Below are 56,288 nucleotides of genomic sequence, written 5' to 3' on the forward strand. Positions count from 1 at the left end.
AGGTCCAGGTGGGTGCCCAGCGCCCACTGGTCGGTGTAGCGCGCGGTCTTGTCGTCGTCGTAGCCGCCGTGCAGGTTGCCCGCGGCCTCGCCGACGTAGTCCAGCTTGAAGTCGTAGCCCTTCTCCAGCAGCTCGCTGCGGGTGCCGCCCCAGTCCCCCAGGCCCCATTTCGAATCGGCGGAAAAGGCCTCGTCGGCGCAGGCCAGGCCATTCAGGCCGACGGCGCCCAGGGCGAGCAGGCAGCCCAGGGCGGGCCGGATCTTGTTGTTCTTATGCATTGCTGACGTCCTCGTTGGTGGAATGCCTTGCGGCGTTCAGTGCTTGTGCCGGGCCAGCGGGGTGACCTTGGCCTCCCCCGCCCCGCCCGGCGCCTTGCGCAGGCGCTCGCCGCTCTGCGCGTCGAACAGCAGTACCCGCGCCGGATCCAGGCGCAGCTTCAGCGTCGAGCCAAGGGCCGGCGCCGCGTCCGGGGCCAGGCGGCAGCAGACCTTGGCGCCGTTGAGGGTGACGAAGGCCAGGGTGTCCGGGCCGGTGGGCTCCAGCACCTCGACCTCGGCACGCACGTCCACCAGGCCGTTGCCCGTCTCGGCCACGCCGATCTGTTCCGGGCGCACGCCGAGGATCAGCTCGCGGCCCTCGACGCCTTCGGCGTCCAGCGCCAGGGGCAGTTCGCAGCGGTCCTGGCCGCTGTCCAGCAGGCCGACCAGTTGGCCGCCCTGGCGCTGCACGCGCAGGGGGATGAAGTTCATCGGCGGCGAGCCGATGAAGCTGGCGACGAACAGGTTGGCCGGGTCGTTGTAGATCTGCTGCGGGGTGCCGAACTGCTGGACGATGCCGTCCTTCATCACCGCCACCTTGTCGCCGAGGGTCATGGCCTCGATCTGGTCGTGGGTGACGTAGACCGTGGTGGTCTTCAGCCGCTGGTGCATCAGCTTGATCTCGGTGCGCATCTCCACGCGCAGCTTGGCGTCGAGGTTCGACAGCGGCTCGTCGAACAGGTAGATCTTCGGCCGCCGCGCCAGCGCCCGGCCCATGGCCACCCGCTGCTGCTGGCCGCCGGAAAGCTGCGAGGGCTTGCGCTGCAGCAGGTGCTCGATCTGCAGCAGCTTGGCGACCCGCGCCACCTCCTCGTCGATGGCGGCCTGGGGCATCTTGCGGATCTTCAGGCCGAAGGCGATGTTCTCGCGCACCGTCATGGTCGGGTACAGCGCGTAGGACTGGAACACCATGGCGATGTCGCGGTCCTTCGGGCTCATGCCGCTGATGTCCTGGCCGTCCACCAGGATGGCGCCGCCGCTGATGGCCTCCAAGCCGGCGATGCAGTTCATCAGCGTGGACTTGCCGCAGCCGGACGGGCCGACCAGGATCAGGAACTCGCCGGACTCGATCGCCAGGTCGATGGACTTCAGGGTGTCCGCCAGGCCGCTGCCGTAGGACTTGTGCAGGTTGCGCAGTTCGAGTGTTGCCATGTCCGATTACCCCTTGACCGCGCCGGCGGTCAGGCCGCGCACGAAATACTTTCCAGCCAGTACGTAGACGATCAGCGTCGGCAGCGCGGCGATCATCGCCGCGGCCATGTCGACGTTGTATTCCTTGACCCCGGTGCTGATGTTCACCAGGTTGTTCAGCGCCACAGTGATCGGCTGGGCATCGCCGCTGGCGAACACCACGCCGAAGAGGAAGTCGTTCCAGATCTGGGTGAACTGCCAGATCTGGCAGACCATCACGATGGGCGTGGACATTGGCATGAGGATGCGCGTGAAGATGGTGAAGAAGCCGGCGCCGTCGAGCCGCGCGGCCTTCACCAGGGCATCGGGGATGGCCACGAAGTAGTTGCGGAAGAACAGCGTGGTGAAGGCCAGGCCGTAGATGCAGTGGACGAGCACCAGGCCCGTGGTGGTGTTGGCCAGGCCGAGCTTGCCGAGGGTGAAGGACATCGGCAGGAGGATCACCTGGAACGGCAGGAAGCAGCCGAACAGCAGGGCGCCGAAGAACAGCTGCGAGCCGCGGAAGCGCCACATCGACAGCACGTAGCCGTTCAGCGCGCCGATGAAGGTGGAGATGAGCACGCCGGGGACCGTGATCTTCACCGAGTTCCAGAAGAAGTCGCCCACCGCGCCCCAGGCCTTCACCCAGCCGATCAGGGTGAACACCTCCGGCAGCGCCAGCAGGTTGCTGTTGCGGATGTCCTCGGGGCTCTTGAAGCTGGTCAGCAGCATCACCAGCAGCGGGATCAGGTACAGCGCCACGGCGCCCCAGAGGGTGGCGTGGACCGCCAGGCGGCCGAGGCTGAACCTCGGCCTGAAGGTCGCGTCACGCATGGCGCTTGCCTCGCAGTTCGGAATACAGGTAGGGCACGACTATGGCCAGCACGGCGCCGAGCATCAGCATCGCGCTGGCCGCGCCCAGGCCCATCTGGCCGCGGGTGAAGGTGTGGGCGTACATGAACATCGCCGGCAGGTCGGAGGAATAGCCGGGGCCGCCGGCGGTCATCGCGGCGACCAGGTCGAAGCTCTTGATGGCGATGTGCGCGAGGATCATCAGCGCGCTGAAGAACACCGGGCGCAGGCTCGGCAGGACGATGCGCAGGTAGATGGTCGGCAGGCTCGCGCCGTCCACCTGGGCGGCCCGCACGATGGCCGGGTCGACGCCGCGCAGGCCGGCGAGGAACAGCGCCATGACGAAGCCCGAGGCCTGCCACACGGCGGCGATCACCAGGCAGTAGACCACGCGGTCCGGGTCCACCAGCCAGTCGAAGCGGAAGCCCGTCCAGCCCCAGTCGCGCAGCAGCTTGTCCAGGCCCAGGCCGGGGTTGAGCAGCCACTTCCAGGCGGTGCCGGTGACGATCATCGACAGCGCCATGGGGTACAGGTAGACGGTGCGGATGAAGCCCTCGCGGCGGATGCGCTGGTCCAGCAGCACGGCGAGGAACACGCCGAGCACCAGGCAGATGGCGATGAACAGGCCGCCGAACAGCAGCAGGTTGCGGCTCGCCACCCACCAGCGGTCGTTGTCCCACAGGCGCAGGTACTGGCTGAGCCCCGCCCAGCCGTAGCTGGGCATGAAGCGCGAGTTGCTGAAGGACAGCAGCAGCGTCCAGCCGATGTAGCCGTACACGCAGACCAGCACCACGAGCATGCTCGGGGCCAGCACCAGTTTCGGCAGCCAGCGCTGCAGGCCGTCGAGCAGCGAGGCGCGCGGGGCTGCCGGATTCAGGGTCGGAGTTGAGGTCGCCATGGGGTTTCTCGAGTGCGAGTGGAGCCGCCCGGAGCGCCAGGCTGCTCCAGAGTGGGTCGGCTGGGAGTCAGGCGGCGCCCGGCGAAAGGCGCCGCTCGCGGCTTACTGCGCGGCCGCCTCGATCGCCGCGTAGAGCTGCTGGGCAGCCTTCTGCGGGTCCGCGGAGGCGTCGTTGAAGAAGTTGGTCACCACGTCGAAGATGGCGCCCTGCACGTAGCTGGAGGCGGCCATGCTGTGAGCCATGCTCGGCACCAGGGTGCCGGCCGCGGAAGCCGCCTTGAAGTCCTTCATCGACTGCTGGGCGCAGGCGTCGAAGGGCGCCATGTCGGCGTCCAGGCGCACCGGGATGGAGCCCTTGGCCAGGTTGAAGTCCTTCTGGAACGCCGGGTCGAGCACCGCGCGGGCCAGGTCCTCCTGGGCCTTGCGGTTCTCGGCGTTGCTCAGTTTGAACATCACCAGGGAGTCGATGTTGTAGTCGAAGTCCTTCTGCGTGCCGGGGAACGGCAGGCACTGGTAGTCCTTGCCGGCGACCTTGCTGGCGGCGGTGAACTCGCTCTTGGCCCAGTCGCCCATGATCTGCATGCCGGCCTTGCCGTTGATGACCATGCTGGTGGCGACGTTCCACTCGCGGCCGGCGGCGTCGGCGTCGATGTAGCCGCGCAGTTTCTTCAGCGCGGTGAACACCTCGACCATCTGCGGCCCGGTGAGGGTCGCCTTGTCCTGCTCGACGAAGGCCTTGCGGTAGCCTTCGGGGCCCATCTTGCTGAGCACCAGGTTCTCGAACAGGGTGCCGTCCTGCCAGGGCTGGCTGCCATGGGCCAGGGCCACGAAGCCGGCGGCCTTGAGCTTGTCGGCGGCGGCGAAGAATTCGTCGAGGGTGGTCGGTGGGGTGGCGCCGGCCTTCTTGAACACGTCCGGGTTGATGTACAGCCAGTTCACCCGGTGCACGTTGACCGGCACGGCGACGTAGTCGCCCTGGTACTTCATGACCTGCGCCACCTGCGGCGGCAGCAACTGGTCCCACTTGCCCTCGGCGGCGACCTGGTTGAGGTCGGCGAGCAGGCCGAGCTGGCCCCACTCCTGGATGTCCGGCCCCTTGATCTGCGCGGCGGCCGGCGGGTTGCCGGACACGGCGCGGGTCTTCAGCACGGTCATGGCGGCCTCGCCACCGCCACCGGCGACGGCGAAATCCTTCCAGGTGTGTCCCTTGGCCTGGACCAGCTTCTTCAGGGTTTCCGCGGCGCGCGCTTCGCCGGGGGAAGTCCACCAGTGCAGGACTTCGACCTCGCCGGCGTGGGCCAGGGGGGAGAGACAGAAGGAAGAGAGACAGACAGCGACGGAAAGGCGGCGGAGCGCATTCATGGAGGAAGACCTGTTCTTGTTATTCGGGGCAAGTCTGCGCTTGCGGTAGTCCGAGTCTATCCAAGGCATTTCCTGCTCCGGGTAACGAAGCGATCTTGGATTGTCACGAGGTGGTGACATTGGGGGTCCTTGTCGGGGTTGTGGTGTGAGGGTTGAAGAGCCAAGAGCCCCTCTCCCCAGCCCTCTCCCGCAAGCGGGAGAGGGAGCCGTTCGGTGTCAGGCGGCATCATGGAGTTAGCCGGCGGTATTTGGTTTGAGGATGACTCTTGACCTGTCGCCGCTCAGGACAAGCCCCCTCTCCCTTCAGGGAGAGGGCTGCGGACTCGAATCGAGCGCCAGGCGTATCGCCTCGAGCACCGAATCCATCCTCAACAGCACGTCATGGTTCCAGAACCGTAGCACCTGGAAACCCCTGGTGCAGAGCCAAGCGTCTCGCTCCAGGTCGGAAGCAGAGCCCAAGTGCTGGCTGCCGTCGAGTTCGATAACCAGCATGTGTTCAAGGCAGACGAAATCGACGATGTAGTGGCCTATGACTTTCTGGCGCCTGAATTTCAGGCCCATGAAGCGGTAGGCACGGAGTCGTTGCCACAGGGCGCGTTCAGCGTCGGTCTGGTCCTTGCGGAGTTGGCGGGAGAAGTCTAGGTATGAGGGGGACATCCTTGATCTCCTTTTCTTGTGAGATCAGGGAAGTTACTAAGCTCGGGTTGAAGAGCCCCTCTCCCCAGCCCTCTCCCTGAAGGGAGAGGGGGCTGTCCTCTGCAGGATGCGATTACGGAGTACGCCGGCAACATCGGAGTCGAATGGAAGAACACTCCTTACTCGACAACCAGCCTAGGTAAACGCAACGTCACCCGCAGCCCCCCTTCCCGCCTGTTCCGCAGACTCACCTCCCCGCCATGGGTATGCGCGATATTCCTCGCGATGCCCAAACCCAGCCCATACCCCTGCCCCCGCTGCGACAAGCGCACCCGCGGTTCGAACACCTGTTCCAGGCGCTGTTCCGGCACCCCGGGGCCCTCGTCGTCGACGTGCACGAGCAGCGCTTCGGTGCCGTCCTCGACGTGCAGTTGCGCGCGCTGGCCGTACTTCAGGGCGTTGTCCAGCAGGTTGCCGATGCAGCGGCGCAGGGCCAGGGGCTTGCCGGGATAGGGTTCGCCCGCCTCCCCTACCAGCTTCACGCGGCCGTCCGCCAGGTAGGGGCCGGCGACGTGCTGCAGCAACTGGTTGATGTCCACCGGCTCGATGTTCTCGTGGATGTCGGTGTCCTTCACGCACTGCAGGGCGCCCTTGACCAGCAGTTCAAGCTCGTCGAGGTCCTGGTTCAGCTTGGCGCGCTGCGGCTCGTCTTCCAGCAGTTCGACGCGCAGGCGCAGGCGGGTGATGGGGGTGCGCAGGTCGTGGGAGATGGCGCTGAACAGCTGGCCGCGCTCGCTGAGGTAGCGGTCGATGCTCTCGCGCATGGTGTTGAAGGCGCGGCTGACCTCCACCAGCTCGCGGGCGCCGCGCTCTTCCAGCGGCGCCGCCGGGCTGCCCAGGGCCACTTCGCGGGCGGCGCGGGCCAGGCGTTTCAGCGGGCGGCTCTGCTGGTGCACCAGCAGGCCGGCGAACAGCAGCAGCAACAGGCTGGTCAGGCCGATGGAAAGGATCTGCTGCGGCTGCAGCGCCTCGGGTTCCAGGCTGACGTAGGGGGCCGGCATCAGGCTGGCGATGTAGAGCCATTCGTTCTCGCCGATGCGGATCTGCGTCACCAGCACCGGCGGGTTCACCGGCTCCAGGGTCAGCGCGTAGTGGGCCCAGGAGCGCGGCAACTCCTCCAGCTTCAACTGGCTGTTGAACAGGCGCAGGTCGTCCGGGGCGACGAATTCCACCTCCAGCTCCACGTCCCTGCCCAGCCTCTGGTGCAGCACGTCGCTGACGATATCCAGCACCGCCTGTTTGTTCGGCGTGTCCGGCAGGCTCTGCATCTGCAGCGGGCGCTCGTTGAGCGAGACGAAGAAGCGCGTGCCGCCCATGCTGCGCAGCTGGTCCAGCACCAGCGGGCGGTAGCCGATGGGCAGCGAGCGGAAGTAGCTGACGCTGGCGGCCATGGAATAGGCCAGGCTGCGCGAGCTGGTGAGCAGGCCCTCGCGCTGGCTGGAGCGCAGGTGCGAGAGCCAGAACAGGCTGGACAGGCCCTGGGCGACGAGGATCGCCAGCAGCGTCAGCAGCAGCATGCGCCCCAGCAGCGAGCGCGGGACGAGCGACCAGCGCCGCCGTTCAGCCATTGCCCAGCCGATGCGGGCGGACCTGGGCCGCCAGCAGGTAGCCGCTGCCGCGCACGGTCTGGATCAGCCGCGGCGCCTTGCCGGTGTCGCGCAGGCGCTGGCGCAGGCGGCTCACCGCCATGTCGACGATGCGCTCCAGCGGCCCGACCTCGCGGCCGCGGGTGGCGTTGCCGATGGTGTCGCGGTCGAGGATCTGTTGCGGGTGGTCGAGGAACAGCTTGAGCAGGGCGAAGTCGGCGCCGCTGAGGAAGAACTCCTCGCCGTCCTCGTGGAACAGCCGGTGGCTGACCGTGTCCAGGCGCCAGTCGTCGAAGGCCAGCACCTCGCCGCCGCGCACCTGGGTGAACTGCGCGCGGCGCAGCAGGGCCTTGATCCGCGCCAGCAGCTCGCGCGGGCTGAAGGGCTTGCCCAGGTAGTCGTCGGCGCCCAGTTCCAGGCCGATCACCCGGTCGGCCTCGTCGGAGCTGGCGGTGAGCATGATCACCGGCATGCAGGCCAAGCGCTGGTGCGAGCGGATCCAGCGGCACAGGCTGAAACCGTCCTCGTCGGGCAGCATCACGTCGAGGATCGCCAGGGCGGCCTCCTCCTCCAGCAGCGCCTGGCGGAAGGCCGTGCCGTCGGCGGCGCTGCGCACCTGGAAGCCGGCGCGGCTCAGGTAGGCCTCCAGCAGCTCGCGGATTTCCTGGTCGTCATCCACCAGCAGGATGGATTTGGCGGGTGCGTTCACGGGGCATCCCTTGTCGTTGTTCTGGTTGTTGCCGTTGCTCGTTCAGGCTTTTGCCAGCAGCGCCTGCTCCAGGGCCACGCCGGCGCCGAACAGGCCCGGGTGGCTGGCGGTCATCACCCACACCGGCACGCGGCTCAGGTAGGGGCCGCTGGTCTTGCCGCGGGCGCAGAAGGCGTCGGCGAAGCCGCTGCGCTGAAAGCGTTCGAGGAAGCGCGGGACTATCCCGCCGGTGATGTACACGCCGCCCAGGGCGCCAACCGTCATCACCGCGTTGCCGGCGACCCGCGCCAGCCACACGAAGAAATGCTCCAGCACCGCGTCGCAGTAAGCGTCGCCGGCCAGGGCGCGCTCGCCGATCTGCGCCGCGGACAGCGCCAGCGGCTCGATGCCGTCGACCTTGCAGCTGGCCTGGTAGATGTTTTCCAGGCCGCTGCCGGAGAGAGCGCGCTCGGCCGAAACGTGGCCGTACTTCTCGCGCAGTTGCTGCCAGATGGCGAAGTCGCGCTCGCCGGTCACCGGCAGGTCGACGTGGCCACCCTCGCAGGGCAGCACGTCCCAGCCGCCACCGGGCGTCGGCACCAGGCTGCCGACGCCCAGGCCGGTGCCGGGGCCGATGATCAGCTTGGCGCGGCCCGGCAGGGCCTCGCCGGCGCGCACCTGCACCAGGTCCTCGTCACCCAGGCGCGAGGCGGCCCAGGCCATGGTGCTGAAGTCGTTGACCAGCAGCAGGTGGCTCAGGCCCAGCTCGGCGCGGAAGGCGTCGCGCCTGATGACCCAATGGTTGTTGGTGAAGCGGAAGTCCGCCTCGCCCACCGGGCCGGCGCAGGCCAGGCAGACGCTGTGGATGGCGCCGAGCGGCTGGCCGACGCGCTGCAGGTATTCGCGCACGGCGTCTTCCGGGCGCGGGTAGTCGGCGCAGGCCAGCACTTCGATGGCCTCCAGGCGCTGCTCGCGCCAGAGGGCGAAGCGGGCGTTGGTCCCGCCGATGTCGCCGACCAGCGCGATGCCGGCCGGTGCTTGGGGTTTATTGTTGGAATTCATCGCAAGCTCGGGCAGCTGAAAGGTTTGAGCGGACTCCAGGAGGCGAATGCTCCGCCAAGCATGGCCCCTACCGCAAGCGCTCCAGCTCGGCGGTGAAGGCGCAGGCGCCCTGCTCCGCGGAACTGAACGACTGGCGCATGAAGGCGAACAGCTCGCGGCCCATGCCGCTGCCGTCGTCCTCGGGCAGCGGCGCCAGCGGGCGGGCCTGCCACTCGGCGGCATCGACCAGCACGCGCAGCTCGCCGGTGGTGCCGTCCACCCGCACCAGGTCGCCGTCGCGCAGGCGCGCCAGCGGGCCGCCGGCACTGGCTTCCGGGGACAGGTGGATGGCCGCCGGCACCTTGCCGGAGGCGCCGGACATGCGCCCGTCGGTGACCAGCGCCACCTTGAAGCCACGGTCCTGCAGCACGCCCAGGAAGGGCGTGAGCTTGTGCAGCTCGGGCATGCCGTTGAAGCGCGGGCCCTGGAAGCGCACCACGGCGACCAGGTCGCGCTCCAGCTCGCCGGCCTTGAAGGCCGCGGCCAGGCTGGCCTGGTCGTGGAAGATGCGTACCGGCGCCTCGACCACCTGGTGCTCGGGGGCCACCGCGGAGACCTTCATCACGCCGCGGCCGAGGTTGCCCTCCATCAGGCGCAGGCCGCCCTCGGCGGAGAACGGGCGCGACAGCGGGCGCAGGATGTCCTCGTCCAGGCTGTCGGCCGGGCCTTCGCGCCAGACCAGCTTGCCACCGTCGAGGAAGGGCTCCTGCAGGTAGCGGCGCAGGCCCTTGCCGACCACGGTCTGCACGTCTTCGTGGAGCAGCCCGCCGTCGAGCAGCTGGCGGATCAGGAAGGACATGCCGCCGGCGGCCTGGAAGTGGTTGATGTCGGCCTGGCCATTGGGGTAGATGCGCGCCAGCAGCGGCACCACTTCCGACAGCTCGGCCATGTCCTGCCAGGTCAGCTGGATGCCGGCGGCCTGGGCGATGGCCAGCAGGTGCAGGGTGTGGTTGGTGGAACCGCCGGTGGCCAGCAGGGCCACCACCGAGTTGACGATGGCGCGCTCGTCGATGACCTCGGCCATGGGCACGTACTGGCCATTCTCCGGGGCCAGGCGGCTGGCCTGGCGCGCGGCCTCGCGGGTCAGCTCGTCGCGCAGCGGGGTGTTCGGGTTGATGAAGGAAGCGCCCGGCAGGTGCAGGCCCATCACTTCCACCAGCAGTTGGTTGGTGTTGGCGGTGCCGTAGAAGGTGCAGGTGCCCGGCGCGTGGTAGGAGGCCATCTCCGAGGCCAGCAGTTCGTCGCGGGTGGCCTTGCCTTCGGCGTAGAGCTGGCGCACCGCGGCCTTCTGCTTGTTGGAGATGCCGGTGGGCATGGGCCCGGCGGGGACGAACACCACCGGCAGGTGGCCGAAGCGCAGCGCGCCGATCAGCAGGCCGGGGACGATCTTGTCGCACACGCCCAGGCACAGCGCGGCGTCGAACATGTTGTGGGACAGGGCGATGGCGGTGCCCATGGCGATCACGTCGCGGCTGGCCAGGGACAGTTCCATGCCCGGCTCGCCCTGGGTCACGCCATCGCACATGGCCGGCACGCCGCCGGCGAACTGGCCCACCGAGCCGATCTCGCGCAGCGCGTCCTTGATCAGCGCCGGGAAGCGCTCCAGCGGCTGGTGCGCCGAGAGCATATCGTTATAGGCAGAGACGATGCCGACGTTGGCCTGGTTCATCAGGCGCAGGGCCTGCTTGTCGTGCTCGCCGCAAGCGGCCACGCCGTGGGCCAGGTTGCCGCAGGGCAGCGTGCCACGATGCGGGCCCTTGGTGGCGGCGGCCTTGACCATGGCGAGGTAGCGCTGGCGGGTGGCGGCGCTGCGTTCCTGGATGCGACGGGTGACTTCGAGCACGCGCGGGTGCATGGCAGCATTCTCCTGCAGACTAACGATTGTTGTTTTTACAACATAATCATCGGTTAAAGGATATTTACTTTTGTTTGACGAAAAAATTTAATGGTTTTTACCACAAAAACACAAAAGAGACGACCTCCATGACCATTCGCCTGGCGATCAACGGGTTCGGCCGCATCGGCCGCACCGTCCTCCGCGCCCTTTATACTGCCGACTACCGCCAACAGCTCGAAGTGGTGGCCATCAACGACCTCGGCGACGCCGCCATCAACGCCCACCTGCTGCAGTACGACAGCGTCCACGGGCGCTTCCCCGGGCAGGTCGAGCACGACGACGACAGCCTCACGGTGAACGGCGACCGCATCGCCGTCACCGCCCTGCGCGACCCGGCGCAGTTGCCCTGGAAAGGTTTGGACGTCGATATCGTCCTGGAGTGCAGCGGACATTTCACCCAGCGCGACAAGGCCGCCGCGCACCTGGCTGCCGGGGCGCGCAAGGTGATCATTTCGGCGCCAGGGGCCGGCGTCGACGCCACCATCGTCCATGGCGTCAACCACGAGCTGCTGCGCGCCTCGCACCAGGTCATCTCCAACGCCTCCTGCACCACCAACTGCCTGGCCCCGGTGGCCCAGGTGCTGCACCGCGAGCTGGGCATCGAGCAGGGCCTGATGACCACCATACACGCCTACACCAACGACCAGAGCCTGTCCGACGTGTACCACGGCGATGTCTACCGCGCCCGCTCGGCCACCCAGTCGATGATCCCCACCCGCACCGGCGCCGCCGAGGCGGTGGGCCTGGTACTGCCGGAGCTGGCCGGCAAGCTCACGGGCCTGGCGGTGCGGGTGCCGGTGATCAACGTCTCGCTGGTGGACCTGACCCTGCAGGTCGCCCGCGACACCACGGTCGAGGAGGTCAACCAGTTGTTCAGGATAGCCAGCCAGGGCTCGCGCATCCTCGGCTACAACAGCCAGCCGCTGGTGTCGGTGGACTTCAACCACGACCCGCGCTCGGCCATCTTCGACGCCAACCACACCAAGGTCAGCGGCCGGCTGCTGAAGGTGATGGCCTGGTACGACAACGAATGGGGCTTCTCCAACCGCATGCTGGACAACGCCCTGGCGCTGTGGCGCGCGCCGGCCTGAAGCAGGCCGGCGATATAGGCGGCAGGGCCTTGCACCCTGCCGCCACGGGGCTCAGGCGAAGAACTCCACCTCGCCGCCGCTCAGGTGGTAGAGCGCTCCGGCCAGCTTGATCCGCCCTTCCTGCTCCAGTTTGGCCAGCACCGGGCTGCCCTGGCGGATGCGTTCCAACCCCAGGCGCACGTGGGTGCGCGCCACGGCATCGACGAACCCGGCATCCTTCGCGCTGCGCTCGCCGCCGTACTCGGTGGCCGCCACCGCCGGTTCGAGCTTCTTCAGCAGGCCGCTCAGGTGCCCCAGCCGCGCCCCGTCGATGGCGCCCTTGATCGCCCCGCAGCCGGTATGGCCCATGACCAGCACCAGCTTGGCGCCGGCCACCGCGCAGGAGAACTCCAGGCTGCCGAGCAGGTCGTCGTTGACCACGTTGCCGGCCACCCGGGCGTTGAAGGTGTCGGCGATGCCGAGGTCGAAGAGGATTTCCGCCGGCGCGCGGGAGTCGATGCAGCTGAGGATCACCGCCGCCGGGTACTGGCCGTCGCGGCTGGCGCGCTTCTGCGCCAGGTAGTCATGCCGCAGCGTCTCGCCGCTGCGGAAGCGCTGGTTGCCCTGGCGCAGGCGCTCGATGACCTGGTCGGGCGTCAGGGCATCGCGCTCGGCCTTGCCCAGGGCGGCAGCGTAGGCCTGGCCCGGCGCGCCCAGCCAGCCGGCGGCGCCGGCCAGGCCGAGGGCCGCGAGCCCGGCACCGCCCTTGAGCAGCGACCTGCGCCGGGGGTTGTCGGGGCTGCAATGCACGCAATGGCAGGGGTCTTTCATGGAGATCACCTTGGACGTCGTTGGAAGTGGCACCACTTAACGACGACGCCAGGCCGCCCAGAAGACCCCGGAATCCGCGAAAGCCGTCGGAGGCTTCCCAACTGCATCCCATTCGTAGTGCGCATAACGCCTACGGCTCCAGGAAGCACGGATGTAGGAGCGGGCCCTGCCCGCGAATCGCGCGCAGGGCGCGCTCCTACAGATGGGGCAGCGGTGGTGGGGTAGGACTCCGTCCGCGATTGGACCCACCGCCCACGCCGGACGCCCCGGTGGCGCGGCCCACGGCGGATAACCGCGAACGGTTATGCGCCCTACGATGGGCGCGAATCGCAAACGAATGGTGCCGGGGAAGCACGGCCGTAGGAGCGGACTCCGTCCGCGATTGGCCTAACGGAACTTGCGCCGGCCCCGCGCCTCCAGCACCAGCAGGCGCATGTCGGCCTCGGCCAGCACGGCCTGGCGTTCGGGCTTGTCCAGCTTCTTCCAGGCCTTGACCTCGGCGCGGCTGCGCCCGCAGCCGCGGCAGATGCCGTCGTCGAACTCGCAGACCTTGATGCAGGGATCTTTCACATGGCCTCCCGATGCGCCTGGCACACCTCCACCATGGCGGTGCGCCGGGCCTACTTGAAGGCACAGGCGACGAAAGGTCCAACGCAGAAAAGGCATCGCCCCGATTGGCCGGGCCAATCGGGGCGATGCCGTGGGCGGAATGCCGGCTCAGAGCAGGGTGAACTGGCTTTCCTTCACGTCATCCGAGTCCAGGCCGATCATCACCTTGAACTCGCCCGGCTCCGAGGCGTAGCGCAGGTTGCTGTCGTAGAAGCGCAGGTCTTCCTCGCGGATCGGGAATTCCACCACCCTCGACTCGCCCGGCTGCAGCATGACCTTGCGGAAGCCCTTGAGCTCCTTGACCGGGCGGCTGATGGAGGCCACCTCGTCGCGCAGGTACAGCTGCACCACGGTCTCGCCGGCGCGCTTGCCGGTGTTCTTCACCGTCACCCGCGCCTTGAGGGTGTCGCCCTTGTGCAGCCTGGTGCTGGACAGTTGCACGTCGGAAACGCTGAAGCGGGTGTAGCTCAGGCCGTAGCCGAAGGGGTACAGCGGGCCGTTCTGCGAGTCGAAGTAGCGCGAGGTGTACTTGTTCGGGTGCTCGTGGTCGAACGGGCGGCCGGTGTTGAGGTGGTTGTAGTAGATCGGGATCTGCCCCACCGAGCGCGGGAAGGTCATCGGCAGCTTGCCCGAGGGGTTGTAGTCGCCGAACAGCACGTCGGCGATGGCGTTGCCGCCCTCGGTGCCGCTGAACCAGGTCTCCAGCACCGCGTCGGCATTCGCGGCTTCCCAGCGCAGGTCCAGCGGGCGGCCGTTCATCAGCACCAGCACCAGCGGCTTGCCGGTGGCCTTCAGCGCCTTGAGCAGGTCGTACTGGCTCTGGGCGATGTGCAGGTTGGTCTTGCTCGACGCCTCGTGGGCCATGCCCTGGGCCTCGCCGACCGCCGCCACTATCACGTCGGCCTGCTTCGCCTTGGCCACCGCCTCGTCGATCATCTCCTGCGGGCTGCGCGGGTCGATCTTCACGTCCTCGTTGTACTCGTTGAGGTACTTGATGATCTCTTCGTCGTTGGTGACGTTGGCGCCCTTGGCGTAGAGCAGCGCGGCCTTGCCGCGGGTGGCATGGCCCATGCCCTCGAGCAGGGTCACCGCCTGGAAGGCCTTGCCGGCGGCGGACCAGCTGCCCATCACGTCGCGCTTGCTGTCGGCCAGCGGGCCGATCAGGGCGATGGTGCCGCTGCGCTTGAGCGGCAGCACGTCGCCCTGGTTCTTCAGCAGCACCATGCCGCGGCGCGCCACCTCGCGGGCCTCGGCGCGGTGCAGGCGGCTCTCGGCGTCGGTGTCGACCGGGTCGGCGCCCTGCAGGTAGCGGTACGGGTCCTTGAACAGGCCCATGTCCCACTTGGCCGCCAGCACGTCGCGGCAGGCGCGGTCGATGTCGGCCTGGGTGATGGCGCCGGCCTTGAGCAGCACCGGCAGTTCCTTGCCGTAGAGGTCGTCGTTCATGTTCATCTCGACGCCCGCGGTCATCGCCAGGCGCGCGGCCTCGCGCGGCTCGCCGGCGACGCCGTGCTTGATCAGCTCCATGACCGCGCCATGGTCGCTGAGCAGCACGCCCTTGTAGCCCCACTGCTTGCGCAGCACGTCCTGCAGCAGCCACTTGTTGGCGGTGGCCGGCACGCCGTTGACGCTGTTCAGCGACACCATCACCGCGCCGGCGCCGGCGTCGATGGCCGCGCGGTACGGCGGCAGGTAGTCCTGGAACATGCGCGGCAGGCTCATGTCCACGGTGTTGTAGTCGCGGCCGCCCTCGCCCGCGCCGTACAGGGCGAAGTGCTTGACCCCGGCCATGATGGTGCCCGGCTGGTCCAGGCCCTTGCCCTGGTAGGCGCGGACCACGGTCTCGGCGATGCGGCTGACCAGGTAGGTGTCCTCGCCGAAGCCTTCGGACATGCGGCCCCAGCGCGGGTCGCGGGCGATGTCGACGGTGGGCGAGTAGGTCAGGTTGAGGCCGTCGGCGCTGGCCTCCAGGGCGGCGATGCGCGCGCTGCTGGCGATGGCGTCCAGGTCCCAACTGGAAGCCAGGCCCAGGCCGATGGGGAACACGGTGCGGTGGCCGTGGACCACGTCATAGGCGAAGAACAGCGGGATCTTCAGGCGGCTGCGCATGGCCGCGTCCTGCAGGTCGCGGATGCCGGGGCGGACCACGGTGTTGAAGATGGCGCCGGTGGTGCCGGCCTTGATCTCTTCCAGCAGCACCGGCTTGGGATGGTCGGGGCCGACGCTGACCAGGCGCAGCTGGCCGATCTTCTCTTCCTGCGTCATCTGCTGCATCAGTTGGCTGATGAAGGCGTCCTTGGACTGCCCCGGCAGCGGAACCGCCGGCCCCTCGGCGGCGAGCAGGGAAATGCTGTTCAGCCCCAGCAGCAGGCCGAGGCAGAGTTGGGTTTTTCTCATTGTGCGCACTCAGCCGCTCGGGCCGGGGCGCCGGTCGACTGTTGAATGTTGGAAGATTCGATGACTGCCATGCACGGGCCGATTCCGGCGGTTCCCCCAGGTGCTACCACCGGCGCCCGTGCGGCGCGGCACATAAGGTCGTCCCGCGCGCGGCGGAAGTCAACGGTTGAACGCTTTCAGGGGCGCTGCCCCGACTTTCGGACGCGCGGATCAGGGGTCGCGTTCCCTGGCCATGGCCTCGAGTTCCTCGCGCATGGCCTCGGCCAGGGCGCGCTCCTCGTCGTATTCCTCGGCCTCGGGCGCCGGCACGGCGGGCTCTGCGGCGGGTTCCGGGGCTGCCTCGACGGCATCGTCGGGCGCTGTCGGCAAGGCTTCTTCGGCCTCCTCCTGGTCGTTCGCAGCCTCGTCTTCGGCGACCGGCGGCGGTTCGATCAGGTCGTCGAAGTCGGTCTTCAGCCCCTGCTCCATCTCGTCCAGCTCGGCCAGCAGGCTGCGGAAGCTGGTTTCCTCGGGCTTCTCCTCCGGCGGCGCGGCTTCCGGCTCTTCGCCGGCTTCGCGCAGCGCCTGGTCGGCCAGGGCCTGGATCGACGCCGGCACGTAGTCCTCGTCGAGGATCGGGCTGGGCAGGTTGACCGGCACCAGTTGCACGTCCTCCGGCTCGGCCTCCATCTCGCGCAGCTCGGCCAGCGGCGGCAGCTCTTCCAGGCTCTTGAGGTTGAAGTAGTCGAGGAAGGCGCGGGTGGTGGCGAGCATCGCCGGGCGCCCCGGCACCTCGCGGTAGCCGACGATGCGGATCCACTCGCGCTCCATCAGCGTCTTGATGATCTGGGTGTTCACCGCCACGCCGCGGATTTCCTCGATCTCGCCGCGGGTGATGGGCTGGCGGTAGGCGATCAGCGCCAGGGTTTCCAGCAGCGCGCGGGAATAGCGCTGCGGGCGCTCCTCCCACAGCCGGCCGACCCAGGGCGAGAGCGGCTCGCGGATCTGCAGGCGGTAGCCGGTGGCCACTTCCTTGAGTTCGAAGGCACGCCCGGCGCAGGACAGCGTCAGGATCGCCAGGGCATCGCGCAGTTGCTGCGGCTCCGGGCGCTCGGCCTCCTCGAACAGCTCGCCCAGGCGCTCCAGCGACAGCGGCCGGCCCGAGGCCAGCAGGATGCCTTCGAGCAGGGTCGCCAGTTCGTGGGGGTCGGAGAGGTTCATCGGGTCGCTCGGTTCGGGTTGCGGGAATCGCCGGTCTGGCGGGAAAACTACTCAATGCGCGGCGCCAGGGCAACGCCGGCGGCTCAGAGCGGCTCTTCGTCGAAGTCCTCGGCGCCCGCCGTCTCGTCGAAACCGCCCTCCTCGAAGGTCGGCTCCGGCGCCGGCGCCTCGACCGGCTCGAAGACGCCCTCGTCGCCCTCTTCCAGCACCTCGACCGGCGCCGCGCCCTCCTCCGCCTCGATCCGGGCGCGCACGTGGATGGGCGCGAAGGCCTGGTTCTGCACCAGCTCCACCAGTTGCTCCTTGACCAGCTCCAGCACAGCCATGAAAGTCACCACCACGCCCAGGCGGCCCTCCTCGATGCGGAACAGCTCGATGAAGGGCACGAAACCGGCGTCCTTCAGGCGTTCGAGGATCTCGCTCATGCGCTCGCGGGTGGAGAGCATCTCGCGGGTCACCTGGTGGCTCTCGAACAGGTCGGCGCGGCGCAGCACCTCGGCCATGCACAGCATCAGCTCCTGCATGTCCACCTGGGGCAGCAGCTTGCGCGCCTTGGCCTCCGGCGCCGCCACCGTCGGCACCACGTAGTCGCGGCCCTGGCGCGGCAGGTTGTCGAGGTCCTCGGCGGCCTGCTTGAAGCGTTCGTATTCCTGCAGGCGGCGGATCAGCTCGGCGCGCGGGTCTTCCTCGTCCTCCTCGGCCTCGGCCGAGCGCGGCAGCAGCATGCGCGACTTGATCTCGGCGAGCATGGCGGCCATCACCAGGTATTCGGCGGCCAGTTCCAGGCGCACCGACTTCATCAACTCGACGTAGCTCATGTACTGGCGGGTGATTTCCGCCACCGGGATGTCGAGGACGTCGATGTTCTGCTTGCGGATCAGGTACAGCAGCAGGTCGAGCGGGCCCTCGAAGGCTTCGAGGAAGACCTCCAGGGCGTCCGGCGGGATGTACAGGTCCTGGGGCAGCTCGGTGACCGCCTCGCCATAGACGAGCGCCAGCTGCACCGGTTCGCGGTACTCGGCGGGGCTGGGAGGGGTTTGCGGCTCGTTCAGGTCGCTCATCGGCCTCTCGTCGGGCGGGGCGGGCTCAAGGCGGCATTATCCCTGCTTTTCACCGGCGATGGTGAGGGAATTGGACGGAAAGGCGCCCACCCGCGATATCCCTGTAGGAGCGCGCCCTGCGCGCGAATCGCGGACGGAGTCCGCTCCTACGGTCTGCCGGGCGGCACGGTATTCCTCCCCCGGAGCGGACCTTGTCCGCGATAGCCGGAACCACCCACGCCATTCCCCTGTAGGAGCGAGCTTGCTCGCGAACCGCATGGCACCGCGTTTGTTCGCGAGTAAGCTCGCTCCTACGAAAAGCCATGCTCGCCTGCAACGCAGGGTTTGTCCGCAATGCCGGGCAACCTAGCGGTACACCAGCCCCATGGCCTGGCGCACTTCCACCAGGGTCTCCCGCGCCGCCTCGCGGGCGTGTTCGGCGCCCTCGGCGAGGATGCTGCGCACCAGCTCGGGGTTGTCCTCGTAGTCCTGGGCGCGCTCGCGGATCGGCGCCAGTTCCTGGTTGATCGACTCGATCAGCGGGCGCTTGCAGTCCAGGCAGCCGATGCCGGCGCTGCGGCAGCCTTCCTGCACCCACTGGCGGCAGGCGTCGTCGGAGTAGATCAGGTGCCACTGCCACACCGGGCAGCGCTGCGGGTCGCCCGGGTCGTTGCGCCGCACCCGCGCCGGGTCGGTGGGCATGCGCGCGATCTTCTCCTCCACCTCCGCCGGGCTCTCGCGCAGGCCGATGGTGTTGTCGTGGGACCTGGACATCTTCTGCCCGTCCAGCCCGGGCATGCGCACGCTGCTGCCGACCAGCGTCTGCGGCTCGGGCAGCAGCACCCGGCTGTTGCCTTCCAGGTAGCCGAGCAGCCGCTCGCGGTCGCCGAGGGTCAGGTTCTGCTGCTCCTTGAGCAGCGCCCGCGCGGTTTCCAGGGCATCCTCGTCGCCCTGTTCCTGCCAGGCCTTGCGCAGGCTGTTGTAGAGCCTGGAGGCCTTCTTGCCCAGGCGCGTGACGGCGGCCTGGGCCTTGTCCTCGAAGTCCACCTCGCCGCCGTACAGGTGGTTGAAGCGCCGCGCCACCTCGCGGGCGAACTCGACGTGGGCCAGCTGGTCCGAGCCCACCGGCACCAGCCCGGCGCGGTAGACCAGGATGTCCGCCGCCTGCAGCAGCGGGTAGCCGAGGAAGCCGTAGGTCGACAGGTCCTTGTGGCCGAGCTTTTCCTGCAGCTCCTTGTAGGTCGGCACCCGCTCCAGCCAGGGCAGCGGGCAGATCATCGACAGCAGCAGGTGCAACTCGGCGTGCTCGGGCACCTGGGACTGGATGAACAGGGTCGCGGCGCTGGGGCTGACGCCCACCGCCAGCCAGTCCACGGCCATGTCGCGGACATGCTGGCGGATCTGCCCGACGTCGTCGTACTCGGTGGTCAGGGCGTGCCAGTCGACGATGGAGAAGAAGCATTCGTACTCGTGCTGCAGACGCGCCCAGTTCCGCAGCACGCCGTGCAGGTGGCCCAGGTGCAGGCGCCCGGTGGGACGCATGCCGGACAGCACACGGCGCTGGGATTCGACCTTGCTCAAGCGCGGGACCTCGGACGGACAGTCAAGGGCGGCAGTATGGAGGCGCGTTTCAGGCGTAGGCCTCGAAGGGGGCCGGGTCGCCGCAACCGACGCGCACCACCTCCGGCTCCTCGCCGGTGAGGTTGATCACGGTGGAAGCCTCGACGCCGCCGTGGCCGCCGTCCAGCACCAGGTCCACCTGGTGCTCCAGCGCACTGCGCATTTCATAGGGGTCGCTCAGCGGCTCGCTCTCGCCGGGCAGGATCAGGCTCACGCTCATCAGCGGCTCGCCCAGTTCCTGCAGCAGCGCCTGGGCGATCGGGCAGGCCGGCACGCGCAGGCCGATGGTGCGGCGCTTGGGGTGCAGCAGCATGCGCGGCACCTCGCGGGTGGCGTCGAGGATGAAGGTGTAGGGCCCGGGCGTGTGGGCCTTGAGCAGGCGGAACAGGCGGGTGTCGACCTTGGCGTACAGGCCCAGCTCGGACAGGTCGCGGCACACCAGGGTGAAGTTGTGCTTGTCGTCGAGCTTGCGCAGCCGGCGGATGCGCTCCACCGCGCCCTTCTCGCCCAGGCGGCAGCCCAGGGCGTAGGAGGAGTCGGTGGGATAGGCGATCACCCCGCCCTGGCGGACGATTTCCACCGCCTGCTTGATCAGCCGCGGCTGGGGGTTTTCCGGGTGGACCTGGAAGAACTGACTCATGAAATCTCCTCGAGGGCCCGTGCGGCGCCGGCGAAGCGCGTCCACAAGGGCGGAAGGTCGTCCGGCACGGGCCGGTACAGGCCCAGCTCCGACCAGTCGCTGGGGCCGTGGAAATCGCTGCCGGCGCTGACCAGCAGGCCGAATTCGCGGGCCAGGATGCTCAGCACGCCGACCTGCTCGGCCGGCTGCAGGCCGTTGACCACTTCGATGGCGTGGCCGCCGGCGTCGATGAAGTCGGCGATCAGCTTGCGCCGCTTGGTGCGGGTGAAATCGTACTGGTAGGGGTGCGCCAGGCTGACCCAGGCGCCGGCCGCGCGCAGGGTGCCGACCGCCTCGGCCAGGCTCGGCCAGTGCTGCTTGACGTCGCCCAGCTTGCCGGCGCCCAGCCACTTGCGGAAGGCCTCGGCGCGCTCGGCGACATGGCCGGCGCGCACCAGGAACTCGGCGAAGTGCGGCCGCGCCGGGGCGTTGCCGCTGTCGCCCAGCTCGCGCTGGATGGCCCGCGCGCCCTCGAAGGCGCCGGGCATGCCCTTGGCCTCCAGGCGCCGGCCGATCTCCTCGGCGCGCGCCCAGCGCCCGCGGTGCAGCGCGTCGAGGGCGCGAACCAGCGGCTCGGCGTCGCTGTCGAAGGCATAACCCAGGACGTGGATGGTCGCCCCGCCCCAGGTGCAGGACAGTTCCACGCCGTTGACCAGGGTCACCCCCAGCGCCTCGGCGGCGGCGCGCGCCTCGGGCAGACCCTCCAGGGTGTCGTGGTCGCTCAGGGCGAGCAGGCGCACGCCGCGCTGGTGCGCGCGGGCCACCACGGCGGCGGGCGGCAGTTGGCCGTCGGAGGCGGTGCTATGGCAATGCAGGTCGACACGCATGGGCATACCGGGACGGGTTTTACTTCTGTATAGACGCTGCGCGGCGGCGATTCACGGCAAGCCGGCGCAACGGCACGAGACGGGTGACTATTTCAGTTCTTCCGCAGGTTGGTATTATGCCGCCACAACTGGGCTCTGGCTGCCGTAATGAAGCAATTCATCGATTTCATCCCCCTCATCCTGTTCTTCATCGTCTACAAGCTGGACCCGCGCACGGTCGAACTCGCCGGACACTCCTTCAGCCTGGGCGGCATCTACAGCGCCACCGCGGTGCTGATCGCCTCCTCGGTGGTGGTCTACGGCGCCCTGCTGCTCAAGCAGCGCAAGCTGGACAAGGGCCAGTGGCTGACCCTGGCCGCCTGCCTGGTGTTCGGCGGCATGACCCTGGCGTTCCACAGCGAGACCTTCCTCAAGTGGAAGGCGCCGGTGGTGAACTGGCTGTTCGCCCTGGGCTTCCTCGGCAGCACCCTGGTGGGCGACCGCCGGCCGCTGATCCAGCGCATCATGGGCCACGCCGTGCAGCTGCCGGAGCCGATCTGGCAGCGCCTGAACCTGGCCTGGGTGCTGTTCTTCGTGTTCTGCGGCTGCATCCAGCTGTTCGTCGCCTTCACCTTCGAGCGTTTCTGGGTGGACTTCAAGGTCTTCGGCAGCCTGGGCATGACCCTGCTCTTCCTGATCGGCCAGGGCGTGTTCCTGGCCCGCCACATGCACGACGCCCCAACCGGCGAAAAGCCCAAGGACTGACATGCTCTACGCAATCATCGCCCGCGACATCACCGCCTCCCAAGAACGCCGCCTGGCCGCGCGCCCGGCGCACCTGGCCCGCCTCGAGCTGTTGAAGGACGAGGGCCGCCTGGTCCTGGCCGGGCCGCACCCGGCGATCGACAGCCCCGACCCGGGCGCTGCCGGCTTCACCGGCAGCCTGATCGTCGCCGAGTTCGAGTCGCTGGCCGCCGCCCAGGCCTGGGCCGATGCCGACCCGTACCGCGCCGCCGGCGTCTATGCCGAGGTCGTGGTCAAGCCGTTCAAGAAAGTCCTGCCGTAGACCGGCAAGCGGCGGCGCACGGACGGCGCCGCACGGCCAGGTGCTCAAGGCCCGGCCCCGCGACCGGACAGCGCCCGGACCGCGGTGCCCGGCGGCTCATCAGCGTACAAGGAGTTCCGATGTCCCGACGTCATCTGCTGCCCCTGCTGTTCTGCCTGAGCCTGCCGCTCGCCGCCCTCGGCGAGGAGCCCACCGCCACCCCCGGCGCCACCCCGGCCAGCGACGACCTCGCCCAGCTGCAACAGCGCCTGGACGAGAGCGAGAAGCTGCGCGCCGACCTCGCCGCCCAGCTGCAGGGGGCGGAAAGCGCCGTGGTGGGCCGCCTGCGCCAGGAAAACCAGCGCCTGAAGCTGCAACTGCGCGAGCTGCAGGCCCAACAACCGCCACGCCTGCTCAGCGACGAGCAGACCTGGTTCGCGACCGGGGGCGCCGTCGCCCTCGTCGCCTTCGTCCTCGGCGCCCTGAGCCGCGGCCGTCGCCGCCGGCGGCGTGAATGGATCAACTGAAAGAAGCCCGAGCAATGAGTGAGCTGCTGCTGATCGACGACGACCGTGAACTGTGCGAACTGCTGTGCACCTGGCTGACCCAGGAAGGCTTCAGCGTGCGTGCCAGCCACGATGGCGGCGCGGCCCGTAGCGCCCTGGCCAGCCGCACGCCGGACGCCGTGGTGCTGGACGTGATGCTGCCCGACGGCAGCGGCCTGGAGCTGCTCAAGCAATTGCGCAGCGAGCACCCCGACCTGCCGGTGCTGATGCTATCCGCCCGCGGCGAGCCGCTGGACCGCATCCTCGGCCTGGAGCTGGGCGCCGACGACTACCTGGCCAAGCCGTGCGATCCGCGCGAGCTGACCGCGCGCCTGCGCGCCGTGCTGCGGCGCAGCCACCCGGCCCAGCCCAGCGCCCAGGTCGACCTCGGCGACCTGAGCCTGAACCTGGCCCGCGGCGTGGCCAGCATCGGCGGCCAGGACGTCAGCCTGACGCTGTCCGAGAGCCGCATCCTCGAGGCGCTGCTGCGCCAGCCGGGCGAGCCGCTGGACAAGCAGGCCCTGGCGCAGATCGCCCTGGGCCGCAAGCTGACCCTCTACGACCGCAGCCTGGACATGCACGTGAGCAACCTGCGCAAGAAGCTCGGCGCGCACCCGGACGGGCGCCCGCGGATCCTCGCCCTGCGCGGGCGCGGTTACTTCTACGCGCCCTGAGCGGCAGGCCGGGAGCCCCGTCCCAGAGCGGTAGACGCAATCTTTACCGAAGCTTTACCCGGCCCTGACCGCCCTTGACCTTGCCATCCCTAGACTGGGCACATCCGGTTCAGAAACCGGTCCACGAAAGGAGAATATTCATGCGCAAGACCCTCACCGCCCTGATGCTCGCCGCCACCCTGCCGACCCTGGCCATGGCCGCCACCCCCGCCGCGACCGACACCCCGCCGCCGCCGCACATGATGGGCGACCACATGAAGGACGGCCACGGCCCGCGCGGCGGCTGGCACGGCCCCTTCAAGGCCCTGAACCTGAGCCCCGAGCAGCGCCAGCAGGTCGGCAAGCTGATGGGCGACTCGATGAAGAACCGCCACGACATCACCGAGAAGTACCTGAGCAAGCTGCCGGCGGCCGACCGCAAGGCCATGCAGGACGAGCTGAAGGCCAGTCACGACAAGACCCAGCAGGACATCCGCGCGCTGCTGACGCCCGAACAGCAGAAGAAGTTCGACGAGCTGAAGAAAGAGCGCGAGCAGCGCAAGGCCGAATGGACCGAGTTCCAGCAATGGAAAGCGCAGAAGGATGGCAAGACCAACTGATAGCGCCAGCCACGCGGGCGCCGGGCTCACCCCCGGCGCCTCGCCGTGCCCGCGCCCCTGACCCGAAACGGACATGCGACTGAACCGAAAGACCATGCGCTCGCTCTTCTGGCGAATCCTCGCCGCCTTCTGGCTCGCCCTGCTGCTGGTCGCCGGCCTGTCCATCCTGCTCGGCCGCGCGCTGAACCAGGACACCTGGATCATCGCCCGCTACCCCGGCATGCACGATCTCGCCAAGCAGTGGACCCAGCTCTACGAGAACCAGGGCCCCGCCGCCGCCCAGCAACTGCTGGAGCAACGCCGCCGCGACTACGACCTGTCGGTGCAGGTGCTCGACGAAAGCGGCCAGCGCCTGGTCGACGGCACCTACCTGCCGCGCCCGCCGCGGCGCAACCAGGAAGGCTTCGACCGCCGCAACCTGCCGCGCTTCCCCTGGCGCCAGCTCAGCCAGGAATACACCAGCACGGAGAGCGACCACACCTACCTGTTCATCTACCGCATTCCCCACGGCGCGCTGGAAGCCTGGCACCGCGGCAGCCTGCTGTGGCCGCTCAGCGCGCTGGGCATCGCCCTGGTGGTGCTGACCATCTTCAGCCTGCTGGTGACCCTCTCCATCACCCGCCCGCTCAACCGCCTGCGCCGCGCCGTGCACGACCTCGGGCAGACCGCCTACCAGCAGGACAGCCTGGCCCGCCTGGCCCACCGCGGCGACGAACTCGGCGTGCTGGCCCGCGACTTCAACCGCATGGGCGCCCGCCTGCAAAGCCTGATCGGCAGCCAGCGCCAGTTGCTGCGCGACGTCTCCCACGAACTGCGCTCGCCGCTGGCGCGCCTGCGCATCGCCCTGGCCCTGGCCGAGCGCGCCACGCCCGAACAGCGCGCCAGCATGTGGCCGCGCCTGGAGCAGGAATGCGACCGCCTGGAAGCGCTGATCGCCGAGATCCTCGCCCTCGCCCGCCTGGACGCCGAGCCCGGGCCGAGCAGCCGCGTCGAACTGCTGCCGCTGCTCGAACGCCTGCGCGAGGATGCCCAGTTGCTCGCCCCGGAACAGCACATCCAGCTGAAGGTGCCCACCGGCCTGGCCCTGGACGGCTGGCCCGACATGCTCGAACGGGCGCTGGACAACCTGCTGCGCAACGCCCTGCGCTTCAACCCGGCGGACAAGCCGCTCGAGGTGGATGCCGACAGCGACGGCGCGGTGCTGCGCGTGCGCGTGCGCGACCATGGCCCGGGGGCCGACGCCGAGCACCTGGCTCAACTGGGCGAGCCCTTCTTCCGCGCCCCCAACCAGGACAGCCCCGGCCACGGCCTGGGCCTGGCCATCGCCCGCCGCGCGGTGGAGCGCCATGCCGGCCGCCTGCGCCTGGCCAATCACCCCGACGGCGGTTTCGTCGCCACCCTGGAAATACCGCTGGCGCGCCACGCCGCCTGACCCCGGAGCCCGATCATGAGCCTTGCCGCCGAATACCTGCCCTCCCCCAGCCCGGCCCTGCCGCCGGCGGCCGCCAGCCTGCCGCGGGAGCGCCCGCGGGACGAGCCGCAGAGCCTGGTGCTGGCGGTGGAGCTGGGCCTGCTGGCGCAGCGCTGGCGGCGCCGCTGGCCGGAACTGCGCCTGAGCCTGCCGCGCGGCGGCACCTGGCCGTTGCACAGTTGGCCGCAGGCGCTGCACGAAGCCCTGGATGAAGTGCTGGACACCGCGGTGGAATGGCAGCAGGACGCCGCCATCGTGCTGGAACCGCGCCTGGAGCGCGGCCTGCTGCGCCTGGACCTCGGCGGCACCGACGCACAGGCCCGGCGCTGGCTGCCCCGGGCCCTGCGCGCCGCCCAGCGGTTGGCCGCCTGGCAGGGCGGCCGGCTGCTCTGGCGTGCCGGCGGGGCGCGCTGGAAAGTCCGCCTGAGCCTGCCGCTCAGCCCCGCCAGGCGCTGACGAAGGCCGCCGGGTCCAGCGGCGCCGGCTGGCGCAGCTCACCCATGGGCGTGCCCAGGTAGATGAAACCGACGATCCGCTCGTTGGCCGCCAGGCCCAGGCCCTGCCGCACCAGCGGGTCGAAAGCCATGGCGCCGGTGCGCCACATGGCCCCCAGCCCCTCGACGAACGCCGCCTGGACGATGCCGTAGGCGGCACAGCCGGCGGCCAGCATCTGCTCGATCTCCGGCACCTTGGGGTGCTCCTGCAGGCGCGCGATGGCCACCACCAGGGTCGGCGCGCGCAGCGGCATGGCGCGGGCCTTGGCCAGCGCCTCGGGGCTGGCGCCGGGTTGCTCGGCGCTCAGCGCGCGGGCGAACAGTTCACCCAGTTGCTGGCGTGCCTCGCCTTCCACCGTGAGGAAGCGCCACGGGCGCAGTTGCCCATGGTCCGGCGCGCGCAGGGCGACGCGGAACAGCCGCTCGAGCTGTCCGGCGCTGGGTGCCGGCTCGCCCAGGCGGGCATGGGATACACGGTTGACCAGCGCTTCGTAGGCCTCCATGGGCTACCTCCTGTACACACAAGGACGGCCATTGTAATCGCAAAGGCTTCTCATCTGTCTGCTGAGGTGCGATCAGGGTGCTGCGTATCCGTGTAGGAGCGAGCTTGCTCGCGAAGGGGGCTCATCGGCGAACGCTGGTGTTCGTCCTGAGAGCGCCCTCTCCCTAACCCTCTCCCTGAAGGGAGAGGGGACCGTTCGGTGCGTTTTGGCAGTCCTGAGTCAGCCGGCAATTCCGAAGGCCTCCGGCTGAAACCATTCCTTCTCTCGGCACGGACAAACCCCCTCTCCCTTCAGGGAGAGGGCTGGGGAGAGGGAGCGGAGTCAATCTGAAACACGGGAGTCGCCGGCAAGCGCCGTTCGCGAGCAAGCTCGCTCCTACAGGGAGTCCAGCGATGCGCCCATCGTCAAGCCACCCGCTCCGGCGACGGCGTGACGATCGGCTGCAGGGGTGGCATCAGCGGCGGCAGGCCGTAGGCCGCCCGGGCCGCGTCGCAGTTGGGGTTGTGCTGGCCGTCGAGCCAGGAGGCCTCGAATTCGCGGCAGGTGCTGGAGCGGTGCTCGTAGACCGTGCAGCGCACGCCGCAGCCGACCTCGCCGAGCAACCCCACGCAGCGCACCGGCCTGGCCTCGGTGCCACGCATGGCGGCGTGGTGCGGGCTGACCTGCACCACCAGTTCGTCGGGCACGCTGCCGCCGGCGGAACGGCACTCGCCCCAGTAGAAGGACACACGGAAATGCGCGCAGCAGGCGCCACAGTTCAAACACGGATTGTCGATGGACATGATGTGCGAATGCACCAGAAGAAACCGGCGAGCGCCGGCGGGCTGCGCAGGATTCTAGCGATTCCGCCGCCGTTGTGAAGAGCCCTCCGGCGCGCTGCGCATCGCGCCGAGGGCAGGTACAATGGAGGGTTCATGTCCATCGAGTCCGCTTCATGGCGCTGCCGACACTACGCACCCTCGGATACATCATCGGCCTGTTCCTCATCACCCTGGCGGTGGCCATGCTGGTGCCCATGGCCACCCTGCTCTACTACCACCGCCCGCAGGAGCTCTCGCCCTACATCTGGTCGAGCCTGATCACCTTCAGCGCGGGCCTGGGGCTGGTCCTGCCGGGCCGGCCGGAGCAGGCCCACCTGCGCCCGCGGGACATGTACATGCTCACGGTCTCCAGCTGGGTGATCGTCTGCTTCTTCTCCGCCCTGCCCTTCATCATCGCCCGCCACATGAGCGTCACCGACGCCTTCTTCGAGAGCATGTCGGGCATCACCGCCACCGGCTCGACGGTGCTTTCCGGGCTGGACAACATGTCGCCGGGCATCCTCATCTGGCGCTCGATGCTGCACTGGCTGGGCGGCATCGGCTTCATCGGCATGGCGGTGGCGATCCTGCCGATGCTGCGCATCGGCGGCATGCGCCTGTTCCAGACCGAATCCTCGGACCGCAGCGACAAGGTCATGCCGCGCTCGCACATGGTCGCCAAGTACATAGTCGCGGTGTACGTCGGCATCACCATCCTCGGCACCCTGGGCCTGTGGTGGGCCGGCATGGGCCTGTTCGACGCGCTGAACCACGCCATGTCGGCGATCTCCACCGGCGGTTTCTCCACCTCCGACCAGTCCCTGGCCAAGTGGCACCAGCCGGCGGTGCACTGGGTGGCGGTGGTGGTGATGATCCTCGGCAGCCTGCCCTTCGCCCTCTACGTCGCCACCCTGCGCGGCCACCGCAAGGCGCTGCTCAAGGACAGCCAGGTGCACGGCTTCATCGGCCTGCTGGTGTTCACCTGGCTGGTGATGGGCACCTGGTACGCCTTCAATTCCGACCTGTCCTGGCAGGACGCCTTGCGCATCGTCGCGGTGAACGTCACCTCGGTGGTCACCACCACCGGCTTCGCCCTGGGCGACTACAGCCTGTGGGGCCACTTCTCGATCATGGTGTTCTTCTACCTGGGCTTCATCGGCGGCTGCTCCGGCTCCACCGCCGGCGGCCTGAAGATCTTCCGCTTCCAGGTCGCCTACATCCTGCTCAAGGCCAGCCTGTACCAGCTCATCCACCCGCGCGCGGTGCTGCGCCAGAGCTACAACGGGCACCGCCTGGACGAGGAGATCGTGCGTTCGATCCTGACCTTCTCGTTCTTCTTCGGCGCCACCGTCGGCGGCCTGGGCCTGGCCCTGACCTTCCTCGGCCTGGACTGGATGACCGCGCTGACCGGCGCCGCCAGCACCGTCTCCGGCGTCGGCCCGGGCATGGGCCCGGTGATCGGCCCCTCGGGCAACTTCTCGTCCCTGCCGGACGCCGCCAAGTGGCTGCTGTGCGCCGGCATGCTCGCCGGGCGCCTGGAGATCCTCACCGTGCTGGTGCTGTTCACCCCGGCCTTCTGGCGCCACTGAGGCCCGTCAGCCGACGATGCCGGCGGCGATGTTGATGCTCAGGCCGAGGATCGCCGTGTTGTACAGGAAGCAGATGATCGACTGGGCCAGGGCCACCCGGCGCAGCCCTGGCGAGGCGATGGCCACGTCCGAGGTCTGCACGGCGACGCTGAGGGTGAAGGAGAAGTAGGCGAAGTCCCAGTAGTCCGGCTGCCGCTCGCGGTCGGGGAACTGCAGCGGCGGCTGCGCGGCCGTGTAGTACATGCGCGCATAGTGCATGGCGAAGATGGTGCCGATGAGGAACCAGGAACCCAGCACCGTGCTGCCGGTGAAGGCGTAGCGCAGCAGCTTCTCGCCGCCCTGCAGGTCGCGGGCGCCGGCCAGTTCGAAGACGATCGCCACCAGGCTGGCGATGGCCGCGGCGCTGACCAGCATCAGCACGGCCTCGGCGTTCTCGTCCTCGATGTCGGCCAGCCCGCGCACCTGCTCCGCCGTGGCGCCGTGCGCCAGCAGGGCGATCAGCGCCACGTACAGCCAGGCGCAGGCATTCCAGCCGACCAGGACGCGCATCAGCGGCGTCAGCCCGACGCAGGCCAGGGCCGCCAGCACGCCACAGAGGATGGCGACGATCAGCCGCGGGTGGGTGCGTAGCAGGGTGGATTTCAGAGGCATGCGGGGGCTCCGGGCTCAGCTGGCTGCAGCCTAGCATGGCGCCCGCGGTTCAGTAGGGCGGCGGCCGCAGGCGCTGGGCGAACTCGTCGAGCTGCTTCTGTTCCTGCTTGTCGGCCAGCAGCCGCGCCTCTTCGCGGTAGCGCTCCACCAGCTTGCGCAGGCCTTCCAGGCGCGCGTACTTCTCGGCCCAGGTGGCGCGCGCCTTCTCCACCACGTCCTGGTGCCAGGCCAGGCTGCGGTTCTGCTGTTCCACGGCGGTTTCCAATTGCGCCAGGAAGCGCTGGTAGTCCAGCAGCCACTGGCCGCTGACGCCCTGGCGGCCGCGGTCGATCCACTGCTGCTGGTAGTCGGCGCGGAAGCGCTCCAGCTCGGCCAGCTTGCGCTGCGCCTGGAGCAACTGGCCCTGGGCCACGCCCAGTTGGCGCGCGGCCTCGCGCTCGGCCTTCAGGGCCATCTCCACCACCGGGGCCAGGCGGTCGGCGCGGCGGTTCATGGCAAGCGGACCTCAGGCATGGTACCGCGCACTCAACCGGCCTTGCCGGACAGCACGGCGTCCAGCAGCTGGGCGCTGTCCTCCAGGCTCTGGCTTTCGTTCAGGCCCTGGCGGAGGAACTGGCGCATCACCGGGAAGCGCTGGATGGCCAGGTCGGTCTCGGCGTCGCCGCCGGCGACGTAGGCGCCGACGCTGATCAGGTCGCGGCTCTGCTGGTAGCGCGACCACAGCTGCTTGAAGCGCTGGGCGTGCTGCAGTTGCTCGGGGCTGACCACCTGGGGCATCACCCGGCTGATCGAGGCCTCGATGTCGATGGCCGGGTAATGGCCTTCCTCGGCCAGCCGGCGCGACAGCACGAAGTGGCCGTCGAGCACGCCGCGGGCGGAGTCGGCGATCGGGTCCTGCTGGTCATCGCCCTCGCTGAGCACGGTGTAGAAGGCGGTGATGGAGCCGCCGCCCTTCTCGCCGTTGCCGGCACGCTCCACCAGGCGCGGCAGCCTGGCGAACACCGACGGCGGGTAGCCCTTGGTCGCCGGCGGCTCGCCGATGGCCAGGGCGATCTCGCGCTGGGCCTGGGCGAAGCGCGTCAGCGAGTCCATCAGCAACAGGACGTTCTTGCCCTTGTCGCGGAAGTATTCGGCGATGCGCGTGCAGTACATGGCCGCGCGCAGGCGCATCAGCGGCGCGTCGTCGGCGGGCGAGGCCACCACCACCGAGCGCTTGAGGCCCTCTTCGCCGAGGATGTGCTCGATGAATTCCTTCACCTCGCGGCCCCGTTCGCCGATCAGCCCGACCACGATGATGTCGGCCTTGGTGTACTTGGTCATCATGCCCAGCAGCACCGACTTGCCCACGCCGGTGCCGGCGAACAGGCCCAGGCGCTGGCCGCGGCCGACGGTGAGCAGCGAGTTGATCGAGCGGATGCCGACGTCCATGGGTTCGTGGATCGGCTCGCGCTTGAGCGGGTTGATGGTCGGGCCGTCCATGGGCACCCAGTCCTCGGCGCGCATGCCGCCCTTGCCGTCCAGGGCGCGGCCGACGCCGTCGAGCACCCGGCCGAGCATGGACATGCCCATGGGCAGGCGGCCGCTGTCGGGCAGCGGCACCACGCGGGCGCCGGGGGCGATGCCGGCCAGGCTGCCGACCGGCATGAGGAAGATCTTGCTGCCGGAGAAACCCATGACCTCGGCTTCCACCTGCACCGAGTGGTAGCCGCTGTCGTTGATCACCATGCAACGGCTGCCCACCGCCGCCTGCAGGCCCTCGGCCTCCAGGGTCAGGCCGACCATGCGCAGCAGGCGGCCTTCCACCACCGGCTGCGCCGGCAGTTTGGCGGCGTCCAGGTAGCCCTCCAGGCGCTTGGCGAAACTCACCCGGTCAAGGCGCATCGGGCTTGTCCAGGTCGATGTGCAGGTCCGGCTCCAGCGCGTGGGTGGCCTGCTCGCGCTGCTGTTCGAAGAGCTGCTTGGTGATCTGCGCCAGGCGCGTCTCGATGCTGGCGTCGATGCGCGAATGCTCGGTCTCGATGCGGCAGCCGCCGGGCAGCAGTTGCTCGTCCTCGAGGATGCGCCAGCTTTCCTCGTGGCGGTCGCGCAGCGCCTTGACCAGTTCGAAGTCCTGCGGGTTGACGTGGATGCGCACGTTCTCGCTGCCCATCGGCAGTTGCTTGAGCGCCTCGCGCAGCACCTGGCGCAGCTGGCTGGAGTCGCCCTCCAGCTCGCGCTGGATGACCTGGTGCGCCACCTGGCCGACCAGCCTGACCAGCATCTGCTCGATCAGCAGGTCCTGCTCGGCGATGGGCTCGAACAGCTGGCCCATCAGCGTCTCCAGGCCGGCCAGGCGCTCCTGCAGCGCCGCCTCGGCCTCCTGCCGGGCCTTGAGCTGGCCGGCGTGGAAGCCGTCCTTCTCGCCGGTGGCGAAACCTTCGTTGTAGGCGTCCTGGCGGATCGCCTCCAGTTCCTCGAGCGTCAGCGGTTTGACTTCCTCGACGGGGACTTCCTCCACCGCCGGGGTTGCCGGCTCTTCCGGCTCCGGCTCGGGCTCCGGCGGCCGCTCCACCACCGGGTCGAAGCTGGGCAGCGCCCAGCGGTCGAAGCCGGCGACGTCGCGCGCGCGGATCAGGCCATCGTGTTCTTCCTTGGATTTCGCGGGGCCGCTCACTTAGATCATCTCCTCGCCACCCTTGCCGCCGAGGACGATCTCCCCGGACTCGGCCATGCGCCGGGCGATGGTGAGGATTTCCTTCTGCGCGCCCTCCACTTCGCTGACGCGCACCGGGCCGCGGGCCTCCAGGTCGTCGCGCAGCAGTTCGGCGGCACGCTTGGACATGTTGCGGAAGATCTTCTCGCGGATGCCCTCGTCCGAGCCCTTGAGGGCCAGCACCAGCACGTCCGAGGACACCTCGCGCAGCAGCGCCTGGATGCCGCGGTCGTCGACGTCGGCGAGGTTGTCGAAGACGAACATGAGGTCCTCGATCTGCCCGGAGAGGTCTTCGTCCACGTCACGGATGGCGTCCATCAGGGCACCCTCCACCGAGCTGTCGAGGTAGTTCATGATGTCCGCCGCACGCTTCACCCCGCCCATGGTGGTGCGGGTGGAGTTGGCGTTGCCGGCGAACTGCTTCTCGAGGATCAGGTTGAGTTCCTTCAGCGCCGAGGGCTGCACGGTGTTCAGCGAGGACACGCGCAGGACGATGTCCAGGCGCACCTTGTGATCGAAGTGGCTGAGCACCTCGGCGGCCTGGTCCGGGTCCAGGTAGGCGACGACGATGGCCTGGATCTGCGGGTGCTCGTAGCGGATGACGTCGGCCACGGCGCGCGGCTCCATCCACTTCAGGCTGTCCAGGCCGCTGGTGTTGCCGCCCAGCAGGATGCGGTCGATGAGGTTGTTGGCCTTGTCCTCGCCCAGGGCCTGGGTGAGCATCTTGCGGATGTAGCCGTCGGCGCCGACGCCCAGGCTGGTCTGGTCGCCGACCACCTCGACGAACTCGCTCATCACCTGCTCGACCTGCTCGCGGTGCACGTTGCGCATCTGCGCCATGGCCACACCGACCCTCTGCACTTCCTTCGGGCCCATGTGCCGCAGCACCTGCGCCGCGTCGGTCTCGCCGAGGGACAGCAGGAGAATGGCGGCCTTGTCGACCTTGGTCAGTTTGGCGTTCAACCGGGTCTCGCTCATACCGCATCACTCATCGGAGTTGATCCAATCCTTCACTACCTGGGCCACGCGGCCCGGGTCCTGAGCCACCAGGCTCTTGATCGCGTTCAGCTGCGCATCGTACCCCTCGCTGGGGCTGGGCAACAGGATGCTCGGCGGGCCGCCCAGGCTGACGCGGTCCTCGGCCAGTTCGCCGTCCAGGCCGGCCATCTCGCCCAGGGCCATGTCGCCGCCGGCGCCGGCCACCAGGGCCTTGCTCTTGTTGCCGGCGAGGTTGTTCAGCACCGGGCGCAGCACGCCGAACACCAGCACCAGGATGAAGACGATGCCCAGCACCTGCTTGACGATGTCCCAGAACCAGGGCTGCGAGTAGAACGGCGGCGAGGCGATCTCCAGGTTCTGCTCCGGGGCGAAGGGCGCGTTGATCACGCTGACGCTGTCGCCACGGCTGGCGTCGTAGCCCACCGCGTCCTGCACCAGGCGGGTGAAGCGCGCCAGTTCGTCGGCGCTCCAGGGCTTGTGGCTGACCTCGCCGGTCTTGGGGTCGGCGACCATGTGGTCGTCCAGCACCACGGCGACGGAAAGCCGGCGCAGGCGGCCCTGCTGCTGCTTGGTGTAGCTGATGGAGCGGTCCAGCTCGTAGTTGCGGGTGTTCTGCTCGCGCTTGTCGGTGGGGTACGGCGCCAGCACCGGACGGCCGGTCTTCGGGTCGATGATGGTCTGGCCGTTGGCGTCCTTCAGCGGCTGGCCCGGGGCGACGAAATCGGCGCCGGCGCTCTTGCCGGTCTGCTGCGGCGCGCTGGCCGGGCCCGGCGGCTGGTTAGACAGCGCCCCCGGCACGCCCTGCGGGCCACCGCTACTCTGGCGCTCCTCGTTGTTCACCTGCTCGCTGCGCAGGGCCGGCTGGTCCGGGTTGTAGGACTCGGCGGTGGATTCCACGGCGCTGAAGTCGACGTCGGCGGACACCTCGGCCTTGTAGCGGCCATCGCCCAGCACCGGCTGCAGGATGCTGTGCACGCGCTGGGTGAACATGCCTTCCATGCGCCGGCTGTAGTCGAACTGCTTGCCGGCCATGGTCAGTTCGGAAAGCTCCTGCTGGTCGGAGAGCAGGTTGCCCTTCTGGTCGACCACGGTGACCTGGGACTTGTCCAGTTCCGGCACGCTGGTGGCCACCAGGTTGACGATAGCCAGCACCTGGCTGGGTTCCAGGCTGCGCCCCGGGTACAGCTCGACCAGCACCGAGGCGGTGGGCTTGCGCTCGTCGCGGACGAACACCGAGCTCTTCGGGATGGCCAGGTGCACGCGCGCGCCCTTGACGTTGTTCAGGCTGGAGATGGTGCGCGCCAGCTCGCCTTCTAGGCCGCGACGGTAGTTGGTCGCTTCCATGAACTGGCTGGTGCCCAGGGCCTGTTCCTTGTCGAGGATCTCGAAGCCGACGTTGCTGTCGGTGGGCGTGAGGCCGGCGCCGGCCACCTTGATGCGGGCGCGGCCAAGGTCGTCGGCCTTGACCAGCAGGGCGCCGGAATTGGGGTCGACCTTGTAGCCGATGTCGGCGGCGTTCAGCGTCTCGATCACCTTGTTGGCATCGACGCCGTTGAGGCTGCCGTACAGCGGCTTGTAGTCCGGCTGCTGCGACCACAGCACCATGCCGAAGCCGATGGCGATGCTCGCCGCCAGCCCGACCAGCAGGCCGACCTGGCGCAGCACCGGCATCTCGGCGAGGTTCTCGAGGAACTGCAGGCCCATCAGCGGCTTCTTCAGCATTTCGGCTGCGCCGGCTTTGGCGGGGACCTGGTTGTCTACAGTGGCTTCGGCCATGAACTATCTACCTACCCCGTGGTTCAGATGGGCATCTGCATGATGTCCTGGTAGGCCTGGACCAGTTTGTTGCGCACCTGGGTCATGGCCTGGAAGGACACGCTGGCCTTCTGCGAAGCGATCATCACGTCGGTCAGGTCGACGTTGCTCTGGCCCACCTCGAAGGCATTGGCCAGCGCAGTGGCGGCCTGCTGGGTGGAGTTCACCTTGTTCACCGCCTGGCCGAGCATGTCCGAGAAGCTCGGCGCGCCCTCCACGGCAGCCGGCGCCGAGGCGGCCGGCTTGGCCTTGGCCATGGCGTCCATCTGCATGGAGCGCATTTCCAGCAGCAGGCGGTTGAACTCGATACCCTGACTCATTTGCTTTCCCTCTGACTACGGGCCGTGGCTTTTTTGACGCCGCGGCGCTTTGGCATAGGGGATTGCAACAAGGGTGCCAGGTTTGGGGCAGCGACAAGCTACAAGCTGTAAGCGGCAGGCAAAAAGCAAAAAGCCCAGCATGGAACCTAATGCTGTTCACTTAAGAAAAATGCCGTTTCTCTCCATGAGAGAAACGGCATTTTCATATGGAACGCAGCTCCGCAGGGCGCATAACGCCTACGGTGTTATCCGCCATCGTTCACGGGCATCGGCGTCTCCGGCAACGGCGGATAACCGCGAACGGTTATCCGCCCTACGTTCCCGCCTTCGCCGAACCAGGTCGTCGCTTGAATGAACAGCATTACGGCATGGAACCAGGCTTTCGCTCTTGCTTGCAGCTTATGGCTTGCCGCTTACAGCCCCAGCGTCAGCTGGCGTACAAGTAGGCCTCCACATCCATCCCCGCATCGCCCTACGTTCCCGCCTTCGCCGAACCAGGTCGTCGCTTGAATGAACAGCATTACGGCATGGAACCAGGCTTTCGCTCTTGCTTGCAGCTTATGGCTTGCCGCTTACAGCCCCAGCGTCAGCTGGCGTACAAGTAGGCCTCCACATCCATCCCCGCATCGCGCATCTGCGCCAGCTTGTAGCGCAGGGTGCGCGGGCTGATGCCCAGGCGTTCGGCGGCTTCCTTGCGGCGGCCGCGTTCGCTGCGCAGGGTGTCGATGATCATCTGGAACTCGCGGCGGCGCAGGTCTTCGCCCAGGCCGCCGGCGGTGTCCGCCGCCGCTGTCGGAATTCCGGCGCTGCTGGCGGCCGCCACGGGGGCGGGCTGCACCAGGGGGATCACGGGTGCTGCGGGCGCCATGCCGATGGGGGCGTTCAGGCACAGGTCCAGGGCGCGGACCTGGCCGCCCTGCTGCAGGATCAGCGCGCGCTGGATCGCATTGTCCAGCTCGCGCACGTTGCCCGGCCAGGGGTGCGTCAGCAAGGCGTCACGGGCGTCGGCGGCCAGGCTCAGCGTGCCCAGGTTCATCTTCTTCACGTACTTGGCCAGCAGGCGCTCGGCCAGCGGCAGGATGTCCGCCGGGCGCTCGCGCAGGGCGCGCCAGGCCAGGGGGAAGACCGACAGGCGATAGTACAGGTCCTCGCGGAAGCGCCCCGCCGCCACCTCGCCGAGCAGGTCGCGGTTGGTGGTGGCCAGCACGCGGATATCCAGCTCGATCGGCTTGCGTGCGCCCACGCGCTCCACCTCGCGCTCCTGCAGCACGCGTAGCAGCTTGGCCTGCAGCGCCAGGGGCATTTCGGAAATCTCGTCGAGCAGGATGGTGCCGCCGTCGGCCAGCTCGAACTTGCCCGGCTGCGCGGCGATGGCGCCGGTGAAGGCGCCCTTCTCGTGGCCGAACAGGGTGGCCTCGAGCATGTTGTCGGGAATGGCCGCGCAGTTGATGGCGATGAAGGGCTTGTTGGCGCGCGGCGACTGCTGGTGGATGTAGCGCGCCAGCACCTCCTTGCCGGTGCCGGACTCGCCGGAGATCAGCACGGTGGAATCGCTGCGCGCCACCCGTGCGGCCAGCTCCAGCAACTGGCGGCTGGCCGGTTCCACGGCCACCGGGCCCTCGCCTTCGGCGACAGGTACCTGGCCCTGGGCGTGGCGGGCCACCAGTTCCAGCAGCACCTTGGGTTCGAAGGGTTTCACCAGGTAGTCGGCGGCGCCCTGGCGCATGGCGTCGACGGCACGCTCGACGGCGCCGAAGGCGGTCATCAGCAGTACCGGCAGTTGCGGGTAGCGGGCGCGGATCAGGCCGAGCAGCTGGTGACCGTCCATGCCGGGCATGTTGACGTCGCTCACCACCAGGCCGAAGGCCTCGCGCTGCAGGGCGACCAGGGCCGCCTCGGCGCTGTCCACGGCGGTGAACTCGCAGCCGCCGATCAGCAGGGTATCGGAGAGGGCTTCGCGCAGGGCGCGGTCGTCTTCGACGAGCAGGATTCGGGCGGGCATGGGGTTATTCCTTGTGTTCACGGACGGGCGCCGCGATCAGCGGCAGGACCAGGCTGGCGCAGGTGCCGCGGCCCGGGCGCGAGTGCAGGCGCAGTTCACCGTGGTGCGCCTTGGCCACGGCCTTGACCACCGCCAGGCCGAGGCCGGTACCGGTGGTCTTGGTGGTGAAGAAGGGCTCGCCAAGGCGCGCCAGGGTGGCGGCGTCCATGCCCGGGCCGCTGTCGCTGATGGCCAGGCGCAGGCTGTCGCCGCGGGCGTAGAGGTGGACTTTCAGGCGCACGTCCTGGCCGCCGGCCTGGATGGCGTTGTGCAGCAGGTTGAGGACGCTGCCGACCAGGGTGTCGCGGTTGCACAGCAGTTCGCCGCCGCGCACGTCGCACTGCCAGCGCAGCTGCAGGCCGGCGACGTGGGCCTCGGCGGCGGCGCGCAGGCTGGCGAAGAGTTCCGCCGGGCTCAGGCGGTCCGGCAGCGGCAGCTCGCCCCGGGCGAACACCAGCATGTCGCGTACCTGGTTCTCCAGCTCCTGCAGGCGCTCCTTGAGGCGCCCGGCGAAGCGTTGCTGCTGTTCCAGCGGCAGCGCCTGCTCGCTCAGGTGTCCGGCATAGAGCATGGCCGCGGACAGCGGCGTGCGGATCTGGTGGGCCAGGGAGGCGACCATCCGGCCCAGGGCCGAGAGTCGCTCGTGGCGGGCCAACTGGTCCTGCAGGCGGCGGGTCTCGGTGAGGTCGTTGAGCAGCACCAGTTGCCCGGGCTCGCCGTTCAGCGAGCGGGTGGCGATGGACAGGCGGCGCCCGTCGCGCAGGGAAATCTCGTGGCCGTCGTCCTTGCGCGGCGCGAAGCAGCGGGCGATGACCTGGCGCCACAGCATGCCCACCAGGGGCTGGCCGAGCAGGCCGCGGGCCGCCGGGTTGGCTTCGCGCACCACGCCCTGGCCGTCGATGACGATGACGCCGCCGGGCAGCAGGTCCAGCAGGCTCTGCAGGCGGTTGGCCAGGCGTTCCTTCTCCGCCAGCTCCTGCATGCGCTGGGCGCTGACCAGGGCCAGCTGTCCCTTCAGTTCGCTGACCCGCGCCTCCAGCATGCTGTACGACTGGTTCAGCTGGGTGGACATCTGGTTGAACAGGGCGAAGGCCTGGTCGAGGCCGGCGCGGCCGTTCTCCTCCAGGTGTTCGCTGGAGTCCGGCTGGGGCTGCTGGGGTACGGCTGGCATCATGCTGTCTCTCTTCCATCCGACGTCGTGAAAGCGTCGGCTGGCAGAGTCTTAGCAATCTGCGTGCCTAAAAATTAGTCCTTTATTTTCAGGCACTTGCAAAAAGCCCAAGGCAAGTGGCGTCAATCCTCCGCCACTTCCTCCTCGCGACGGCTCATCCCGTACTTGCGCATCTTCTCCACCAGGGTGGTGCGGCGGATGCGCAGGCGCTCGGCGGCGCGGGCGACCACGCCGTTGGCGTCGTCCAGGGCCTGCTGGATCAGCCCCTGCTCGAGGTTGGCCAGGTAGTCCTTGAGGTCGATGCCCTCGGCCGGCAGCATCGCCGGCGAGTCCAGGCCCGGCAGCCCGGCGGTGATGGCGGCGCGCTCTTCCAGTTCCTCGCGCAGGCTGCTGGCGAGTTGCTCGTCCTCGTCGTCGACGTGGCGGAATTTCTTCGGCAGCTCGCCGACGCCGATCACCCCGTAGGGGTGCATGATCGCCAGGCGCTCGACCAGGTTGGCCAGTTCGCGCACGTTGCCCGGCCAGTCGTGGCGGCACAGCGACATGATGGCGGCGGAGTTGAAGCGGATGGAGCCGCGCTTCTCGTGCTCCATGCGCGAAATGAGTTCGTTCATCAAGAGCGGGATGTCTTCCACCCGCTCGCGCAGCGGCGCCATCTCGATGGGGAAGACGTTGAGGCGGTAGTACAGGTCTTCGCGGAAGCCGCCGTCCTCGATCATCTTCTCGAGGTTCTTGTGGGTGGCGGCGATGATGCGCACGTCGACGTTCTGCGTCTTGTTGCTGCCCACGCGCTCGAAGGTGCGCTCCTGCAGCACGCGCAGCAGCTTGACCTGCATCGGCAGCGGCATGTCGCCGATCTCGTCGAGGAACAGGGTGCCGCCGTTGGCCAGCTCGAAGCGCCCGGCGCGGCTGGTGATGGCGCCGGTGAAGGCGCCCTTCTCGTGGCCGAACAGTTCGCTTTCCAGCAGCTCGGCGGGGATCGCCCCGCAGTTCACCGGCACGAAGGGCGCGTCGCGGCGCTTGGAGTGGTAGTGCAGGTTGCGCGCCACCACTTCCTTGCCGGTGCCCGACTCGCCAAGGATGAGCACGCTGGCGTCGGTGTCGGCGACCTGCTGCATCATCTGCCGCACCTGCTGGATGGCGCGGCTGGTGCCGACCAGGCTGCGGAACAGGTTGGGCTCGCGCTGGCGGCCGCGCTCGCGGGCCTGGTCGTACATCTCGCGGTAAACCTGGGCGCGGTGCAGGGAATCGAGCAGCTTGTTGTAGCTGGGCGGCATCTCCAGGCTGGCCAGCACGCGGCGGCGCAGCTCTTCCGGCCAGTCGTTGGGCGCCGGTTCGCCGATCAGCAGCACCGGCAGGTATTCGTCCCAGGCCGCGAGCTGCTTGAGCAGTTCCAGGGCGCCAGCCTTGTGCTCGACGCTGCCGAGCAGCACGCAGAGCACGCCGCGGCTGCCGTTGGGCAGGTCGTCCACCGCCAGGCGCCAGTCGCGGCTGCGGCAGGACAACTGGTCCTCGCCGAGGAAGTTGAGGATGGTGGAGAGTTCGCGGCAACGCTCCAGGTCGTCGTCAATCAGCAGAATCTTGGTTTCACGCCACATATTGCTCTTGTCTTCCGAAGGCATGTGGGCCGGCGAACGGCAACGGAGAGGGGCGGAAACAGGCCGCCATCATTTAGCCACCAAGTAAAGTCAAAATTGTGGCAGGAGTCAAATTTATGGCGTGATTTATTCGTTGTTTCCGACGGAAGAAGTTACCTGCTGGAACGAACGGCGGCAATGCCGGAAACGGGGGGTCGCGCCGAACGGGCGACCCGCGGGGCTCAGCCGAAAAGCTGATAGACCTTGGCGCCCTTGTGCGACCGATTGACGCGGATGATCTCCTCGGCCACGCCCTGGCGCTGGCGGGTGACTTCCTGGACCAGTTCGCGGTACAGCACGAGCAGCCCTTCGAGGCTGCGCTTGAGCTCGCTGTCGTCGTCCAGCGGCTCGTGCATGGCGGCATCCACGTGCTGGCGGCACTCCAGGTCCAGCCGGGCGATGGCTTCCCAGTCCTGCTCCGCCAGGGCGGTTCCCAGGGCGGTGCGGGTTCGTTCGATACGCTCGACGGCGAGGGTCATGCTTCGTGTCTCCTGGTGGGGCGGTATTACTGCGGGATACCGTCCCAGCCTTCCTTGATGCTGCGAAGCAGGTTGGCCACTTCGTCGAGCATATGTTCGTCGTTCTGCCGGTTGGCCTCAAGCAGGCGGCGGCCCATGTAGATGTACAGGGCGTTCAGGCGCTCGGCATAGTCGCCGCCGGCTTCGAGGTTCAGCCCGTCGCGCAGGCCGCCGATGATGGCCACGGCCTTGCCGATCAGTTGGCCCTTCTCCGCCATCTGGCCGCGCTGCATGGCGCCGCGGGCCTGGGCGATGCGGCTCAGGCCGCCTTCCATGAGCATCTGGATCAAGCGGTGCGGACTCGCCTCGTGGAGCTGTGCCTGGACACCCACGTTCTGGTATTGGCGAAGCGCTGCCATCGCATTCATTTCGAGATCCCCTGGTGTGGAAGGTTTCATATCCGATGTCCAGGGTATCGGCGCGGCGGCGCCAGACTTTAATCGCGAATTGCATCTACCTCGGCCGCTGCCGGGCGGCCGAGCGCCGCCGGCATCAGTCGTCGGAGCTCTTGTTCAGCGCGTTCAGCGTGGTCATCACGCTGCTGCTGGTGGCGTTGAGCTGGGCGACCAGGCTGTCCATGGCGTTGTACTTGGCGTACAGGATGTCGGTCAGCTTGGCGGTGCGGTCGTCCAGGTCGGTCTGCTGCTTCTTCAGGCTGCTGATGGTGGCGTTGATCGAGTCGGTCTGCTGGTCGAGGATGCCATTGGTCTTGGCATAGCTGTCGACGGCGTTGTACATGCGCTTGAGGAAGCCGTCGCTGCCGGTGAAGAAGCTCTGGATGTTGCCCGCATAGGTTTCCAGCCCCTTGCTCAGCTTGCTGCTGTCGACGCTCAGGGTGCCGTCCTTCTGGCTGGTGATGCCGAGCTGCGACAGCACCTGCAGGGTACCGCTACCGCTGGACAGGTTGACGAACTCGTTACGCAGGTTGTTGAGCAGAGTGCGGGTGGTGGCATCGCTGGACAACGGCCCCGCACTGGTACTGGTGGTACCGTCCTCGTTGGTCGTGGTGGTGATGTCGGTCAGGCTGGAGATCGACTTGACCATCGTGTTGTAGGCGTCGACGAACTTCTGGATGTTGGCGGTCAGGTCGTCGGTATTGGTCGCCACCGTCACGGTGGAACTGCCGGTCGCCAGCAGGTTGAAGGTCACGCCGCTGACGGCCTTGTCCAGGGTATTGCTGGAACTGGTCATCGACAGGCCGTCGAGCTTGAACTCGGCATCGCCGGCCTGAACCAGATAGCCGCCAGTGGAGCTGCCATAGGCCGCGGTACCGTCGATCGCCAGCTTGCCCAGGGTGCTGTCGCCCGAACTCTTGACGCTGATGTCGGTGCCGGCGCCGGTGGTGGTGGAGCTGAGCACCAGGCGCGAGCCGCTGGAGTCGGTGACGATGTTGGCGGAGATGCCGCTGGTGGAACTGAGCTTGTTGATGTTGTCGCGGATGGTCGACAACGAATCGCCAGCGGAAACCGTCACGTAATAGTTGCTGCCGCCCTGGCTGAGGGTAAGACGACCGGCGCCGAACTTGTCGGAGCTGCCGACGTACTGGCTGGCCACCTTGGAGGCGGTTGCCAGCTTGTCGACCTCAAGGGTGTAGGTACCGGCGGTAGCCGAAGCGCTGGCGGTGGCAGTCGCCTTCGTCTCGTCCGACGAAGTGGCCTTGAGCCCGGAGAAGGAGTCGGCGGTGTTGAGCGTCGCCACGGCCAGCTGGAAGGTCGATAGCGCGCTCTTGAGCGAGCCCACGGCGGACAGCTGGGTGGTGCTCGACTTGGTGAGGTTGGTGATCTGCGTCTGCTTGGCACTGGTCTGTGCCTTCACCAGGGCGCTGACGATCGAGTCGATGTCCAGGCCGGACCCCAGGCCGGTAGAGGCGATGCTGCCCGACGAGGAAGAACTGATCGTAGTCATTGCCGCGCTCCTTTAAACGGTTTCTTGACGCAATTGCTCGTGCCAGAGCCTTCGAGCAAGAAGCAGGCCAGCTTTCTAGGCCTGCTCCCGGAACAACAGGTTGCCGGCTTCCTTGATGCTCTCCGCCAGCTTCACCGCGACTTCCGAAGGAATCTGCCGGATCACGTCGCCACTGGTGCTGTCCACCACCTTGACCACGGTGATGCCCGACTCCTGGTCGACCGAGAACTCCAGGTTGCGGTGGATGACCTGGGCATTGCTGCGCAGGCTGTCCAGCGCACGATCCAGGGTAGCCTTGTCCGGCGCAGCCTGGGTACTGCCGGTGGACGGCGAGCCCTTGCCGTCGACGGCAGCGGTTTTGCCGCCGGCCGCGATGGGCGTGGCCGCCTGGGCCTGGTTCGCCCTGGCGGGGGCTCCCAGTCCGATCGTAGAGAAAGTCACGCTCATCATCGACTCCTCATTGTTCTGGACAAATGCAGGAAGGGCGCAGTGCGCCCTTCCTTCGTATCAACCGCCGATGACCTTACTGCAGCAGCTTGAGTACGGCAGAGGGCAGCTGGTTGGCCTGGGCCAGTACAGCGGTGGCTGCCGACTGCAGGGTCTGCTGCTTGGTCATCTCCGCCGTTTCCGCGGCGAAGTCGGCATCCTGGATCGTACTGCGTGCCGAGGTGGCGTTCTCCGCGATGTTCTGCAGGTTGGAGATGGTGCTGTCCAGACGGTTCTGCACCGCACCCAGGGCCGAGCGCTGGGTATCGATCTGCTTCAGGGCATCGTCGATCACCTGGATCGCGGCCTGGGCCTTGTCGGCGGTGCCGATGTTCAGCGACTGCACGGTCTGGCCGGAAGCCACGGTGGCGGTGCCGCCGGTCAGGGTGCCGCCCGCGGTGACGGTGATGTCGTCCTGCGAGGTGACCTTGATGCTGCCGCCGCTGGCGACCGCGGTGATGCCGCTGACGTTGGTGTTGATCGAGGCGACGATGTCGTTGAGGCTGGCGCCCTTGGCGTAGTCGACTTCGACACCGTTGACGGTGATGCTGCCCGAGGTAGCGGCGGTGGTGGTGTCGTTGACGCCGGTGACCGCGATGGTGCCGCTGGCCAGGGTGTAGCTGCCGTTCAGGGCCTTGGCGCTCATGTCGTTCAGGGTGAAGCTGACGGTTTCGTTGGCGTTGGCGCCGACCTGGAAGGTCATGGTGCCGTTGGTGCCGGCCTTGCCGTTGAGCAGGGTCACCGCGGTGCTGCCGCCACCGAAGGTGGTGGTTTCGGAGATACGGGTCAGTTCGGCGGTCAGCGACTTGAACTCCTGGTTCAGCGAGGTGCGGTCGTCTTCGCTGTTGGAGCCGTTGGCGGACTGCACGGCCAGGACACGCATGCGTTGCAGGATGTTGGTGGATTCCTGCAGGGCGCCTTCAGCGGTCTGGGCGATGGAGATGGCGTCGTTGGCGTTGTCCACTGCCTTGTTCAGGCCGTTGATCTGGCTGCTCAGGCGGTTGGAGATCTGCAGACCGGCGGCGTCGTCCTTGGCGCTGTTGATGCGCAGGCCGGTGGAGAGCCGGGTCATGGCAGTGTTCAGGTTTTTCGAGGCGTTGTTCAGGTTCTTCTGAACGGTCAGCGAAGAGATGTTGGTATTTACGGTAAGGGCCATGACGAGATCCTCGTGGATAGGCGACTGCTTTCAGTTGGTTCCTGGCCCTTGGCTAGTGCCGCCCGGTATGGCCTGGAGAACCTTCGTTAGGGTTATCGTCCGTGGCGGATTTTGCTTTAGGGCGATTTTCGATTTTTTTTCAAGCCCCTCTTGCATCTTGCCCCAGGAAAATGCTGAAAGCCCCGCTCGGCGGGGCTTTCAGCATTCAGGCAGCGGTACCCGGGCACTCAGTCCGGCTGCCAGGCGCGATGCCAGGCCTGCAGGTTGTCGCCCTGCAGCATCCAATCGCTGCGCACCTTCTCGCGCAGGCTGTCGCCCATGCGGGCGGTGGCCTCGAGGTCGTCCAGGTGCATGCGGATCGCCTCCACCCAGTCGCGGAAACGGTTCTTCACCCGGGTGGCCGGCAGGTCGCCGGCATAGGCCCGGTTGTCGCTGCACACCACCGGGAAGCCGCAGGCGCCGTACTCCAGCAGGCGCAGGTTGCTCTTGCACTGGTTGAACAGGTTGTCTTCCAGCGGCGCCAGGGCAAGGTCCAGGTCCAGGCTGGCGAGCTTGGCCGGATACAGGTGTATCGGCAGGCCCGGGTGGAACTCGTGCACGTACGGGCGGATCCGCTCCGGGCACATGCCGAAGAAGACCCACTCGACCTCGTTGGCCAGCTCCTTGACCACGTCGGCGATCAGTTCGAGGTCACCGGTGTGGCTGACGCCACCCGCCCAACCGACCCGCGGCTTCGCCGAACGCAGCCGCTGGCTCGGCTGCAGGCCGCCCCACCAGCCGGGAGCCAGGCGGTTATAGGCGACACGGATATCCGGATGCAGGTCGGAGAAGGCCTCGGCCAGCGCCTCGGTGGAAACCACGAAGCGGTCTACGTAGCCCAGGCCGCGGCGCAGGGAGCGGAGAATGTCCTTGGGCATGTGCTCGCGGTGCTGGTTCTTCAACGGCAGGTTCGGCAGGTAGTCGTCGAGCTCGTAGACCTTGAAGGCACGGGAGAAGGCCTTCATGCGGCGCATGGCGTCCAGGCGCTCGTCGCCGATCTGGCGCTGCAGCAGCACCACGTCCGGGGAGAAGCGCTCCAGGTCGGCGACGTGCAGCAGGCCGTGGGTCACCACGCCCTCGATCAACCCCTGCTCGCGCTGCGCCAGGAACGGCTGGATGACCCGGTAGTGGCCGCAACCGAAGGTGTCGGCAAAATGCGCCAGTACCGTCGGCAGCGGTTGCCAGGCCAGGGGCCGGAAGGTCAGTTGGGTGTCGGTGAGGACGAAGCCGCCACGGGCGCGGACCAGGGAGAAGTTCGGGTTGTATGCGGGGTCACGGGCCAGACGTGGCAGCCAGCGGGCGTAGAAGGCGTCCTGCAGTTCCGTCGGCTCGGCCTCCAGGGCCTGGTTGTGCAACAGGGTCGCGTGGGGCGTCCAGACGATCAGGTAGCCGGAGGCACCGGTGCGCAGGCAGAGGTCGATATCGGCGCCACGCTCGGCGAAGTCGCCCTCGTCCAGGCCACCCAGTTCGTCGAACAGTGCCTTGCGGATCATCAGGCAGCCATCGGAGACCGCACTGTAGTTCTGTGCCACCTGCAGGCGGTTCATGTAGCCGGTGGCGTTCATGTCTTCGCCGATGAAGGCGTGCCCGGCGATGCCGCGCAGGCCCAGCACCAGCCCGGCGTGGGTGATGCGGCCCTCGCCGTCGACGGTGCGCGCGCCGACGATACCGACCTCCGGACGCTGCGCCTGGTTGACCAGTTCGCCCAGCCAGTCGCCCTGGAAGACCGCGGCCTCCGGACGTAGCAACAACAGGTAGTCGCCACGCGCGTGGGCGGCGGCCAGGTTCTTCAGCCGCGCGTCGGCCAGCGGCTCGCCCGAGCGCAGCACACGGACGCGCTCGGCGGCCATCTGCTCGACGCCCTCCAGCCACTGGCGGGTGGCCGGGTTCTCGCTGGCGTTGTCCACCAGCAGGATTTCGTAGTTGGGGTAGGCCGTGTGCTCTAGGAGGCTCATCACGCAGCGCTGCACGGCGGCGAGCTGGTCGCGCAGGACGATGAGGACGGACACCGGCGGCTGTGCCGCATGACCGTAGTCGATGTGGTAGCGCCCCGGCAGATGGCTCTGCACCCGCGCCTGTCCGTAGCCACGCGCGGCGAGATGGCGCTGCAGGGTGCGCTCCTCGTCGGGGTTGGCCTGCAGGCTCGGCGCAGCGGTCGACAGCAGCGGCTCGGACAGGTGCGCCAGGCCATCGAGGCCGCCCTGCTCCACCAGGCGCAGCAGCAGGTCCAGCTCCAGGGCCTGGGGATACTCCCCGTCGAAACCGTCCATCTCGAGGATGGCCTCGCGGTTGAACAGGCAATGGCGCGCCTGGGAGGTGGGGAAGCTGATCAGCAGGTCGAGGTTGAAGTCCGGGCGCAGCGCCGGTCCCTGGGAACCGTCCTCGCCACGCATCACCAGGTCGGTGGAGACCGCACGGCACCCCGCCGCCGTCATCAGCTCGAGGCCGGCGATCATCAAGCCGGAGGCGGTGAAGACGTCGCCGGCATCAGCCAGCAGAACCCAGTCCGCCGTGCTGCTGTGCAGCGCGGCATTGAGCGCCACGCCAAGGCCATCGGCATCCAGTGGCTGGTGCCGCAGGCGAAGCCCACTGTCCACTTGCGGAGGCTGGTCGGCCAGCAGCGTCACACTGACATTCGGGTAGAGCCCGGCGGCCGCCTCCAAGCTGTCGAGCGTTGCCTGCAGCGCCGCGGCATCCTCACCCACCGGCAGCAGCACCTCGATGTGCACGCCCATGCCGTTGGCCTGCAGGTGCTCATCGATCAGGCGTTTCTGCACCGGGCTCGGCTTGCGGGCCTCCATCCACTCGTCGAAGCGCTCGATCATCTCGCCCAGGGCATGGGCCCGGCGCAGGGCGGCGAGCAGGTCGACGCGCTCGGGCGCCTGCTGCCGATGCAGCGGCGAGACATCGACCAATTGGTCGCCGTCCTCGATATACCAGCCCAGGTCGCGCACGGCCTGGCGGAAGTCCTGGTGCCCCTTGTCGCCGATGCCCGGCTTGTCGCGGCCGAGCTGGCTGAACTGCTCGCGGGAGACGCGGAAGTCCACCAGGGGGGCGGACAGGAACGCCAGATCGCCCTTTTGCAGTAGCTTGACATAGAGCGCCAGATCGCCCACCCAGCGGATGGGTACGCCATTGAGCGCCATGACCTGCTCACCGAACGCAGCCACCGCCTCCCGTCGGCACAACACGGTGCTGGGCTCACCGATGAAGTTCACCGTGTGTTCGGCCAGGAACGACGTCAGGCCGATGCCATCGACCAGCGCATCCTCCACGAACGGCAATGCGGTGGCCAGGATGTCCGGCAACTGCCGTCCCTGTTCGTCGATGCGCCGCCGCCGCGAACTGACCAGTGCAACCCCTGGCCGCTCGCGCATGGCGCCGACCATGCGCTCGACACACTCCGGGTGCAACGCATCGTCGTCATACAGGAACTTCAGGTATTCGCCGCTGGCGAGGCTGACGCACTTGGCCAGGTTCTTCGATTCGTGCAGACGTGTCTCGTTGTATGAATAGTGCACAGGAAAATCGAGAATGCCGCGGTATTCGTCCACGACCTGCCGCACTTCGTCCGTCCGGCAGTCATCGCAGACCACCAGCTCCAGCGGGCGATAGGTCTGGTCCTGCAGGCTCTGCAGGGCCTCCTTGAGGTAGGCCGCCTTGTAGGCCGGCATCACAACGCTGACCAGCGGGTTAATGTCGTTTGGTTGGTTCACCATCACACCTCAATTTGGCTTCAGGCGATCCGCGGGCATCATGCCCACGGCTCGCGAGTTGAATTCGTCAAAACAGCAGATCCATCGCATCCACATCGAATACGGGAATGCCATGGCGTCGGGACACGTCCAGACGTTCGGGAAAGTGGTTGTCGATGAAGATCGCCGGCGCGTGCACGTGATCGGACTTGGGCTCGCCCTCGCGCAGGTGGATGATCCGTTCGAACATCGTCAGCGGAATATGCGCGGCCTCCAGCGTGGCCTGCAGGTCTCCAGGGTGGCGTGTGAGCAACACCAGCCGCTTTTCCAACTGCAGCAACCGGTAGGCAAGGCGCATAGCCTGTGGATTGGCACGGCCTGCACACACCAGCGTGTCGTCCAGGTCCAGGTAGCAGGTATCGAAGTCATAATCGAGCACCGCCTTGTTCTCCAGGCGGCGCTCGACCAGCCGCAGGCGAGTCTCCGGCAGCAGCAGCAAGTCACGCCCGAGATAGTCCTGCACAGCCAGCAATGGCAGGTTGACGCCAAGGGAGCGCGCCACGACCGAGCCGGTGGACAAGCGACTGCTGAACTCCAGCAGTTTCCAGTCGCCCTGGCGGTCCCGGCGAACCTGGAAGAACCAGGGCCCACGCAGGGCGAGCCGGGCGTTGAGCGTGGTGGCAATGTCGTTCAGTTGCGTATCGGTGGGCCGAGGTCCCGAGCGCATGGCGATGCCGCCCACCACACGCTCGCGGGAACGCGCCCCGACATGCAGCAGCTGGCCGCGGTGACTGGTGAAGCAATCGACGGTCAGTTCCTCACCCGGCAGGTACTCGCATATCAATGGCTGCTGCACCCTCGTGAGCACCACGGCCAGCTCATCGGCATCGGCGACCAGGGTCACCCCCTGCCCCCCCTGCCCCTGGTCGGGCTTCACCACCACAGGCCAAGCCTCCACGGCCGCGGCATTCGCATATCGACGCGGGACCCACGGCATATCGTCCAGCAATTCATAGGTCAACGATTTGCGCCGGGCGATGCGCGCCGTCTGCGGGCTACCGTTGACCAGGTGCACGCCAAAACCTTCGGCACGTGGCGCCAGGTAGTCCTGCACGCTGTCGTGGGTGGCGAATACCAGGTCGATGCCCCACTGCGCCAACAATTGTGCGAAGCACTCATCGAAGGCCGCATCGGCAATGTTGGGTAACTGGGCGTGTCGGGCATATGCCTGCACGCCATAGTCGACACGGCTGGAAGCGCCATGCAACTCCACGTGCAGCGAATGCTCCAGCGCACGGGCGATTTCCAGCCCTACTTCAGTGCCGCTGGGAAACACCAATACCCGCACCTTGCTCACTCCGACGGCGCCAGGTGATGGTCGGCGAAGTACTGGGAAATGCACTCGCCGACGGCCGGGTCGCGGTAGAAGAACACGTAGCGCTTGCGCGGACCGCCATCTGCAAGAGCAATGGCCGGGGTACGGAAATCCACTTTCAAGCCGAAGCGACGAGCCACTACGAGCAACGAACGACCGGAGTGGTAGGAAACATGGCCCGGACTGAACGGATAAGTCAGTCCTCGTATCAGTTTCTGGTTGTGAATATTGGTGCCGGCGATGACCAAGCCGTTCTGCCGAACCTTGGAGAAGAGATGGCGGAAGTCGTTCTCCAGGTCAGTGAAATGCTCGATCACCTCTGACGCGACCACCACATCGAACTGCTCTTGCGAATCGATCGGAACGAAGTCCTCGACGTTCTGGTAATTGTCCATATCAGCCAGCGCCACTCGCCCGAAAGGAAGCTGGGCGGTAATGAGCTGGTGGTCACGCGAGGCTCCTGCACCGAAGACCAGAAGGTCATGCCGGCGCCCGGGGAAGCAGCGCCCGACGATATCAGCAGCCATCTCGGCAATACGATATTCCCTGCGTGGGTTCACACCATCGCCGGCTCGGGTCCCCTCCTCCGGACTGTTGTCATCGACGAACCCCTCTTCGGCGTAGTCATAGAGATTGTCCGAATTACTGACGAAACCACAGTCGCGGCAAAAGGTGAAATCGAAGGTGGCACCCTGCATCTTCGGTACGGTGCAGGTGACGGTGCGTACGGCCAGTGACGTGGAGCCGCAGGTACGGCATCCCTCCTTGGGCCACTCGGCAGCTGTGAAGCGACTGTGCGTTGCCTCGTCCGTACTGTGCAACGTATCGCCGGAAGCAAGTTCACGCAAAGCCTTCTCGAACGCTCCGGCACGAGTTGCGCTTGGCGAGACGAAGTATTCAAGAGCCTGGCGGCGAGCTGCGGCAAGAGGATCATTCCCATCGAGCACGGCCTGCAGCTTGGCGGCGAACTCCTCTGGATTACTGAAAGTGTAGGTGTAATCCGCATACCCCATCCGACCGCTTACCACTCGGATATCTCGGTCTGCCGGGACATAGACAAATATTGGGCGATCCAGAGCAAGGCATTCGGAAACGGCGGCGGAAATATCGCAGACGAAGATGGCATCCGGAGCGAGCAAATCGGTGAGCTTGCTGCGGCGATCGACAAACGATAGTGCGGTAGCCGGCAAGCCGCTGTTGTGCGACAACTCGGCATCGACGCTCAGGTATTTCGATTTCTCTGAACCTGTCAGTGGATGGAGCTTGCCAACGACTGGCAGGCCGGAAACACGGTGCGCGCAGACAAGAAGATCCCGGGCGATGGCCAGCGAAGAATAGTCCTGCTCACCGCAGTAACCTTCCCATGTAGGGATATAGACCAGACGCTCGGGGCGATCTGCTGGTACCTCGGACTGTGCGAACAGGTGTCGATTGTCAGGGCGCCCGATGATACGAAACGCCAGGCCAGTCGTGTCGAACTCGGCATTGGCGAAACGATCGATGTGTGCCTGGCCAGCCACATAGATCTCGTCATAAGACTTGAACGCACGGTTCATGCTCGAGCTCTTGTCGCTGTCTCCATGACCGAGGAAGACGTGATGCCCGCCCGAACAGCGCAGGAACAGGTTGTTATTGGCAGTGTTGGCCACGTAGAAGAAGCCACGTAGCGAAGGGAACGCATGCAGCAGCGTATCCACATCGGCAGGTGTGCTGACCAGACTGACCGGCACATCGGGATACTCGCGCAACAACGCCTCGTAGGTATCCATCAGTCGAGCCACGACTACAAATTCGATTCCCACTGCCTTGAACACTGGAATCCAAGGACGTACATGATCGACGCCACCGGCATTGAGCGCGGCACCGCTATGCAGGAGAAATACCGGTGAGCATGCGGCATCTGGCAGCACCTTCACCGAATATGAATTGTGTACTTTCAGGTAACGCAGCGAAGCGTTATAGATGTAGCTCGCCAGCGGTACCCCAATCTTGTGCAGCATGATTCAACTCCCGATATTAGCGATCCGGCTACTCGGCCGTGCCGCTGTTGTTTCAGCCCAGTGATACCGCACGAATACGATGACCGGAGTTACGCCGTTCCAACGGAGGCAATTGCCGGAAATCGCCGTAAACATGGGTGAGATAGGTTTCGGTGTGGGCCGGGGCGCGGAAACTACCCCCATGGAAGACAAGCGACTTACCACTGCCGAACACTTGCGCAGGCACTACCTCGCGGTCGCCATACAGACCATAGAGATTCCCCACCAGGCCATCGCTGGAAGCCGGCAACGAAGACACCACCCGGTCATACATGGCGAAAAGCAAGGCACGGGGCACCAGGCTCGTCGCCAGCGCCACCAGCGCGAAGCGCCAGCGCTGGGCCGGGGGGACGGGTCGCAGGTAGTAGCCCTTCTGTTTGTTCATGGTCATCGAGCGCAGCAGCGCGATGGACTTGCGCAGCAGCCGGCGACGCATGCCGGGGGGCGGAACGCCGTCCAACGGGAATACGTCCACCCCGATGCCCCGGTCGAACGGGTGCGCGTAGTCCACCACCCAACGCGAATGGCGATCGCTCACCACCAGGAACGGATAAGGCGTATGGGCGTCTGTGGACGGGTGGATCGCCCGCAACGTCGGCGGCAATCGATCCAGCAGGCCGAGCAGGCGGCGGTAATCCTTGCGCGGCACCACGATGTCGATGTCGTCGTCCCAGGGAATGAAGCCGCCATGGCGCACAGCGCCCAACAGCGTTCCGCCGACCAGGTAGTAGTCGATGGCATGGGCCTGGAAGAAGTCGACTAGCGCGCCCAGCACGGCAAAGGCCCGTTGCTGGATCCGTGCCAGCGGAACTCCGGCGACCATCGCGGCCCCCTCCTCAACCATGGCGGCGCACATCGAACACCATACCTGTCAGGGTCGAGCCCAGCGCCTGCAGGGTAGCGAGCGCCACTGCCGAGGGATCCAGCAGGCTCTCGACCGGTTCGGCACCGAAGTTCCGCGTACGCATGGGCGTGCGGGTCCGTTCGGGATTGATGCAGACCACGCGGATTCCTTCGCTCGCCCATTCCTCGGCCAGTGCCTGGGTGAGGTTGACCACCGCAGCCTTGGTGGCGCTGTAGGCGGCATAGAATGCACGCCCCCGGGTGTAGGAGCTGGAGGCGAAGTTCACCAGGCAACCGCGGCTTTCGCGCAGATACCCATGGGCAGCCTGGGCCAGGTGGATGGTGCCGGTGAGGTTGGTGGCGATGAGTTGCTCCACCTCGGATTCGCTGAGCAGGGCCAATGGCTTGTGCAGCAGCATGCCGGCGGTATTGACCACCGCGTCTATTCGTCCTTCACGCTGCGCCACCTCGGCGAGGAAGCGCTCCACGTCGCTGCGGCGGGAAATATCGATGTTGCCCTCGCCACGGCTGGCGCCATGGACGCGAGCGCCATGGGCCCTGGCCAGCTCGGCCACCGAAGCGCCGATGCCGTAGCTTGCGCCGATCACCACCACCACGCGGTCACGCAACAGGCCCGGCAGGCCATCATCCTGCGCAGCCTGGGTGCTGCGGATCTGGATCAGCTTTTCGGCGATATACAGGTCCACCCCGTCGGTAATTTTCAGATTGGAGGGCGAGCCGGCTACGGTAGCGATGGTCACCTCGGGCATTTCCCGGCGCAGCACGCCACAATCGCAGGTCACGCCCTCCAACCCTCTGCGTTCGGCGAGTCGATAGGCCTCACGCAGGATGCCAAGGCGGAACCCCTGCGGCGTCTGTCCACGGCGTAGCCGGCTGCGGTCAGGGATGTCGCGAATATGCCCCTCCCCCGCCACCTCGACGATGGTGTCGCTGGCGGGCACCACCACATCCACTGCGTCGTACCGCTCCAGCGCGTCCAGGCAGCGGACGATGGTCGGCTGGTCCAGCAGCGGGCGCGCAGCATCATGAATGAGTATCCGCGCCTGCTCCGGCTGCCCGTCCAGAGCGGCGATTGCCGAAGCGGTGGAGTCGGCACGGTCCCGGCCACCGGCGACGATCTTCGCCACCTTGCGCCAGCCATTGCGGGTGGCCGCCTCCCAGAGCACGCTTTCGTAGCCGCCAGGCACCACCAGCACGATCTGCTCCACTGCCGGCGAGTGCTCGAAGACTTCGACGGTATGCTCGATGACCATGCGCCCGGCCAACTTGACGAACTGCTTGGGCAGCTCGCTGCCGAAGCGCAGGCCACGCCCTCCAGCGAGCACTACGGCGATGACCGGGGATTCGACTGCACGGGTAGTCATGCGACCTCCTCCAACTCGCCCATCGACAGCATCCGCTCGACGGTCTCGGGCGGGTTGTGCATCAGCACGTCGATCATCGACAGGCCTGGCATGAAGTTCTCCACTTTCTGTTGCTGGTAGGCTGGAAAGCAGCCATGTACGAAACGCAGTTGCACGTGCTGTTCGCGAAACGCGGTGGCGCTGTATAGCGAACGACCACCGCTGGCGTTGTGGTAGGCGTCGGCCCCGAAGAGCCGGCAAAGCTCCAGAATGCGTTCCTGCCCCTGAAGCGAGCTGGGCATCTGCGAGGCGAAGGAAACCGAAAGCGGCCTGCCGAGGTAGGCGAAGACCGCCTGGACGGAAGCGGCGCAGACGCGAGCGACATTCTGCTCGGGCATCCGGCAGATGGATTCGACCAGGGCGAAAACCACGTCGAAGAATGGAGCCCGCCGGTAGGCATGGCGTATCAGCTGGAGAAACTTGTCGTGATCGCCAACGAAATGGTGCTGGTCGATTCGCAGGTTCTGGCTGGCCCCTTCCACCGGCAGCGTGAAGCGGAATGGCTGGCCATCGAGCAGGATGCTGTTGCGGTGGATGAACCCCCGGCGAATGAAAGCCACATCGTCCAGGAAGACGAAGTGGTCCACGCTCCCCGCCAACTGGAAGTAGCCCAGGTAAGGGAAGAAGTAGGGTTGCATGACCGCGAGAATCACGCCCGGACTCCCGCACTGATGACCAGGTCGCAGATGCGCTCGACATCCTCGTCGGCCAGGTCCGGGTAGATCGGCAGGCACAGCACCTGGCTCGCCACCTGGCGGGCGACCGGCAGGTTGCTCGGCTCGGCCGACGGCAGGCCGCGGTACATCGGGAAGTCGCTGATCAGCGGGTAGAAGTAGCGGCGCACCACGATGCCCTGCTCGCGCAACAGCTCGTACAGCCGGTCGCGCTCCACGGCAAAATCCTCGTCGATCAGCACGGGGAAATAGGCGTAGTTGGACACGCACCCGGTACGGAACTCGATGAAGTTCAGCCCCGGCAAGCCGGCCAGGCGCTCACGGTAGAGGCTATCGATTTCCTTGCGCCGCGCCAGCGCACGGTCGATGTGCCGCAGTTGCAACAGGCCGAAGGCGGCGTTGATCTCGCTCATCTTGCCGTTGATGCCGGGGGCCACCACCGTGGTTTCGTTGACGAAGCCGAAGTTTTTCAGATGGCCGATGCGCCGGTAGGTTTTCTCGTCAGGGCAGATGATCGCCCCGCCCTCGAAGGTGTTGAACACCTTGGTGGCGTGGAAGCTGAGCACGCTCAGGTCGCCGTGGCGCAGGATGCTGCCGCCGGCGTCACGCACCGAGAAGGCATGGGCCGCATCGTAGATCACCCGCAGGTTGTAGTTGTCGGCGATAGCCTGGATGGCCTCGACGTCGCAGGGATTGCCGTAGCAGTGCACTGGCATGATCGCGGTGGTCTGCGGGGTGATCGCCGCCTCGATCTTCGCCGGGTCCAGGCTGAGCGTCTGCGGGTCGATGTCGACGAACACCGGGCGGATACCGTTCCACAGCAGCGAATGGCCGGTGGCGACGAAGGAATAGGGCGTGGTGATCACTTCCCCGGTGATGCGCAGCGCCTGCAGGGCGGTGACCAGCGCCAGCGTGCCGTTGGCGAACAGGGCGATGTGCTCGACGCCAAGGTATTCGCACAGCGCCTTCTCCAGGGCACGGTGCATGTCGCCGCCATTGGTGAGGATGCCGCTGGCCCAGACCTGTTCCAGGTAGGGCAGGAACTCGTTCAGGGGAGGAAGCAGGGGCCGGGTGACCGGGATGCTCTTTGTCATGACTGCCACCCGCCAACCGACATCGGGCACACGCTGCGACGGGAATGCGACAGGGGGAAGTCGAGCTTCCTCCCGCGCATGAGGCGGAGGTTCGAAGTCACCTGGCCGATACCGGACCTGGCCGTGGCTCCGTAGGGAATGATCGTGTTCGACATGCTGCATCTCTCCCCGCCTGCCGCTACGGCAAGGTCTGGCGAAGGTTCCTAAAGCACTGGCGGTTGGACTCTTGTCCGGAATTCAGCCAGTGGGCAGGGCGTCAATTTGCTGACTGGAAAAACCGCCCCGACAGGACCTCAGCAAATTGAATGCCATCTTCCCCGCGGGTGCGCGGGGCCTGGCATGCGGGGGAATGAGGAAGGCTTGAAGCGCCGGGAGGCAGCGGCAAGGGATTGCCGCCGAAAGAAACGCCGCACGCCCTCCGACGGAAGACGCACGGCGATCGACCAGGCTCAGAGCTTGTTGAACAGGCTCAACTGGCTGACCCGGGCAAACGCCGCCTGGGCCGCTTCGAGCATGGTTTGCTGCAGGACCAGCTTGGAGGTGGCCTCGGCCATGTCGGTGTCGCGGATCGACGACTGGGTGGTGCTGTTGGTCAGGCTCAGGCTCTGGTTTTCCTGGCTGAGCACGTCGATGGTGTTCAGCCGCGAGCCCACCGACGACTGCGCCGTCATCACCTGGTTCATGCCGTTGTCGATGTTGGTCAGCGCCGAGGCCACCATGTTGCGGATGTTCAGCTGGGCCTGCGGATCGTTGGCGGTGGAGGCGCTCAGCGCGGTGCGCAGGTCGCCGATGGTGTTGAGGATGTTCTGCCGCTCCGGCGAGCTGGTGGTGACGCTGAACTGGTCGCCGGTCGCCGGCGAGGCGCTGATCGAGAGGTCGACGCCGGCCACGCTGATGGTCTGCGGGAAGGTGCCGCCGAGGGTACCGCTGGAGATCGGCGTGGCGCCCTGGGTGGCCGGCAGCGCGTAGACCTCGTAGTCGGTGGCGCTGGTGAACTTCAGCTGCACGCCGTTGGCCGGGAACTGGGTGGTGTAGGCGGTCTGGTTGCTGACCGTGCCGCTGGTGATCTGCGCGCCCGAGGTGTTGCTGGCGCTGCGCTTGATCGAAACGTCGTCGGCCGCCACGCCGAAGCTGAAGCTGTAGCCGCCGACCAGGCTGTCCATGTCGCTGGCGTC

General features: G+C 67.4%; 51 protein-coding genes and 1 pseudogene (1 of these 52 running past the window's edge). 9 read left to right on the plus strand and 43 right to left on the minus strand.

Annotated features, from left to right (window positions below; genetic code table 11):
• The 10 genes and pseudogenes from CHC02_RS12310 to edd all read right to left on the minus strand — a co-directional run.
• Positions 1 to 278: pseudogene (locus tag CHC02_RS12310) on the minus strand (porin); the annotation flags it as partial.
• A gap of 36 nt (positions 279 to 314) precedes the next feature.
• Positions 315 to 1,469 (minus strand): ABC transporter ATP-binding protein, encoded by a 1,155-nt coding sequence (locus tag CHC02_RS12315; RefSeq protein ID WP_089391751.1) that lies wholly within the window; start codon positions 1,467 to 1,469, stop codon positions 315 to 317.
• 6 nt (positions 1,470 to 1,475) lie between these two features.
• Positions 1,476 to 2,321, minus strand: a complete 846-nt coding sequence (locus CHC02_RS12320) for a carbohydrate ABC transporter permease (protein ID WP_089391752.1) — start codon at positions 2,319 to 2,321, stop codon at positions 1,476 to 1,478.
• Positions 2,314 to 3,237, minus strand: coding sequence for a carbohydrate ABC transporter permease (locus tag CHC02_RS12325; protein ID WP_089391753.1), 924 nt, complete (start codon positions 3,235 to 3,237; stop codon positions 2,314 to 2,316). Before CHC02_RS12325 ends, CHC02_RS12320 begins: the two co-directional genes overlap by 8 nt.
• Before the next feature lie 102 nt (positions 3,238 to 3,339).
• The gene (locus CHC02_RS12330) at positions 3,340 to 4,599 is read right to left on the minus strand and encodes an ABC transporter substrate-binding protein (protein ID WP_089391754.1); all 1,260 of its coding nucleotides are present in this window, start codon (positions 4,597 to 4,599) and stop codon (positions 3,340 to 3,342) included.
• 303 nt (positions 4,600 to 4,902) lie between these two features.
• Positions 4,903 to 5,256 (minus strand): endonuclease domain-containing protein, encoded by a 354-nt coding sequence (locus CHC02_RS12335; protein WP_089391755.1) that lies wholly within the window; start codon positions 5,254 to 5,256, stop codon positions 4,903 to 4,905.
• A gap of 158 nt (positions 5,257 to 5,414) precedes the next feature.
• Positions 5,415 to 6,863, minus strand: coding sequence for an ATP-binding protein (locus CHC02_RS12340; RefSeq protein WP_089391756.1), 1,449 nt, complete (start codon positions 6,861 to 6,863; stop codon positions 5,415 to 5,417).
• Positions 6,856 to 7,590 (minus strand): response regulator, encoded by a 735-nt coding sequence (locus tag CHC02_RS12345; RefSeq protein WP_089391757.1) that lies wholly within the window; start codon positions 7,588 to 7,590, stop codon positions 6,856 to 6,858. Before CHC02_RS12345 ends, CHC02_RS12340 begins: the two co-directional genes overlap by 8 nt.
• Positions 7,591 to 7,632: 42 nt before the next feature.
• Positions 7,633 to 8,631, minus strand: coding sequence for a glucokinase (locus CHC02_RS12350; RefSeq protein ID WP_089391758.1), 999 nt, complete (start codon positions 8,629 to 8,631; stop codon positions 7,633 to 7,635).
• A 67-nt stretch (positions 8,632 to 8,698) separates the two neighbouring features.
• Positions 8,699 to 10,525 (minus strand): phosphogluconate dehydratase, encoded by a 1,827-nt coding sequence (gene edd / locus CHC02_RS12355; RefSeq protein WP_089391759.1) that lies wholly within the window; start codon positions 10,523 to 10,525, stop codon positions 8,699 to 8,701.
• Between the two features lie 128 nt (positions 10,526 to 10,653).
• Here edd and gap point away from each other — a divergent pair, with 128 nt between their 5' ends.
• Complete coding sequence (gene gap, locus CHC02_RS12360; RefSeq protein WP_089391760.1) at positions 10,654 to 11,658, plus strand: type I glyceraldehyde-3-phosphate dehydrogenase; 1,005 nt, start codon at positions 10,654 to 10,656, stop codon at positions 11,656 to 11,658.
• Between the two features lie 51 nt (positions 11,659 to 11,709).
• On the opposite strand, the gene CHC02_RS12365 is transcribed toward gap, so the two are convergent.
• The 8 genes from CHC02_RS12365 to CHC02_RS12400 form a co-directional block, all read right to left on the minus strand.
• On the minus strand, positions 11,710 to 12,468 hold the full coding sequence (locus CHC02_RS12365; RefSeq protein WP_089391761.1) for a carbonic anhydrase family protein: 759 nt from the start codon (positions 12,466 to 12,468) through the stop codon (positions 11,710 to 11,712).
• Positions 12,469 to 12,855: 387 nt separating this feature from the next.
• Entirely contained in the window at positions 12,856 to 13,038 is a 183-nt protein-coding gene (locus CHC02_RS12370; RefSeq protein ID WP_089391762.1) for a DUF1289 domain-containing protein, read from the minus strand.
• A 147-nt stretch (positions 13,039 to 13,185) separates the two neighbouring features.
• Positions 13,186 to 15,474: a beta-glucosidase BglX gene (gene bglX / locus CHC02_RS12375; RefSeq protein ID WP_089391763.1), complete on the minus strand. Its 2,289-nt coding sequence runs from the start codon at positions 15,472 to 15,474 to the stop codon at positions 13,186 to 13,188.
• 210 nt (positions 15,475 to 15,684) lie between these two features.
• Positions 15,685 to 16,674 (minus strand): SMC-Scp complex subunit ScpB, encoded by a 990-nt coding sequence (gene scpB, locus CHC02_RS12380; protein WP_089391764.1) that lies wholly within the window; start codon positions 16,672 to 16,674, stop codon positions 15,685 to 15,687.
• Positions 16,675 to 16,757: 83 nt separating this feature from the next.
• Positions 16,758 to 17,606: a segregation and condensation protein A gene (locus CHC02_RS12385; RefSeq protein WP_244160868.1), complete on the minus strand. Its 849-nt coding sequence runs from the start codon at positions 17,604 to 17,606 to the stop codon at positions 16,758 to 16,760.
• A 474-nt stretch (positions 17,607 to 18,080) separates the two neighbouring features.
• Complete coding sequence (locus CHC02_RS12390) at positions 18,081 to 19,295, minus strand: tryptophan--tRNA ligase (RefSeq protein WP_089391766.1); 1,215 nt, start codon at positions 19,293 to 19,295, stop codon at positions 18,081 to 18,083.
• A 49-nt stretch (positions 19,296 to 19,344) separates the two neighbouring features.
• Positions 19,345 to 19,974, minus strand: coding sequence for an L-threonylcarbamoyladenylate synthase (locus CHC02_RS12395; RefSeq protein ID WP_089391767.1), 630 nt, complete (start codon positions 19,972 to 19,974; stop codon positions 19,345 to 19,347).
• Positions 19,971 to 20,840 carry a PHP domain-containing protein gene (locus CHC02_RS12400; RefSeq protein WP_089391899.1) on the minus strand — a complete coding sequence of 290 codons (870 nt, stop codon included), beginning with the start codon at positions 20,838 to 20,840 and terminating at the stop codon, positions 19,971 to 19,973. Before CHC02_RS12400 ends, CHC02_RS12395 begins: the two co-directional genes overlap by 4 nt.
• 147 nt (positions 20,841 to 20,987) lie before the next feature.
• Between CHC02_RS12400 and CHC02_RS12405 the strand changes: the two genes are divergently transcribed.
• The 7 genes from CHC02_RS12405 to CHC02_RS12435 all read left to right on the plus strand — a co-directional run bounded on the left by CHC02_RS12405 (position 20,988) and on the right by CHC02_RS12435 (position 25,609).
• On the plus strand, positions 20,988 to 21,584 hold the full coding sequence (locus tag CHC02_RS12405) for a septation protein A (protein WP_089391768.1): 597 nt from the start codon (positions 20,988 to 20,990) through the stop codon (positions 21,582 to 21,584).
• A 1-nt stretch (position 21,585) separates the two neighbouring features.
• On the plus strand, positions 21,586 to 21,885 hold the full coding sequence (locus tag CHC02_RS12410) for a YciI family protein (protein ID WP_009620898.1): 300 nt from the start codon (positions 21,586 to 21,588) through the stop codon (positions 21,883 to 21,885).
• A 119-nt stretch (positions 21,886 to 22,004) separates the two neighbouring features.
• Complete coding sequence (locus tag CHC02_RS12415) at positions 22,005 to 22,391, plus strand: SH3 domain-containing protein (protein ID WP_089391769.1); 387 nt, start codon at positions 22,005 to 22,007, stop codon at positions 22,389 to 22,391.
• Positions 22,392 to 22,405: 14 nt separating this feature from the next.
• Positions 22,406 to 23,083 (plus strand): response regulator transcription factor, encoded by a 678-nt coding sequence (locus tag CHC02_RS12420; protein WP_089391770.1) that lies wholly within the window; start codon positions 22,406 to 22,408, stop codon positions 23,081 to 23,083.
• Between the two features lie 140 nt (positions 23,084 to 23,223).
• Complete coding sequence (locus tag CHC02_RS12425) at positions 23,224 to 23,682, plus strand: Spy/CpxP family protein refolding chaperone (protein ID WP_089391771.1); 459 nt, start codon at positions 23,224 to 23,226, stop codon at positions 23,680 to 23,682.
• Between the two features lie 94 nt (positions 23,683 to 23,776).
• Positions 23,777 to 25,114 (plus strand): sensor histidine kinase, encoded by a 1,338-nt coding sequence (locus CHC02_RS12430; RefSeq protein WP_089391772.1) that lies wholly within the window; start codon positions 23,777 to 23,779, stop codon positions 25,112 to 25,114.
• A 15-nt stretch (positions 25,115 to 25,129) separates the two neighbouring features.
• Entirely contained in the window at positions 25,130 to 25,609 is a 480-nt protein-coding gene (locus tag CHC02_RS12435) for a hypothetical protein (RefSeq protein ID WP_089391773.1), read from the plus strand.
• Here CHC02_RS12435 and CHC02_RS12440 read toward each other — a convergent pair.
• Positions 25,590 to 26,150, minus strand: a complete 561-nt coding sequence (locus tag CHC02_RS12440; RefSeq protein WP_089391774.1) for a nitroreductase family protein — start codon at positions 26,148 to 26,150, stop codon at positions 25,590 to 25,592. The two genes, CHC02_RS12435 and CHC02_RS12440, sit on opposite strands and share 20 nt — an antisense overlap.
• Before the next feature lie 404 nt (positions 26,151 to 26,554).
• Complete coding sequence (locus CHC02_RS12445) at positions 26,555 to 26,932, minus strand: YkgJ family cysteine cluster protein (RefSeq protein ID WP_089391775.1); 378 nt, start codon at positions 26,930 to 26,932, stop codon at positions 26,555 to 26,557.
• A 152-nt stretch (positions 26,933 to 27,084) separates the two neighbouring features.
• On the opposite strand from CHC02_RS12445, the gene CHC02_RS12450 reads away from it, so the two are divergent.
• Positions 27,085 to 28,539, plus strand: a complete 1,455-nt coding sequence (locus CHC02_RS12450) for a TrkH family potassium uptake protein (RefSeq protein ID WP_089391776.1) — start codon at positions 27,085 to 27,087, stop codon at positions 28,537 to 28,539.
• A 6-nt stretch (positions 28,540 to 28,545) separates the two neighbouring features.
• On the opposite strand, the gene CHC02_RS12455 is transcribed toward CHC02_RS12450, so the two are convergent.
• From CHC02_RS12455 to CHC02_RS12565, 23 genes are all read right to left on the minus strand, one after another.
• Positions 28,546 to 29,190 carry a DUF1345 domain-containing protein gene (locus tag CHC02_RS12455; protein WP_089391777.1) on the minus strand — a complete coding sequence of 215 codons (645 nt, stop codon included), beginning with the start codon at positions 29,188 to 29,190 and terminating at the stop codon, positions 28,546 to 28,548.
• A gap of 49 nt (positions 29,191 to 29,239) precedes the next feature.
• A complete protein-coding gene (gene fliJ, locus CHC02_RS12460; protein ID WP_089391778.1) occupies positions 29,240 to 29,683 on the minus strand; it encodes a flagellar export protein FliJ in 444 nt (147 codons plus the stop codon).
• Between the two features lie 32 nt (positions 29,684 to 29,715).
• Positions 29,716 to 31,071 carry a flagellar protein export ATPase FliI gene (gene fliI, locus CHC02_RS12465; protein ID WP_043319354.1) on the minus strand — a complete coding sequence of 452 codons (1,356 nt, stop codon included), beginning with the start codon at positions 31,069 to 31,071 and terminating at the stop codon, positions 29,716 to 29,718.
• Positions 31,061 to 31,843: a flagellar assembly protein FliH gene (gene fliH, locus CHC02_RS12470; RefSeq protein ID WP_089391779.1), complete on the minus strand. Its 783-nt coding sequence runs from the start codon at positions 31,841 to 31,843 to the stop codon at positions 31,061 to 31,063. Before fliH ends, fliI begins: the two co-directional genes overlap by 11 nt.
• Positions 31,844 to 32,860: a flagellar motor switch protein FliG gene (gene fliG, locus CHC02_RS12475; protein WP_089391780.1), complete on the minus strand. Its 1,017-nt coding sequence runs from the start codon at positions 32,858 to 32,860 to the stop codon at positions 31,844 to 31,846.
• 6 nt (positions 32,861 to 32,866) lie between these two features.
• On the minus strand, positions 32,867 to 34,657 hold the full coding sequence (fliF, locus tag CHC02_RS12480; protein ID WP_089391781.1) for a flagellar basal-body MS-ring/collar protein FliF: 1,791 nt from the start codon (positions 34,655 to 34,657) through the stop codon (positions 32,867 to 32,869).
• Positions 34,658 to 34,680: 23 nt separating this feature from the next.
• Complete coding sequence (gene fliE, locus CHC02_RS12485; protein WP_089391782.1) at positions 34,681 to 35,016, minus strand: flagellar hook-basal body complex protein FliE; 336 nt, start codon at positions 35,014 to 35,016, stop codon at positions 34,681 to 34,683.
• 586 nt (positions 35,017 to 35,602) lie between these two features.
• Positions 35,603 to 37,018 (minus strand): sigma-54-dependent response regulator transcription factor FleR, encoded by a 1,416-nt coding sequence (fleR, locus tag CHC02_RS12490; RefSeq protein WP_089391783.1) that lies wholly within the window; start codon positions 37,016 to 37,018, stop codon positions 35,603 to 35,605.
• 4 nt (positions 37,019 to 37,022) lie between these two features.
• Entirely contained in the window at positions 37,023 to 38,231 is a 1,209-nt protein-coding gene (locus CHC02_RS12495; protein WP_371921110.1) for a sensor histidine kinase, read from the minus strand.
• Between the two features lie 119 nt (positions 38,232 to 38,350).
• Positions 38,351 to 39,826, minus strand: coding sequence for a sigma-54 dependent transcriptional regulator (locus CHC02_RS12500; RefSeq protein WP_089391784.1), 1,476 nt, complete (start codon positions 39,824 to 39,826; stop codon positions 38,351 to 38,353).
• 221 nt (positions 39,827 to 40,047) lie between these two features.
• Entirely contained in the window at positions 40,048 to 40,344 is a 297-nt protein-coding gene (gene fliT / locus CHC02_RS12505) for a flagellar protein FliT (RefSeq protein WP_089391785.1), read from the minus strand.
• A gap of 26 nt (positions 40,345 to 40,370) precedes the next feature.
• Positions 40,371 to 40,751, minus strand: coding sequence for a flagellar export chaperone FliS (gene fliS / locus CHC02_RS12510; RefSeq protein ID WP_009620865.1), 381 nt, complete (start codon positions 40,749 to 40,751; stop codon positions 40,371 to 40,373).
• Positions 40,752 to 40,875: 124 nt separating this feature from the next.
• Complete coding sequence (fliD, locus tag CHC02_RS12515) at positions 40,876 to 42,288, minus strand: flagellar filament capping protein FliD (protein WP_089391786.1); 1,413 nt, start codon at positions 42,286 to 42,288, stop codon at positions 40,876 to 40,878.
• A gap of 75 nt (positions 42,289 to 42,363) precedes the next feature.
• The gene (locus tag CHC02_RS12520) at positions 42,364 to 42,735 is read right to left on the minus strand and encodes a flagellar protein FlaG (protein ID WP_167364761.1); all 372 of its coding nucleotides are present in this window, start codon (positions 42,733 to 42,735) and stop codon (positions 42,364 to 42,366) included.
• A gap of 76 nt (positions 42,736 to 42,811) precedes the next feature.
• Positions 42,812 to 43,930, minus strand: a complete 1,119-nt coding sequence (locus tag CHC02_RS12525) for a flagellin N-terminal helical domain-containing protein (RefSeq protein WP_009620862.1) — start codon at positions 43,928 to 43,930, stop codon at positions 42,812 to 42,814.
• 227 nt (positions 43,931 to 44,157) lie between these two features.
• Positions 44,158 to 47,688, minus strand: coding sequence for a glycosyltransferase (locus CHC02_RS12530; protein ID WP_089391788.1), 3,531 nt, complete (start codon positions 47,686 to 47,688; stop codon positions 44,158 to 44,160).
• Between the two features lie 64 nt (positions 47,689 to 47,752).
• Positions 47,753 to 49,021, minus strand: coding sequence for an ATP-grasp domain-containing protein (locus CHC02_RS12535; protein WP_089391789.1), 1,269 nt, complete (start codon positions 49,019 to 49,021; stop codon positions 47,753 to 47,755).
• Entirely contained in the window at positions 49,018 to 51,039 is a 2,022-nt protein-coding gene (locus CHC02_RS12540) for a methyltransferase domain-containing protein (RefSeq protein WP_089391790.1), read from the minus strand. Before CHC02_RS12540 ends, CHC02_RS12535 begins: the two co-directional genes overlap by 4 nt.
• A 52-nt stretch (positions 51,040 to 51,091) precedes the next feature.
• A complete protein-coding gene (locus CHC02_RS12545; protein ID WP_167364760.1) occupies positions 51,092 to 51,901 on the minus strand; it encodes a LicD family protein in 810 nt (269 codons plus the stop codon).
• 13 nt (positions 51,902 to 51,914) lie between these two features.
• Positions 51,915 to 53,306, minus strand: a complete 1,392-nt coding sequence (locus CHC02_RS12550) for a bifunctional cytidylyltransferase/SDR family oxidoreductase (protein ID WP_089391792.1) — start codon at positions 53,304 to 53,306, stop codon at positions 51,915 to 51,917.
• Positions 53,303 to 53,998, minus strand: coding sequence for a WbqC family protein (locus tag CHC02_RS12555; protein ID WP_089391793.1), 696 nt, complete (start codon positions 53,996 to 53,998; stop codon positions 53,303 to 53,305). Before CHC02_RS12555 ends, CHC02_RS12550 begins: the two co-directional genes overlap by 4 nt.
• On the minus strand, positions 53,995 to 55,113 hold the full coding sequence (locus CHC02_RS12560; RefSeq protein ID WP_089391794.1) for a DegT/DnrJ/EryC1/StrS family aminotransferase: 1,119 nt from the start codon (positions 55,111 to 55,113) through the stop codon (positions 53,995 to 53,997). The genes CHC02_RS12555 and CHC02_RS12560 overlap by 4 nt, the downstream gene beginning before the upstream one ends.
• A 449-nt stretch (positions 55,114 to 55,562) precedes the next feature.
• Positions 55,563 to 56,288: the 3' end of a flagellar hook-associated protein 3 gene (locus CHC02_RS12565; RefSeq protein WP_089391795.1), read on the minus strand. Its footprint extends 864 nt past the window's final position; only the last 726 of its 1,590 coding nucleotides appear in the window; its start codon lies off the right edge, out of view; the stop codon is at positions 55,563 to 55,565.

This window comes from Pseudomonas delhiensis, from assembly GCF_900187975.1.
GTDB lineage: Bacteria > Pseudomonadota > Gammaproteobacteria > Pseudomonadales > Pseudomonadaceae > Pseudomonas > Pseudomonas delhiensis.

What these genes read in the sequence shown, in the direction of transcription:
- CHC02_RS12315 (WP_089391751.1), bottom strand. Translation starts at nt 1,469, where the DNA reads ATGGCAACACTCGAACTGCGCAACCTGCACAAGTCCTACGGCAGCGGC.
- CHC02_RS12320 (WP_089391752.1), bottom strand. Translation starts at nt 2,321, where the DNA reads ATGCGTGACGCGACCTTCAGGCCGAGGTTCAGCCTCGGCCGCCTGGCG.
- CHC02_RS12325 (WP_089391753.1), bottom strand. Translation starts at nt 3,237, where the DNA reads ATGGCGACCTCAACTCCGACCCTGAATCCGGCAGCCCCGCGCGCCTCG.
- CHC02_RS12330 (WP_089391754.1), bottom strand. Translation starts at nt 4,599, where the DNA reads ATGAATGCGCTCCGCCGCCTTTCCGTCGCTGTCTGTCTCTCTTCCTTC.
- CHC02_RS12335 (WP_089391755.1), bottom strand. Translation starts at nt 5,256, where the DNA reads ATGTCCCCCTCATACCTAGACTTCTCCCGCCAACTCCGCAAGGACCAG.
- CHC02_RS12340 (WP_089391756.1), bottom strand. Translation starts at nt 6,863, where the DNA reads ATGGCTGAACGGCGGCGCTGGTCGCTCGTCCCGCGCTCGCTGCTGGGG.
- CHC02_RS12350 (WP_089391758.1), bottom strand. Translation starts at nt 8,631, where the DNA reads ATGAATTCCAACAATAAACCCCAAGCACCGGCCGGCATCGCGCTGGTC.
- edd (WP_089391759.1), bottom strand. Translation starts at nt 10,525, where the DNA reads ATGCACCCGCGCGTGCTCGAAGTCACCCGTCGCATCCAGGAACGCAGC.
- gap (WP_089391760.1), top strand. Translation starts at nt 10,654, where the DNA reads ATGACCATTCGCCTGGCGATCAACGGGTTCGGCCGCATCGGCCGCACC.
- CHC02_RS12365 (WP_089391761.1), bottom strand. Translation starts at nt 12,468, where the DNA reads ATGAAAGACCCCTGCCATTGCGTGCATTGCAGCCCCGACAACCCCCGG.
- bglX (WP_089391763.1), bottom strand. Translation starts at nt 15,474, where the DNA reads ATGAGAAAAACCCAACTCTGCCTCGGCCTGCTGCTGGGGCTGAACAGC.
- scpB (WP_089391764.1), bottom strand. Translation starts at nt 16,674, where the DNA reads ATGAACCTCTCCGACCCCCACGAACTGGCGACCCTGCTCGAAGGCATC.
- CHC02_RS12395 (WP_089391767.1), bottom strand. Translation starts at nt 19,974, where the DNA reads ATGAGTCAGTTCTTCCAGGTCCACCCGGAAAACCCCCAGCCGCGGCTG.
- CHC02_RS12400 (WP_089391899.1), bottom strand. Translation starts at nt 20,840, where the DNA reads ATGCGTGTCGACCTGCATTGCCATAGCACCGCCTCCGACGGCCAACTG.
- CHC02_RS12405 (WP_089391768.1), top strand. Translation starts at nt 20,988, where the DNA reads ATGAAGCAATTCATCGATTTCATCCCCCTCATCCTGTTCTTCATCGTC.
- CHC02_RS12410 (WP_009620898.1), top strand. Translation starts at nt 21,586, where the DNA reads ATGCTCTACGCAATCATCGCCCGCGACATCACCGCCTCCCAAGAACGC.
- CHC02_RS12415 (WP_089391769.1), top strand. Translation starts at nt 22,005, where the DNA reads ATGTCCCGACGTCATCTGCTGCCCCTGCTGTTCTGCCTGAGCCTGCCG.
- CHC02_RS12420 (WP_089391770.1), top strand. Translation starts at nt 22,406, where the DNA reads ATGAGTGAGCTGCTGCTGATCGACGACGACCGTGAACTGTGCGAACTG.
- CHC02_RS12425 (WP_089391771.1), top strand. Translation starts at nt 23,224, where the DNA reads ATGCGCAAGACCCTCACCGCCCTGATGCTCGCCGCCACCCTGCCGACC.
- CHC02_RS12430 (WP_089391772.1), top strand. Translation starts at nt 23,777, where the DNA reads ATGCGCTCGCTCTTCTGGCGAATCCTCGCCGCCTTCTGGCTCGCCCTG.
- CHC02_RS12435 (WP_089391773.1), top strand. Translation starts at nt 25,130, where the DNA reads ATGAGCCTTGCCGCCGAATACCTGCCCTCCCCCAGCCCGGCCCTGCCG.
- CHC02_RS12440 (WP_089391774.1), bottom strand. Translation starts at nt 26,150, where the DNA reads ATGGAGGCCTACGAAGCGCTGGTCAACCGTGTATCCCATGCCCGCCTG.
- CHC02_RS12445 (WP_089391775.1), bottom strand. Translation starts at nt 26,932, where the DNA reads ATGTCCATCGACAATCCGTGTTTGAACTGTGGCGCCTGCTGCGCGCAT.
- CHC02_RS12450 (WP_089391776.1), top strand. Translation starts at nt 27,085, where the DNA reads ATGGCGCTGCCGACACTACGCACCCTCGGATACATCATCGGCCTGTTC.
- CHC02_RS12455 (WP_089391777.1), bottom strand. Translation starts at nt 29,190, where the DNA reads ATGCCTCTGAAATCCACCCTGCTACGCACCCACCCGCGGCTGATCGTC.
- fliJ (WP_089391778.1), bottom strand. Translation starts at nt 29,683, where the DNA reads ATGAACCGCCGCGCCGACCGCCTGGCCCCGGTGGTGGAGATGGCCCTG.
- fliI (WP_043319354.1), bottom strand. Translation starts at nt 31,071, where the DNA reads ATGCGCCTTGACCGGGTGAGTTTCGCCAAGCGCCTGGAGGGCTACCTG.
- fliG (WP_089391780.1), bottom strand. Translation starts at nt 32,860, where the DNA reads ATGAGCGAGACCCGGTTGAACGCCAAACTGACCAAGGTCGACAAGGCC.
- fliF (WP_089391781.1), bottom strand. Translation starts at nt 34,657, where the DNA reads ATGGCCGAAGCCACTGTAGACAACCAGGTCCCCGCCAAAGCCGGCGCA.
- fliE (WP_089391782.1), bottom strand. Translation starts at nt 35,016, where the DNA reads ATGAGTCAGGGTATCGAGTTCAACCGCCTGCTGCTGGAAATGCGCTCC.
- fleR (WP_089391783.1), bottom strand. Translation starts at nt 37,018, where the DNA reads ATGCCCGCCCGAATCCTGCTCGTCGAAGACGACCGCGCCCTGCGCGAA.
- CHC02_RS12495 (WP_371921110.1), bottom strand. Translation starts at nt 38,231, where the DNA reads ATGATGCCAGCCGTACCCCAGCAGCCCCAGCCGGACTCCAGCGAACAC.
- CHC02_RS12500 (WP_089391784.1), bottom strand. Translation starts at nt 39,826, where the DNA reads ATGTGGCGTGAAACCAAGATTCTGCTGATTGACGACGACCTGGAGCGT.
- fliT (WP_089391785.1), bottom strand. Translation starts at nt 40,344, where the DNA reads ATGACCCTCGCCGTCGAGCGTATCGAACGAACCCGCACCGCCCTGGGA.
- fliS (WP_009620865.1), bottom strand. Translation starts at nt 40,751, where the DNA reads ATGAATGCGATGGCAGCGCTTCGCCAATACCAGAACGTGGGTGTCCAG.
- fliD (WP_089391786.1), bottom strand. Translation starts at nt 42,288, where the DNA reads ATGACTACGATCAGTTCTTCCTCGTCGGGCAGCATCGCCTCTACCGGC.
- CHC02_RS12520 (WP_167364761.1), bottom strand. Translation starts at nt 42,735, where the DNA reads ATGAGCGTGACTTTCTCTACGATCGGACTGGGAGCCCCCGCCAGGGCG.
- CHC02_RS12525 (WP_009620862.1), bottom strand. Translation starts at nt 43,930, where the DNA reads ATGGCCCTTACCGTAAATACCAACATCTCTTCGCTGACCGTTCAGAAG.
- CHC02_RS12530 (WP_089391788.1), bottom strand. Translation starts at nt 47,688, where the DNA reads ATGGTGAACCAACCAAACGACATTAACCCGCTGGTCAGCGTTGTGATG.
- CHC02_RS12540 (WP_089391790.1), bottom strand. Translation starts at nt 51,039, where the DNA reads ATGCTGCACAAGATTGGGGTACCGCTGGCGAGCTACATCTATAACGCT.
- CHC02_RS12545 (WP_167364760.1), bottom strand. Translation starts at nt 51,901, where the DNA reads ATGGTCGCCGGAGTTCCGCTGGCACGGATCCAGCAACGGGCCTTTGCC.
- CHC02_RS12550 (WP_089391792.1), bottom strand. Translation starts at nt 53,306, where the DNA reads ATGACTACCCGTGCAGTCGAATCCCCGGTCATCGCCGTAGTGCTCGCT.
- CHC02_RS12560 (WP_089391794.1), bottom strand. Translation starts at nt 55,113, where the DNA reads ATGACAAAGAGCATCCCGGTCACCCGGCCCCTGCTTCCTCCCCTGAAC.